This window comes from Actinomyces oris, from assembly GCF_001937445.1.
In the GTDB taxonomy this organism is placed as follows: Bacteria; Actinomycetota; Actinomycetes; order Actinomycetales; family Actinomycetaceae; genus Actinomyces; species Actinomyces acetigenes.
Map to the genome: position 1 here is coordinate 1 of NZ_MSKS01000017.1, position 57255 is coordinate 57255.

Here is a 57255-nt window from a genome sequence, read left to right on the forward strand (position 1 = left end):
AGGACACCACCGAGCACAAACTAACTGGTTGTCGGGCCGGTCCCCTCACGCAACACGTGCGGGGGACCGGCCCGACAACCGTTAACCCCCACACAAACAACAACACAGGACACCAACCAGCGACCGCCACGCGACGTGCTGCTGGTACCTGTTACGCCTGAGTGCCTCCGGCCAGGTAGGCTCCTCCCAGGTATTCAAGGACAGCGGGGGAACTGACGGCAGTCCCGGAGTGAAAGAAGGACCATGGCGTATCAGGACCGTCAGCACGGCTCGGACCACGGCGATGCAGGTCGGCGTCGCCGCGGCAGTGAGCGTTACGGCTTCGGGGCGCGTCGCCGTGTCGCAGAAGAGGATGGCCATTCTCACCGAAGGGATCACGGGGGCCGGGACGACTGGCGCGACGAACGGCGTCGCGACGGGGACAGCGGCGACAGGCGCGGTGACCGCAACGGTAGGCGGCCAGGTCGTTTCAACGACCGCTCCGGGCGGAAGGACTCGCGGGACAGACGAGACGACCGGCGTGGTCGTCTGCCGCAGCGTCAGCGCGTTCCCGAGCCCAAGGTTCCGGACGAGGTTCAGCCCGGAGACCTCGAGCGCGGTGCACGGGGTGAGCTGCGGGCCCTGGGCCGCGCCAACGCTGAGAACGTCGCTCGGCACCTGGTGATGGTTCAGCGCCTCCTCAATGAGGATCCTCAGGCCGCCTACGAGCACGCGCGCTATGCCGCCTCTCACGCGGGCCGCGTTGCCGTCGTCCGGGAGACGGCCGGGATCGCCGCGTACCTCGCCGGCCACTACAGCGAGGCGCTCCGAGAGATTCGCGCCGCCAGGCGCCTGTCCGGTCTTGACCTCCACCGGGCCATCGAGGTCGACTGCGAGCGAGCACTGGGTCATCTCGACAAGGCCCTCCAAGCCGCTCAAGCGGCCGATCTACGCCAGCTCGACGAGATCGAGCGGGCCGAGCTGGCCATGGTCGTCTCCAGCCTCCGCCACGACATGGGCCAGACGGATCTCGGTTTGATCATCATCGAGGACGCCATCAGGGCACGGCCCTCCGACAGTGAGACCCTCCGACGCCTGCACTCCGTGCGCGCCGACCGGCTCGAGGAGCTCGGCCGGCACCAGGAGGCCGAGGCCATCCGTGACCGTATCGGCCCTGAGCCGGTGGAGGAGGACGAGGTCGAGGTCTTCGACATTGAGGACGACTACGACTCCGAGGCCCAGGAGGAGGACAGTCCGGAGCGCTCCGGTACGCAGAGCGCCACCGCTTCTGATGACGACACAGGCGACGAGTCAGTGAGCGAGGCGGCCGAGGCTTCGCGGGCCTCGGACGGGGCCGCTCAGGACAAGGCCTCAGCGGACCTCGATGAGCATGACGAGCCTATGAGCCAGGATGAGGACGCTCAGTGGTCGCAGTCCTTCTCCGAGCGCGTCGAGGCCGAGATGGCCGAGCTGCTCCAGGACGCGCAGGACACGCCGACGCCTTCCACCAACGCCTCTGGGGAGCCCCGATGACCATGCCCCAGGCCACTGATACCGCCGTCCCCGCCACCCTGATCGGTAGCGAGCAGCCACTGTGCGTCGCCTACGACGTCGCCCTGCTGGACCTCGACGGCGTCTGCTTCGCAGGCCAGGCCCGAGTGCCCCACGCCGCCGACAACGTCAACGCCGCCCGCCAGGCCGGAATGCACCTGTCCTTCGTCACCAACAACGCCTCACGGGCCCCTCAGACGGTCGTGGACAAGCTGGCAGACAACGACATCACCGCCGAGGCATCGGAGGTCTTCAGCGCCGCCATGGACGCGGCCGCCATGCTCACCGAGCACGTCGAACCGGGCTCCATGGTGCTCGTCGTCGGCGGCGACGGCGTCCGCCAGGCCCTCCTTGACGAGGGCTTCCAGGTGACCAGCAGCGCGCAGGACGAGCCGGTCGCCGTCGTCCAGGGCTGGGACCCGGCGGTCGACTGGGCGCTGCTGTCCGAAGGCGTCTACGCCATCAATGCTGGGGCCCTCCATGTGGCCACCAACCTCGATGCGACCCTGCCCACCGAGCGGGGTTTCGCCCTGGGCAACGGCAGCCTCGTGGCCGCCGTCGTCCACGCCTCGGGCAAGGAGCCCCTGGCCGGAGGCAAGCCCTTCCCCGGGATCTACACGCGCGCCCTCAAGCGGGCCGGTGGGACCAGGCCCCTGGCCGTCGGCGACCGGCTCAACACCGACCACGTCGGGGCCCGGGCCGCCGGGATCCCCGGGCTGCACGTCCTCACCGGTGTCTCCGACGCGAGAGACGTCATCTGTGCGCCGGCCACCGAGCGTCCCAGTTTCCTTCACACCGACCTGCGGGGCCTGACCGAGCCCCACCCCGAGCCCGTGCGAGTTGAGCTCGACGGCCAGCTGTGGTGGCGGGTCGGCAGTCGTAGCGCCCGAGTCCTCGGTTCCGGGCTCGAGCTCCAGGACGCCGGCGCCGTGTCCTGCCCGGACGGCAGTGCTGTGCGTATCGACCTGGACTCCTACCGGGCGCTGGCCGTGGCCGCCTGGGATTGGGCTGACGCCCAGGTCCGCCGGGGTGAGGCCGCAGAGCTGGAGGTGCCCGAGATCGAGGTGATCGAGCCCTGAGATACCGGTCGGGGCCGGTGAGGCTCCTACCGGGGAGAAGAGCAGCGCGCAGCGGCAGCGCGAACGATGTCGAAACGATATCGATGGGAGTCAGGAATGAGTGGCAACGAGTCGAGAACCGACGTCGGGGAGGAGAGTCCGGTGACGGCGGACTCCGCGCACCGGCCGGCTCCTCGGCCGCCGGTGCCCTCGCCCCCGCGAGCCGACGTCGCCCTGACGGCGGCGCAAGGGCTCCACGACCACGCCGACGAGCTCGCCCAGATCGCTCAGATGCCCTTGGAGGAGCGCGCAGCCGCCCTGGCCGCCATCCACGAGGACCTCGCCGCCGTCCTGCACAAGGCGGAAGGCTGATATGGCCCGGCTCATCCGCATCGACTCAGAACTCGTGCGCCGGGGGCTGGCCCGCTCCCGCACTCACGCCGCCACCCTCATCACTGACGGTCATGTCACCCTCGACGGCGAGGTCGTCACCAAGCCCGCCCGGCAGGTCAACCCGGCCCAGGCCATCGAGATCCTGGTGCCTTCCAAAGACGACTACGTCTCCCGCGGCGCCCACAAGCTCGCCGGTGCCCTGGATGCGCTGGGGCGACGCGGCCTGGCACCCCGCGTTGAGGGACGCCGCTGCCTGGACGCCGGCGCCTCGACCGGCGGCTTCACCGACGTCCTCCTGCGCCGCGGTGCTGAGCACGTCGTAGCCGTTGACGTCGGCTACGGCCAGCTGGCCTGGTCGCTTCGCTCCGACCCCCGCGTCACCGCCCTGGACCGCACCAACATCCGTACGCTGGATCCCGAAGCCGTCGCCCCCGCCCCGGAGCTGGTCGTGGGTGACCTGTCCTTCATCTCCCTGACCCTGGTCCTCGAGCCGCTGCTGCGCGCCGCGGCCGACGACGCCGACCTTCTGCTCATGGTCAAGCCCCAGTTCGAGGTGGGTAAGGACCGGATCGGGCACGGGGGAGTGGTGCGCGACCCGGAACTCCATGTGGAGACCGTCATGACGGTGGCTGAGCGGGCCCATGCCCTGGGCGTGGGAGTCGAGGCCGTGACCGCCTCCCCCCTGCCGGGACCAGCCGGTAACGTCGAGTACTTCCTGAGCATGCACGCCTCCCGCGCCGGGTGCCCCGGGGACCTGAGCGGGGACGAGCTGCGCTCCAGCATCGAGGACGCCGTCGCCGCCGGCCCCGCGGCGCTCGGTCCACGACGACGCAGAACAAGGACCCGCCCATGAGCAAGCTGAGCCTTTCAGACACCAGTGCTGCGGCGCGCCCGACCGACCCCGCCGACTCTGTCGACTCCGCAGGCCTCCGCCAGAGCTCGCAGCAGCCGGGAGCGGAGCAGCACGGCCGGAGGATCTCGCGCGTCATGCTGCTGCAGCGCGAGCTCAACGACAAGCCCGTCCCCGTCCCCAGGCCCAGTGCCCCGACGGCCACCGCCGTGGCCCGGGCCTCGGCGGCGCTGCGTGCCCACGGAGTCGAGCCGGTCGGCCCGGACTGCACCGACCACGTCGACCTCGTCCTGGTGCTCGGCGGTGACGGCACGATCCTGCGCGCCTTCGAGATCGCCCGCGAGCGCGACATCCCCCTGGTGGGCATCAACACCGGCCACGTCGGCTTCCTGGCCGAGGCCGACCCCGACGGCATCGAGCAGGTGGTCGCGGATCTGGTCGCCGGCCGCTACACGGTCGAGACCCGCACCACCTTGAACGTGGAGGTCATCTGTCCCGACGGGACGGTCACGCGCGACTGGGCCCTCAACGAGGCGGCCCTGGAGAAGCGCGACCGCGCCCGCATGATCGAGGTCGCCATCGGCGTCGACGGCCAGGCCGTCTCCTCCTTCGGCTGCGACGGCCTCATCATGTCCACCCCCACCGGATCGACCGCCTACGCGTTCTCCTGCGGAGGCCCCGTCATCTGGCCCGAGGTCGAGGCGCTCCTCCTGGTGCCCGTGGCTGCGCACGCCCTGTTCACCCGCCCCCTGGTCCTGGGGCCCAACTCCTGCATGGAGGTCGTCATCCAGCGAGTGGGTTTCGGAGGCGCCGAGATCTGGTGCGACGGAAGACGCAGCCTGGACGTGCCGGTCGGCGCCAGGATCCGCGTCACCCGGGCGGAGCGTCCGGTGCGCCTGGCACGTTTCAACGAGGCCCCCTTCGCCAGTCGCCTGGTGCGCAAGTTCGACCTGCCCGTGGAGGGATGGCGGGCCTCCAGCAGCGCCGATGAGGCCCACTCGCCCGAGGAGGACGCGCTGCACCAGCCGAATCTCTCAACCTCCGGCAAGAAGAGCGCCGAGAGCGAGCGCCGGCGGAGCTCCTCGGGAGGGACGGCGTGATCGAGTCTTTGCACATCGAGGACCTCGGTGTCATCGAGGAGGCCGACCTTCCCCTCAGTCGTGGCCTGACCGCCCTGACCGGTGAGACCGGCGCCGGCAAGACGATGGTGCTCACCTCCCTGGGGCTGCTGCTGGGGCAGAGGGCTGAGACCACTATCGTGCGCACCGGTGCCGAGCGCAGCCTGGTCGAGGGCGCCTTCCTGGTCGACCCGGACTCGCGTGTCGCGGCCCGCGTCATCGAGGCCGGGGGTGATCTCGACGACGACCTCCTCCTGGCCTCTCGCACGGTTCCCGCCTCCGGACGTTCCCGCGCCTACCTGGGAGGGCGCTCCGTGCCGGCCTCGGTCCTCAGCGAGGTGGGGGGCCGGCTGGTCTCCGTCCACGGTCAGGCCGACCAGCTGCGGCTGCGCTCGACCGCGGCCCAACGCGCTGCTCTGGACTCCCTGGGCGGCCAGGACCACGCCGCGCTGTGCCGGCGCTACGCCCGGGCCTACCAGGCGCGCCGACAGGCCGGCCAGGAGCTCCAGGAGTGGCAGGCATCGGCTCACGCCCGGGCCGTCGAGGTGGCCCAGCTGCGCACCTGGCTCGAGGCCCTGGAGGAGGTCGACCCCCGCAGCGGTGAGGACCGGGAGCTGACGGCGGAGGCCGAGAGACTCGACCACGCCGAGGACCTGCGCAGGGCTGCCACGGGGGCCCGTACCGCCCTCAGTGGAGAGGAGTCCTCCACCGGGCAGGCGCCCGACGTCGTCTCCCTCATCGCCTACGCGCACCGCAGCCTGGCCGCCGAGTCCGACCGTGACCCCGCCCTGGCCGAGCTGTCCGCGCGCACCCAGCGACTGGGCATCGACGCAGCCGATATCGCCGCCGAGCTGGGCGGGTACCTGTCCGCGCTGAGCGCCGACCCGGCTCGCCTCGCCCAGGTCCAGGACCGCCGCGGGGAGCTCGCCCGCGCCTGCCGGGAGATCGGCGGGCCTCAGGAGCAGCTCGACGACATCGACGCCCTCCTGGCCTGGGGCGAGCGCGCGGCCGCGCGTCTGGCCGAGCTTGACGGCCCCCAGGACACTGCCACCGTCCTGGCCGAGCGCCTGGCCGCCGCCGACGAGGAGCTGGCCGGTGCAGGCGCGGAGCTGAGCCGGGCGCGTCGGCGGCTCGGCGAGCGTCTTGAGCAGGCCGTCACCGCGGAGCTGGAGGGCCTGGAGATGAAGGGTGCCCGGCTCGTCGTCGAGCTGGACCGGCTTGATGAGCCCGGTCCCACCGGCCTGGAGAGCGTCGCCCTTACCCTCGTCTCACACCCTGGCGCGCCCGCCCTGCCCCTGGGGAAGGGGGCCTCGGGAGGCGAGCTGTCCCGCATCATGCTCGCCCTGGAGGTGGTGCTCGCTGACGCCGCGGCCTTAGCGCGCCCCTCGACCCACACCCGCACGCTCGTCTTCGACGAGATCGACGCCGGGGTGGGAGGCCGGGCCGCCCGGGAGATCGGTAGGCGCCTGGCTCGTCTGGCACGACACCACCAGGTCATCGTCGTCACCCACCTGGCGCAGGTGGCGGCCTGGGCCGACACCCACCTCGTGGTGCGCAAGGAGACAGTGACCGCCCCCGATTCCGGTCCCGACCCCGTAGAGGCGCCCGCAAGGAATGTGAGAAAGTCCCAGCCGGGACGCACCCGCACACAGGTCTTCGTCGTCGAAGGCCAGGAGAGAGAACGGGAGCTGGCCAGGATGCTCTCCGGGCACGAGGACTCTCAGGCCGCGGTCCGGCACGCCGCTGAGCTTCTCCAGGAAGCAGTCGTGGGACAATCCGAGCCGTGAGGAATCCCTTCCGCAGGAAGTCTGCGTCCGTCTCCGAGCATCCCAGCGGTGTCGTGCGCGTCGACGCGCGCACGAAGAAGCTCACCAAGCGTCTCCAGCCCGGGGAGATCGCTGTCATCGACCACACCGACCTCGATCGGGTGGCCGCCGAGGCTCTGGTGGAGTGTGGTGCCTCAGCGGTCCTCAACGCCTCCCCGTCCATCTCCGGGCGCTACCCGAACCTCGGCCCCGAAATCCTCCTGGACGCGGGAATCCCCCTCGTGGACGACCTGGGCCCCGACATCATGCGTCTGCACGACGGCCAGCGCATCACCGTCGAGGACGGCTCGGTGCGGGTCGAGGGTAAGGAGCAGGTCGTCGCCGAGGGCCAGGTCCAGACCAAGCAGACCGTTGCCGAGGCCATGGAGGAGGCCAAGAAGGGCCTGTCTGTCCAGCTGGAGGCCTTTGCCGCCAACACCATGGAGTACATGCGCGGGGAGTGGGATCTGCTCCTCAACGGCGTCGGCATGCCCTCGCTGACCACGCAGATGAGCGGCAGGCACGTCCTGGTGGTCGTGCGCGGCTACTCCTACAAGGAGGACCTGCAGGCGCTCAAGCCCTACATCCGCGAGTACAAGCCCGTCATCATCGGGGTCGACGGAGGCGCCGACGCCGTCCTGGACGCCGGCTTCAAACCGACCCTGATCGTGGGCGACATGGACTCCGTGTCCGACAAGGCACTGACCTGCGGCGCCGAGATCGTCGTCCACGCCTACCGCGACGGACGCGCCCCGGGCCTGGCCCATGTCGAGGAGCTCGGGGTCGAGCATCATGTCTTCGCCGCCACCGGCACCAGTGAGGACATCGCCATGCTCATGGCCGATGAGGCCGGTGCCGAGATCATCGTGGCCCTGGGGACGCACGCTACCCTGCTGGAGTTCCTCGACAAGGGGCGCGCCGGCATGTCCTCGACCTTCCTGACCCGGCTCAAGGTCGGTGGTCGTCTCATCGACGCCAAGGGCGTCTCCCAGCTCTACCGCACCCGCATCTCGGGGTGGTGGCTGCTGTTCCTGGCCCTGGCGGGCACCTTCGCCCTGGCCATCGCTCTGATGTCCACACCCGGTGGACAGACCTTCCTGGGCCTGTCCGGCGCCGTGTGGGACGACGTTGTCAACTTCTTCCGCTCACTGCTGGGCCTGGCCCCGAACTCACCTACCGTCTAACGACCCCCGCCCATCTGAGAGGCAGCCCCTCTCACGGTCATTCTCAAGGTCTTCAACCATGATCGACTTCCGCTATCACCTGGTATCGCTCATCTCCGTGTTCCTGGCTCTCGCCGTCGGGGTCGTCCTGGGAGCCGGCCCCCTGCAGAACTCCCTGGGGACCGCGCTCAACGACCAGGTCACCGCCCTGCGTGAGAACCGCAACGCCACCCAGGCCAAGCTCGAGCAGACTGAGACGGCCGTCAACGAGCGGGACTCCTACATCACTCAGGCCGCCAGCAGCCTCCTGCCCGGGACCCTGGCCTCCAAGAGCGTGGCCATGGTACTTCTGCCCGACGCCAAGGCCGAGGACGCCGACGCCATCACCACCCAGCTCAAGAGCGCAGGCGCCACCGTCACCGGTCGAGTGAGCCTGACCAGCACCTGGGTGGATCTGTCCCGGGAGAACTACCGCTCCACCTTCTCCGGACAGGTCCAAGGGCACCTGGGCAGCACCAACTCCCAGGACGCCAACGGCATTCTGGGAGAGGCACTGGCCAAGGCCCTCACCTCCAACGACGACTCCTCCCGAGTCCTCATGGACATGCTGTCAGTGGACAAGTCCGGCACGCCCTTCGTCACCGTGGACTCCACGCCCACCGCTCCGGCGGAGATGATCGTCGTCGTCGGGCCGCGCCCGCAGGCCTCCTCCGGCAAGGGCGCAACGGTCGAGGCCTCACCGGGTCAGGACCCCAAGGCCTGGGCCAAGGCGCTGGAGGGTACAGCCGGCCGTGCGCCCACAGTTGTCGTCGGCTCAGCCGACGGTGACGACGGCGTCGTCGGCATCATCCGCTCCGAGAAGGCGAAGGTGACCACCGTCGACTCCATCGGCCAGATCGCCGCCTTTGTCTCCACACCCCTGGCCCTGGCCTCCACCCGAGCGGGAACCATCGGCCACTACGGCTTCGACGAGGGAGCCGAGGCCGTCATGCCGCCAGTGACCAAGTAGTCCCTGTCCTCAGGCGACTCAGCCGACTCAGGGGCGGCAGCCGCGTCATGAGTGGCGACGCCGCGATCCGTCCTCGTACTGCCTTAGGCTGAGACCATGGCTGGCACGATCACGCGAGTAAGCTCCTGCGCCCGAGGACTGGCGAGGGTGGGCCTCAAGGCGGCGGGCACCGCCCTGTCCTGGTCCGCCTGTCTGGCGCCCATCGCCCAGGGACTGGAGCGCACCAACTTCCACGGCCGCACCGTGAGCCTGCGCGGGGGCGTCGGGGCCGCAGCCGGCGCCGTGACGGCAGGGATCGAGGCCGGCAGACTCCTGCGGGCCAGGACGGCCTCTCCCTCACGGGTAGGGCTCGCCGCCACCCTCGCGGCGGCGGCCGGCGGGTGCGCCGGCCTGGTCGACGACCTCGATGCCGGGGCCCACGACGGCGACACCCCCGCCAAGGGGCTCAAGGGCCACCTCACCGCCCTCGCCCACGGACGCGTCACCACCGGAGCCCTCAAGATCGCCGTCATCGGCTCAGGGGCACTTGTCAGCGGTGTCCTCCTGGCCCGCCACCGCAGCTCGGGCACAGGCGCACGTCCGCTGGCGTCCAGCGCCGTCGACGCCGCGTCCAGCGCCGTGGTCATCGCGGCCTGGGCGAACCTGCTCAACCTGCTCGACCTGCGCCCCGGACGGGCGCTCAAGACCGCCTGCATCGTGAGCGCCCCGCTGCTGGTCACCACCGGACGCGACGGTGAACCCACCCGGATGCTGGCCGCGGGCACCCTGGGAGTCAGCCTCACGGCCCTGCCGGAGGACCTCCTGGAGAACACGATGCTGGGGGACACCGGGGCCAACGCCGTCGGCGCCCTGCTGGGAACCGCCCTGGCGTGCCACCCCCACGCCGCGGTGCGCGCCGGGGCCGCTCTGAGCGGGGTGAGCCTCATCCTGGCCAGCGAGAAGGTCTCCTTCTCCCGCGTCATCACCGACACCCCGGTGCTGGCCGCACTCGACGGGCTGGGACGCCGCCCCTGATGGCATCCCAGCAACGCCGCGGCGGCCTGCTCTCAGCGGCCGGGTCCGTCGCCGGCCTGACCCTCGTCTCCCGCGTCCTGGGGTTCCTGCGCTGGCTCGTCCAGGCCGCCACCGTCGGCACCGGCACGGTGGCGGGCGCCTACACCACGGCCAACCAGCTGCCCAACACCCTCTACGAGGTCGTTGTCGGAGAGGTCCTGGCGGCCACGGTCGTTCCGCTCCTGGCCGCACCGATCGCCGCGGGCAGGCGCGAGGAGGTCACCGCCACCGCCTCGGGGCTGCTGGGTCTGGTCCTGGCGGTCCTGACCCCGCTGTCCCTGGGGCTCATCGTCCTGGCCGCACCGATCGCCTCCCTGTTCCCCACCTCCCAGGGCGTGGACCCGGCGCTCCAGCACGAGCTCGTCGCCTCCTTCCTGCGCATGTTCGCCCTGCAGGTGCCCATGTACGGAGTGGCGGTCGTCCTCACCGGGGTCCTCCAGGCTCACAACCGCTTCACCTGGCCGGCTCTGACACCGATGCTCTCCAGTCTTGTGGTCATGGCGACCTACGGGCTCTACGGGGTGCTGGCCGGCGGTGAGGACGCAGCCGCTTCCAGCCTCGCCCTCCAGGTACTGGGCTGGGGCACGACCCTCGGGGTGGCCGCGCTCAGCCTGCCGCTGCTGTGGCCGGTCCACCGGCTGGGGCTGGGACTGCGCCCCACCCTGAGACTGGGGGGCGCCCAGGCCCGGCGGGCGCTGCGGCTCGGTGGGGCCGGGGTGTGGACGATCCTGGCTCAGCAGGTGAGTGTCCTGGTGGTCCTGGCTATGGCCCGTTGGGGCGGGCAGACCGGCACCGCGGCGGTCTACCAGTACACGCAGGCCGTCTACGTCCTTCCCTACGCGGTGCTGGCCGTCCCGGTGGCCACCGTTCTCTACCCCCGTCTGACCGCCGCCTTCGAGGCCAGCGAGCTTTCGCCGAGCAGGCCCGGCGGCACAGGTGGCGAGGACGTCACGCGCCTGGTGGCGACCTCCACGGCCCTGGTCACCGCCGTCGCCGTGGCCGGAACCGCCATGCTCCTGGCCGCCAGCGCCGCCGCCGAGCGATTCTTCTCCTTCAAGCAGGTCGACGGGATGGGCCAGGCGCTGGCCGTCCTGGCCCCGGGACTGATCGGCTACGCCCTCATATACCAGGTCACTCGGGTCCTGTTCGCCGCCGACCGCTCTCGGCCCGCCGCCCACGCCACCGCGACCGGCTGGCTGACCGTGGCGGTGGCCAGCGCCGCCTGCGTGCGCCTCATGGCGCCCTCGGGCGGGGACGGGCGCGCCACCCTCGTGGCCCTGGGAATGGGCACGACCATTGGGATGACGGTGGCGGGGGTGAGCCTGCTGGTCGTTCTGGCCCGGGTCATGGGGCGCCGGGTGCTGCGCGCGACCCTGACGGCGCTCGTCGCGGGGCTGCCCGTGGCCCTCGCCGCCGGGCTGGCTGTGCGTGCGGCGACCACCCGCGTCACCTCCCTGCCCCTGGCCGTTGTCACCGCCGTGATCGGTGCTGCTGCGGCCGCAGCCCTCGTCCTGGTGGTCATCCACCTGGCCGATCGCAGCCTCCTGGCATCGGTACGCGGTGGGAGGACGACGGTGAGAACGAAGGATGACAAGGAGAGACCATGAGCGGTGTCGATGCCACGAACGAGCCCGGTGCCGCGCCGGGCATGCACGCCGGGCGCCGGAGGATCCTCCAGGTGTGCGGATCGGCCGCCGGAGGGGTGCGGGCCCACCTGGCCGACTGCGCCCGGCTCCTGGCCGCCGACGGCCACGACGTCATCGTCGAGGCGCCCGCCGCGGTCCTTGACACACTGGATGTTGAGCCGGCTCGCGCCGAGGCACTCGAGATCGGCCCCCGCCCCAGCCTCAACGACTCCCTGGCCGTGGCCAGGCTGCGTCGGTTGGGCCGGCGCGCCGACGTCGTTCACGCCCACGGCCTGCGAGCCGGGGCCCTGGCCGCCCTGGCCCTGGGACGACGCCGCCGCGGACGCACCCGCCTGGTCGTCACCCTCCACAACCTCACCATCGGGGGACGCCTGACCACCCTGGTGGGGGAGAGGCTCGAGCGGCTCATCGCCCGACGCGCTGACCTCATCCTGGCGGTCAGCCCCGACCTGGCCGAACGGGCCCGGGAGTTCGGCGCCCCACGCGTCGAGCTCGCCATCATTCCGGCAGTGCCCCCACAGCAGCCCACCGAACCGGACCTCTCCGACCCGGCTGCGCCGGAGGAGGCCTGGCCGCGGGGGAGCGCCCGCCTCCTGACCGTCGCCCGCCTGGCTCCCCAGAAGGGCCTGCCGCTGCTGCTCGAGACCGCCGCGATCCTCTCCCGCGAGGTCGACGCCGGCCGGCTGGCGGCCTTCATCTGGGCCCTCGCCGGAGACGGTCCCGGCCGCGAGGAAGCCGCTGAGCGCATCGCCGCCGAGCAGCTCCCGGTCACCCTCCTGGGGCGGCGAACCGATGCTCCGGCCCTCATGGAGGCCGCTGACGTCGTCGTCCAGACCAGCCTGTGGGAGGGCCAGCCCCTCACCATCCAGGAGGCCCTGCGCTCAGGCACCGCGATCGTGGCCACCGACGTCGGCGGCACCGCCGTGACCGCCAGGGGAGGAGCCGTCCTCGTGGCTCCCCAGGCCCAGGCCATCGCCGAGGTGCTCGGAATCCTCCTGAGCGACCCCGAGGCCCGCTCCCGCGCCGCCGAGCGCGCTCACGAGGCGGCAGGGCGCCTTCCCGGACTCGAGGACCTCGCGGTCCAGTTGCGTCAAGCAGCTCTGGCTCAGGACTGAGCGCAGATGACGTCAGCAGGACGCTCGTGCGTCGGGCAGGTTTCGCCGGGCCTGTTATCTTGAAACTCCGTGATCAACGCAGCCTCACGTCTTCAGCCCACTCAGGTCCCCGTACCGCGCCACATCTTCGTCACCGGCGGCGTCGTCTCCTCCCTCGGCAAGGGACTGACTGCCGCTAGCCTCGGGCGACTCCTACGGGCCCGCGGCATCAGCGTTGTCATGCAGAAGCTGGATCCCTACATCAACGTCGACCCCGGCACGATGAACCCCTTCCAGCACGGCGAGGTCTTCGTCACTGACGACGGCTCCGAAACCGACCTCGACATCGGGCACTACGAGCGATTCCTCGACGTGAACCTCTCCGGCAAGGCAAACGCTACCACCGGACAGGTCTACTCCACTGTCATCGCAAAGGAACGGCGCGGAGAGTACCTCGGCGACACCGTCCAGGTCATCCCGCACATCACCGACGAGATCAAGCGTGTCATGCGCGCTCAGGCCGAGCCCGACGACGACGGCAACCTTCCCGACGTCATCATCACCGAGATCGGCGGCACCGTTGGAGACATCGAGTCCCAGCCCTTCCTCGAGGCCGCCAGACAGGTGCGCGCCGATCTGGGGCGCGACAACGTCGCCTTCGTCCACGTATCCCTCATTCCCTTCCTGCCCGCCGCTGGAGAGCTCAAAACCAAGCCCACCCAGCACTCGGTGGCCTCACTGCGCAACATCGGGATCCAGCCCGACGCCCTCGTCCTGCGCACCGACCGGCACCTTCCCGAGGGGATTAAGGGCAAAGTGGCACTCATGTGCGACGTCGACCGTGACGCCGTCGTCGAGTGCAAGGATGCCGCCAGCATCTACGAGGTCCCTCCAACCCTCCACCGTGAGGGCCTGGACGCCTACCTCGTCCAGCGACTGGGCCTGACCTTCCGTGACGTCGACTGGACCGAGTGGAACAGCCTGCTTGAACGTGTCCACGCCCCCAAACACCGCCTTGAGGTGGCGCTCGTAGGCAAGTACGTCGACCTGCACGACGCCTACCTGTCCGTCTCCGAGGCGATCCGTCACGGCGGCTTCGCCAACCACGCCCGTGTCGACATCCGCTGGGTGGCCTCTGACGTCTGCGAGACCCCTGAGGGAGCCCAGCGGGCCCTCGCGGGCGTCGACGCGATCGTCGTACCGGGAGGTTTCGGTGTACGTGGGATCGAGGGCAAAGTCGGTGCTCTGCGCTGGGCCCGGGAGCACCGCGTCCCGACCCTCGGGCTGTGCCTGGGGCTGCAGTGCATGGTCATCGAGGCCGCTCGCAATCTCCTGGGCCTGAGCGCGGCCTCCTCCACTGAGATGGAGCCTGAGACTCCTGATCCGGTCGTGGCCACCATGGACTCCCAGCGCCAGATCCTCCACGGTGACGGCAACCTCGGAGGCACCATGCGCCTGGGCTCCTACCCGGCGGTTCTGACGGAAGGCTCGATCGTCGCTGAGACGTATGGAACCAATGAGGTCAGTGAACGCCACCGCCACCGCTTCGAGGTCAACAACGACTACCGGGAGCGCCTGGCCTCGGTGGGGCTACGAGTCAGCGGAACCTCCCCGGACGGTCGCCTCACTGAGTTCGTTGAGCTCGACCGCAGCCAGCACCCATATTACGTTGCCACCCAGGCCCATCCTGAGTTCCGCTCCCGTCCCACCCGAGCCCACCCGCTGTTCGCCGCGCTTGTGCGCGCAGGACTGGATCGTCGTCGGGAGGTCTACGCCTCTCACCGGCGTGGGGAACATGTCGTCCCGGGTGATGAACCGGCCGAGTGCTTCACCACTGCCAGCAGCGACAGCGGCGATACCATCAACTACGCCGATGCGTGCAGCGATGACGCGGACAACGAGTGAAGGAGCCGAGCGTGGACAGAACGGACAGCAGGGCCGCCGAGAATGACGACGTCGTGAGCGACACGAGCAGGCTCGTCGACGTACGCGAGTCGGGGCGGGAGCTGGTCTCCAGCGAGCGGGTCTGGAGCGGGCCGATCTTCGCCGTCGACGCCGACCAGGTGCGCCTCGAACCCGGTCAGGAGCCGGTGGCCCGTCAGGTCGTCGTCCATCACGACGCCGTCGTCGTCGTCGCCCTGCGCGAGGGCGAGGTATCCTCCCAGGCCGACGGCGCCGCGGAGATCCTCATGGTCCGCCAGTACCGCCATCCCGTGCGCGCCTGCCTGTGGGAGATCCCCGCGGGACTGCTCGACGTGGCGGGGGAGGAGCCCGCCGTCGCCGCCGCCCGCGAGCTCGCTGAGGAGACCGACTACGAGGCGGCCACCTGGAACACGCTGGCCGAGTTCTACGCCTCGCCCGGCTTCACCACCGAGGGAGCACGGATCTTCCTCGCCCAGGACCTGAGTCTGCTGCCCGAGGACCGACGCACCGTCCGCGAGGACGAGGAGGCCGAGTTCGTGCCCACCTGGGTCCGGCTGGACGAGGCCCTTAACGCCGTCATGGGCGGCCGTCTGCACAACCCCTCCACCGTCCTGGGGGTCCTGGCCACAGCCCAGGCCCGCACCCGCGGTTGGGCGGGGCTTCGTCCCGCTGACGCCCCCTGGCTGCGCAGCCCGGAGAGCCTGTAGGACGAGTCAAGGCACTTGGCCGTCCGCCACCCACCAGTGGGAGCACTTTCAGGCCGTCATCTCCTCGTCTTCTCCTGTGGCGATGACATGAAGGCTGAACCCGGCCCCGGCGGGGTGTGGGTCGCCGAGGGGCAGGGGGCGCTGGGGCCCTGGGATATCAACGGCGCCAGGTACGTGCGCCCAGAGCACCTCTATGCCGGTCAGTTGCTTCAGCTGCGCGACGGGGCGTGGGTCTTCACGGGCTTCGAGAACATCGTCAATGGTGAGTTCGTCGGAACGGCTCCGGACCTGCTGCCATGGGAGGACATCGAGCTTTTGCCGAGAGGTGGGCACTAGGGGGTTACGTCGTCGGTTGCCTGGACAGAGCGATCGGGGTGCCAGCCCAGGACCGGGCACGTCCCTGGCTCACTGCGCTGTGCCGGGTGGCGAGGCAGGCGCTGGGGCGCTTCTGCCCGGATGAGGCTGCTCAAGGCGGCCACCACGGCGACGTCGGACCGCGCCGGTTGCGTTCGGGAGCGTACCTGTCAGTCGAGGACTGCGTTATCCCGCAGACTACTGGGGCCTGACCTCAGTCGTCTGCGGGAGAAGTACGTCCTGGATGGACAACGCAGTCCTCGATGTGAACGGCCGGGCGTCCTGACCGACAACTAGTTAGGCGTTCCTAAGTGAGGTTCGCCTTTGATCGGGTAACGTGTTCAATCCCACCCTGCGGCGCTCCGTCGTGAACTTGCCAGTGTTGAATTCGGAAAGCAAGATCTTGGTTAAACTCGTGGCACGACGGCCAGGGACGCCTCGCAGGTCGACCCTGGGGTCTGTCTGAGGGCTGTCCGGCTCGGTCGGCTTGGCCGACTTGGCAAACAAGGACGTGGTCGAACCGGCCGCAACGGGATCAGGCCGTGAGACGTCGTCAGCGACTAGGGGAGGAGAGCAGTCATGGCGCAGAGCGACGAGGACTCTACCCGGGCGCGCGTTCTTGACCTCATCGCTGAAAAGGGTCCGGTGTCGGCGGCGCAGCTCGCCAAGGTCCTCAGCCTGACGCCGGCCGCCGTGCGCAGGCACATCACGGCCCTTGAGGACGCTGAGCAGATCGAGGTTCACACTCCGGCACAGACGGGTAAGCGTGGCCGCGGTCGCCCGGCCCGGCACTACGTCCTGACGTCCAAGGCCCGCACCTCCTTCGCGGAGGGCTACTCCGACCTGGCCAACCGCGCCCTGCGCTACCTGTCCCAGGTGGCCGGTGACAAGGCGGTCGACTCCTTCGCCGCGGCCAGGGGCCGTGACCTCGAGCGCCGCTACGCCACCGTCGTCGAGGCGGCCGGCAAGGACCCCTCGGAGCGGGCCCGCGCCCTGGCGGACGCCCTGACTCTTGACGGTTACGCGGCCTCGGTGCGCGACGTCGGAGACGGGTCCTTCGCCGTCCAGCTGTGTCAGGGCAACTGCCCGGTACGCGACGTGGCCGGGGAGTTCCACGAGCTGTGCGACGCCGAGACCCAGGCCATCTCCCGGCTCGTCGGCGTCCCGGTCCAGCGTCTGGCCACCCTGGCCGGAGGCGAGCACGTCTGTACCACCCACATTCCGATCGCCATGCCCGCGCTGCGCAAGCGCGCGGTCCGGGCGGCGGCTAAGACGCGAGGCCTTGAGACCAAGCGAATGGAAGGAACCCGATGACACTGCCGACAACCGAGACCACGCGTAGCACCGACGACGAGATCATCGACTCGATCTCGACGAGCTACGACTTCGGATGGCATGACTCCGACGAGGCCGGTGAGAAGGCCAAACGAGGCCTTGATGAGCAGGTGGTCCGCGAGATCTCCGCCATCAAGGGTGAGCCGGAGTGGATGCTGGCCAAGCGTCTCAAGGCCTACTCCACCTTCGAGCGCAAACCCATGCCCACCTGGGGCGTGGACCTCTCCCAGCTCGACATGGATGCCGTCAAGTACTACGTGCGCTCCACGGACCGGCCGGCCAACTCCTGGGACGACCTTCCCGAGGACATCAAGAACACCTACGACCGCATCGGCATCCCCGAGGCCGAGCGCGAGCGCCTGGTGGCGGGCGTGGCCGCCCAGTACGAGTCGGAGGTCGTCTACCACCAGATCCGCGGTGACCTGGAGGAGCAGGGCGTCATCTTCGTCGACACCGACACCGCCGTGCGCGAGTACCCCGAGCTCGTCAAGGAGTACTTCGGGACCGTGGTGCCCGCCGGCGACAACAAGTTCGCCGCCCTCAACACGGCCGTGTGGTCCGGGGGCTCCTTCATCTACGTCCCCAAGGGCGTCCACGTCGAGATCCCGCTCCAGGCCTACTTCCGCATCAACACGGAGAACATGGGCCAGTTCGAGCGCACGCTCATCATCGCCGACGAGGACTCCTACGTCCACTACGTCGAGGGCTGCACCGCCCCCATCTACTCCACCGACTCCCTGCACTCGGCGATCGTGGAGATCGTGGTCAAGAAGAACGCCCGCGTGCGCTACACGACCATCCAGAACTGGTCCAACAACGTCTACAACCTGGTGACCCAGCGCGCTACCTGCGAGGAGGGCGCCACCATGGAGTGGATCGACGGCAACATCGGCTCCAAGCGGAACATGAAGTACCCGGCCGTCTTCCTCATGGGCCCCCACGCCCGCGGTGAGGCCCTGTCCATCGCCTTCGCCGGCGCGGACCAGCACCAGGACACCGGCGCCAAGATGGTCCACATGGCGCCCCACACCTCCAGCCACATCGTCTCCAAGTCGATCGCCCGCCACGGTGGCCGCAGCGCCTACCGCGGACTGGTGCAGATCATGAAGAACGCCCGGCACTCCAAGTCCAACGTGCTGTGCGACGCGCTCCTGGTCGACGAGATCTCCCGCTCGGACACCTACCCCTACGTCGACGTGCGCACCGACGACGTCGAGATGGGGCACGAGGCCACCGTCTCCAAGGTGAGCGCCGACCAGCTCTTCTACCTCATGCAGCGCGGGCTGACCGAGACCGAGGCCATGGCCACGATCGTGCGCGGCTTCGTCGAGCCCATCGCCCGGGAGCTGCCCATGGAGTACGCCCTCGAGCTCAACCGGCTCATCGAGCTGCAGATGGAGAACTCGGTGGGCTGACCCACCGCAGCGGATCCTCCTCTTTCAGCCCACCCAGCCTTCGACCCACACCTCATCACACCGGCCTGCTGCCGGCCAAGGAGCACCTCCACATGCCTGAACTCTCCACCGACCACTCGAGCGCCACGCTCGACGGCGCCCACTCCCACGGCGGGCCGCGCTACGTCTCCTCGCGCGCCGACCGCCCCACCTCCTTCGACCCCGCCGACATCCCGGTGCCGCGAGGCCGCGAGGAGGAGTGGCGCTTCACGCCGATGAAGCGCTTCGCCCCGCTGTTCGACCTCGACGCCATCCGTGCGGCCGCCGTCGCCGGCCAGGGCGATGCCGGTGTACGTATCGAGGCGGACCTGCCCGACGGCGCGAGCCTGGAGACCGTCGCGCGCAGCGACGCCCGCATCGGCACCGTGGGTGCCCCGGTCGACCGCACCGGCGTCACCGCCTGGAACGGCACCGAGACCGCCACCGTGCTGACCCTGGAAGCGGGAGCCCGGCTGGAGCGGGCCGCCCGTCTGAACATCGTCGGCCAGGACGCCCAGCTCGCCCGCCCCACCGCCCAACACATTCTTATCGCCGCCGAAGCAGGCTCCAAGGGAACCGTCGTCCTGGACCACACCGGCACCGCCGCCCTGACCCAAGGCGTCGAGGTGACGGTCGCCGACGGCGCCGAGCTCGCCCTGGTGACCGTCCAGGGCTGGGAGGACGGGGCCGTCCACGCCTCCAACCACCGGGTCAAGGTCTGCGGCCGCGGCGTCCTCAAGCACGTTGTCGTCAGCCTCGGCGGAGACGTGCGCATCTGTCCCGACCTGGGCTTCTCCGGCGAGGGCGGCCACATCGACGCCTACGGCGTCTACTTCACCGATGCCGGCCAGCACCAGGAGCACCGCCCCTACGTGGCCCACACCGAGCCCCACTGCTACTCGCGCGTCACCTACAAGGGCGCCCTCCAGGGCGAGGGCGCGCACGCCGTGTGGGTGGGGGACTGCCTCATCGGGCAGGCCGCCCGCGGCACGGACACCTACGAGCTCAACCGCAACCTGGTCCTCACCGAGGGGGCCAAGGCCGACTCCGTGCCGAACCTGGAGATCGAGAACGGCAACATCGAGGGGGCCGGCCACGCCAGCGCCACCGGCCGCTTCGACGACCAGCAGCTGTTCTACCTGCGTGCCCGCGGCATCCCCGAGACCGAGGCCCGTCGCCTCGTCGTCCTGGGCTTCTTCAACGAGATCGTCGCCGAGATCGGTGTCGATGAGGTCGAGGAGCGCCTCATGGCCGCCATCGAGAAGGAGCTCGAGCTCACCGGACTCATCACCGCCCGCACCGACCAGGACCCCGCCGCCCAGCCGGCAGCCGAGTGACAGGCCGGACCCGCACGACGGTCCGCCCACCTGCAACCAGACCACGAACCAGCTGAAAGAAACGTCGCATGAGCACTCTGCAGATCAAGAACCTCCACGTCCAGGTCGCCACCAACGACGGCCCCAAGCCCATCCTCAAGGGCGTGGACCTGACCATCGACTCCCACCAGGTCCACGCCATCATGGGTCCTAACGGCTCGGGCAAGTCCACCCTGGCCTACTCCATCGCCGGGCACCCCGACTACGAGGTCACCGACGGTGAGGTCCTCCTCGACGGCGTCGACCTGCTGGAGATGAGCGTGGACGAGCGCGCCCGCGCCGGCCTCTTCCTGGCCATGCAGTACCCCGTCGAGGTCCCCGGCGTCACCGTGGCCAACTTCCTGCGCACGGCCAAGACCGCCATCGACGGCCAGGCCCCCAAGGTGCGCCAGTGGGTCGGCGAGGTCAACCAGGCCATGAAGAACCTGCGGATGGACCCCGCCTTCTCCCAGCGCGACGTCAACGCCGGCTTCTCCGGCGGTGAGAAGAAGCGCTTCGAGATCCTCCAGATGGAGCTGCTCCGGCCCCGCTTCGCCGTCCTGGACGAGACCGACTCCGGCCTGGACGTCGACGCCCTGCGCATCGTCTCCGAGGGCGTCAACCGCCTCCACGACGAGTCCGACGCCGGTTTCCTCCTCATCACCCACTACACGCGCATCCTGCGCTACATCAAGCCCGACTACGTCCACGTCTTCGTCGACGGGCGCGTGGTTGAGGCCGGTGGCCCCGACCTGGCCGATCGCCTGGAGGAAGAGGGCTACGACCGCTACCTCGCCTGACAGCCCTCACCGTGCCAGGGCCGACGACGGCGCACCGCGCATCCAGGCGTCGTCGCCGGCCCCGGCACTAAGGAAGGGGAACTAAGGTTCCTCGTGACCTCAGCCCCCCCGCCGTCGGCGACCATGCCCGGAACCGCTCGCACCGAATCGGAAAGGCACGTCATGACCCAGCCCACGGCCCCGCTCACCGGGGCGACTTCTGCCGGCGCGCTCAACGCGGAGGAGGTCGCCGCGATCCGCGCCGACTTCCCCTACCTGGGCCGGCCCGCCCGCAACGGCGAGGTGCTGGCCTACCTGGACTGGGCGGCCACGAGCCAGAAGCCCGCCGGCGTCATCACCACGGAGGCCGACTTCTACCGCACCTCCAACGGTGCGGCAGGGCGCTCGACCTACCAGCTCGCCGACGAGGCCACTGCCACCTTCGAGGATGCCCGCGACGCCGTCGCCGCCTTCGTCGGAGCGCGTGGCAGTGAGCTCGTCTTCACCAAGAACGCCACCGAGGCCATCAACCTCGTGGCCCTGGCCATCGGGCACGCCAGCCTGGGCCGGTCGGCCGCCCGCGGTGGCGGCCCCTCCGCGGCCGACGACCCGGCGCGGCGCCTCATCATCGGACAGGGTGACGAGGTCGTCGTCACCCGGGCTGAGCACCACGCCAACCTCGTGCCCTGGCAGGAGCTGTGCGCCCGCACCGGCGCCACCCTGCGCTGGCTGGACCTGACCGAGGACGGGCGCATCGATGCCGCCACCCTGGACGTCATCACCGAGCGTACCCGCGTCCTGGCCCTGACCCACGCCTCCAACGTCACTGGCGCGATTAGCCCGCTCGACCTCATCCTCCCGCGCGCCCAGCAGGCCGGTGCGCTCGTCATCCTGGACACCTGCCAGTCCGCCGCCCACCTCCCACTGAACTTCGGCGCGCTGAAGACCGCCGGTGTGGACGCCATGGTCCTCTCCAGCCACAAGATGCTCGGTCCCACCGGCATCGGTGCGCTCGTGGCCACCGAGGAGCTCCTGGCGGCGATGCCGCCGGTACTCACCGGCGGCTCCATGATCGAGATCGTCACCATGGAGTCGTCGACCTTCATGAGTGGCCCGTCCCGTTTCGAGGCCGGTAGCCAGCCGCTGGCGCAGGCCGCGGGATGGCGCACCGCCGTGGAGTACCTGGCCAGGATCGGCCTGGACCGGCTCCACGCCACTGAGCAGGTCCTGACCCGGCAGGTGCTCGAGGGCCTGACCCAGGTCCCCGGGCTGCGCCTGGTCGGTCCGTCCGACACCTCAGACCGCCTGGGTGTGGTCGCCTTCTCCATTGAGGGAGTCCACCCTCACGACGTCGGACAGGTTCTCGACGCCGCCGGCGTCGCCGTGCGCACCGGCCACCACTGCGCCCAGCCGATCCATCAGCACTTCGGCATCCACGCCTCCTCGCGCCTGTCCTTCGGGGCCTGCTCCACGCCCGAGGAGGTGGACCGCTTCCTGTCCGCCATCGCCGATGTCCGACGCTACTTTCAGAGGTGAGCATGAACGAACTCGACCAGCTCTACCAGCAAGTCATCCTCGACCACTCCCGTGAGCGCCACGGCTCCGGCGCCCTTGACGCCCCGGATGCCACCAGCCACCAGGTGAATCCCACCTGTGGTGACGACGTGACTCTGGGGGTGCGTGTCAAGGACGGCAAGATCGAGGCCGTCGGCTGGGAGGGGGACGGGTGCTCCATCTCCCAGGCCTCCATCTCCGTCATGCACGACCTCGTCAACGGTGCTGACCTGGCCACCGTGGCCCGCCTCGAGGCGGATTTCGACACCCTCATGCACTCGCGCGGCAAGGGCGTCGACGACGCCGTCCTGGACGACCTGGAGGACGGGGCCGCCTTCGAGGGCGTCTCGAAGTACCCCAACCGCGTCAAGTGCGCCCTGCTGGGATGGATGGCCCTCAAGGACGCCCTGGCCAAGTCCGGTGTCGCCCTGCCCGCCGTTGAGCCGAACGACCCCGAGTAGCCCGACCGTCCTGTCGCCACCGTCCGACTCGCGAGGAAGAAGAAAGAAGGAAGAAGCCATGAGTGACAGCCCCAGCGGGATGCCGGCAGCCGCCGACAACCCCATGGCCGCCCAGCAGCCGCCGACCCCCGTCGCCAGCACCGAGGGAGTCGACGTCGCCGCCGTTGAGGAGGCCCTGCGTGACGTCATCGACCCCGAGCTCGGTATCAACGTCGTCGACCTCGGGCTGCTCTACGGGGTGTCGATCGAGCCTGACGGGACCGTCGTGCTCGACATGACCCTGACCACCGCCGCCTGTCCGCTCACCGACGTCATCGAGGAGCAGGCTCAGCAGGCCCTGTCCCTCATCGCCGACAAGGTCCGCATCCAGTGGGTGTGGCTGCCGCCGTGGGGGCCGGACAAGATCACCCCTGAGGGCCGCGAGCAGCTGCGCGCCCTGGGCTTCAACGTCTGAGGCCCCGTCGAGGCCGCCGTCAGGTCAGGTCCTCCTCGACACCGAGGATCGCCTCACGCAGGACGCGCGCGTGGCAGTGGACGTGGTCGTGACCGGCGAACAGGAGCGTCACCCGCCCCTTGAGGGCCTCGTGACGCAGGTGCTCGACGGCGGCGACCGCCTCGGGCCTCTCGGTGAGCTCGTCCCGGTAGGCCTCGATGAACTGGGGCCAGGGCAGGTCCCCACTGTGGAAGGCCCGCCGCAGCTCGGTCGTGGGGGTGGCGTCCTTGGCCCACTCGTCGAGGGCGGCGCGCTCCTTGGAGACGCCACGGGGCCAGAGCCGGTCCACCAGGACCCGTGCTCCGTCCTCGGCGCTGGGCTCCTCGCGGATGCCTTTGAGGATCACGCTGTCTGACGAGGGAAGATGCTGGCTCATGCCTGCGACGCTACTCTCCTCAGCTGGTGGCGCGCTCCCATCGGCTCGTAGCGAACCGGACGTGCTCGAGGGGCGCTTACTCGCTCGAGCGCCAGCGATCAATCGCGGTGAGGAACTCGCGTTCCAAGGCCCGGGTGAGTCGTGCATCGGGGTAGCCGGTGGCGCCGATGAGGCAGAAGAGTCCCCGCACCGACTCGGTATCGACGCTGCTGGCCAGGGCTGCAAGGCGCTCAGGCGGCAGCCGGGCCTCCATCCGGGAGATCATGGCCTGGGCGCGCTGCTCGATCTGCGCGTCTGACATCTCGGCCGGATCCTGGGCGTAGAGGGCCAGTGACTCCGCATCGTAGTCAGGATCGGGGTCCATGAAGAGGAACTCCGCCTCCGGCGGCATCTGGCCGCGGTAGCAGGCCAGGTCGGTCAGGTCGCGCTCCTTGCGCACGGCGCAGCGGGTGGCCTCGTCGGCAGCGGCCAGCTCGAGCCGGTCGAAGAAGGCCGCCATGCGCGGGGACATCGGTGAGACAGTCGAACCGGCCCGGGCTCGCTCCAGCAGACCGGCGAGCATGTCCCTCTGTCTGGTCACCTCGGCCAGGTGATCCTCGACGGCGGCCAGGGCCCCGGCCAGGTCCTCGACCACGGAGCCGGCTGCCGCGCGCGCTTCGTCGCTCCGCTCGACGTCGGTTATCTCGGGCTCGTCGAGAACGCGTGTGATGGTCTCCAGGGACACGCCGGCCTGGACCAGCCAACGAATCCGGGAGAGCCGGGCGACGTGGCTCAGGTCGTAGTCGCGCCAGCCGCCGCGTTCACCGGGAATCGGAAGCAGCCCCTGCGAGTGGTAGTAGCGCACCGTGCGCACGGTCGTCCCGGTCAGCTCGGCGATCTCAGCAACACGCATGGAAACAGTCTCACACGGCACCCGAACCCTGAACCGTTCGGATCTGCGTGGTGGGGCCGGATCATGGGGAGCGCGAACCGTTTGCCGGGGCATGCCCGCGTTGCTACTGTGCCCGCGTGATGACAGGCGGATCAGGTACCGACGGCGGCAGCGGCGCCCCGTCTCGCCCTGAGCAGGTGGGAGGGTCCTGGTGAACAGCACGCGAGGCAACCTGCAGGTCGGTGACCTGCTCCAGGGCAGTGCAGGCGCCCTGTCGGTCAGAGGCTGCCTGCTATTCAAGGAGTGGGACTCCCAGGACCACTGCTTCTACTACTGGGAGGAGTGGCAGCTCGTCGGGGCCAGCAACGCCGACACCTGGGTCGAGGTCGATCACGATCCCGGCGAGGTCCTCTTCTACGAACCCGTTCGTCTCCAGGAGAAGATTGAGCCGTGGGCCCTGACCGTCGGCCAGATGATGCAGCTGACGATCGACGGCGTCCTGCACCGGGGCATGGTTGAGGAGGTGACCACCGGAACGCTCGAGAACGTCATCGGTTCGCCGGTGTGTCCACTCAACATCGGCGAGACCATGACCTACGCCGAGGTGCGGTTGACGGACCCGGCCGGTGTGACCAGCAGGCTGACCATCGACAGCCACCGTTTTCGTGACCTCCTGGCCTACCGCAAGACCTCCTTGTCCACTGCTCAGCAGAAGCAGCTCTTCGGGCGGGTCCTGTACAACCGCCGATCCGTCACCGGAAGAACCGGCCGGAACATCGGATGCGTGGTCGTCGCCGCCTTCGTCAGTATCGTGCTCGTCGGCGGACTGTTCTCCGCGTGCTCCAACCCCAGCCGCTCCAGTGGCGATGCCGATCCCACCAGCACCTCGCACTCGGGCTCCTCGCGGAGCTATCGTCACCGCCCGGTCTACGGGGGTGGCGGAGGCGGAGTCGGCAAGTAGGCCCGCCCCATCGGCGACGGGCTTCCCGCCATGGGTTGTCGACGGCGGGGGAGTGAGGGTGGGGACCTCACCCCGTTTGTCGGCTGCCTGCCTCGTTGCTACCGTGCTCGCGTGAGTGCGGTGAGCCTGTGTTCTGTCAGCTATAAGATCAGTGGCGGCGAGCCGCATGCGCTCAACGATCTGTCCACCATGGAGTCGATTCTTCTGACTGCCGCCCGGACGGCGGGACTGACGGCCGTCTCCAGCGCTCACCACCGCTTCGAGCCCCAGGGGCTGAGCGCCGTCATCATTCTGTCTGAGTCTCATATCGCCGCCCACACCTGGCCCGAGTCCGGAACCGGCTACGTGACGCTCACCAGCTGCCGTACGCTGTCCTCCGCGCAGATCGAGGCCGTGGGGGAGATGGTACGCAGGCGCCTGCGGGCCCAGCAGGTGACCAGCTCAGGGATCACGCTGTGAGTATCAGAGGTGATCTGAGAGTCGGTGAGACACTTCGAGGTTCCCTGAGGAAGAGGAGCCGCTCCTACACCGTCATGGGGCGAGTTGTCCTGAAGCGACGGGATCAAGGAAGCCGGCGCTTCATCCGGTGGGAGCAGTGGCGCCTGATCGACGACGACGGTCAAGAGTTCTGGCTTGAGATCCACCGAGATACCAACAAGGTTGTTCTTCTTGAGCCGGTTCCTGTTCAGCCGACGATCGATCCGCTCACGCTCGAGGTGGGCCAGACCCTGCGGCTGAAGGTCAATGGTCGATCGTATTCCGTTGAGGTCAAGAACGTACACCGAGCCGATATTGACCATAAGGTAGGAACCATCCCACATCTGATAGGAGCTGTTACAACAACGACATGCGTTGAGCTCCGGGTCAAAGGGGCGAGGAAGCCTCTCTCCAGCATCGTGATCGATGAGCATCGCCGCCGGGAGCACGAGGCATATCGCATCACGACCCTCGCGCCTGAGCAACAGTCCAAGATCTTCGGTCGGTATGTGAGTCGACCGTGGTGGGCGCCAGGCGTTGCACGAAGGCTTGGCCGGTGGATCTCCTCGGTAGGCCCTGGACTTTGGGGTGGTTGGAAGTCACCTCTATTCTGGTTCATTCCGTTTCTTATCCTGATGACGATCCTTGCGTGGACTGATGATGACGATTTCAATCCTGCGGAGGACGGCTCCGTCTTCCGGAACCGCTCGGTCTACGGCGGCGGGGGCGGCGGCGTCGGAAAATAACCTGGAGCCCACTCACCCAACCCCTCGACGGTCACACACGAAGGAGAAGACATGTCGCTCATGACCATCGCTGGCCACTCATCGGTCGACCTCAACTGGCAGTCACTGCTGAGCACCATCGTCTACGCGGTGCTCGGAGTGGTCCTGCTCATGGTGTTCGCGCTGCTCGTCAACCGTATCTTCCGCCTTGACCTCAGACGCGAGCTCATCGAGGACCAGAACATCGGCCTGGGGGTCGCCTTCGCCGGCACGGCGCTCGCGATCGCCATCATCATCGCCGCCACCATCCTGAGCTGAGCGGCGAACCATGACCCACGGTCGAATCGGGCGACGAGAGAACGTCGCCCTGTTCACTGCGGCCCTGCTTGCCGCGATCGGCGGACTCATCTACGAGCTCATCCTGGGCACGGCCGCCTCCTACCTCTTGGGCGACTCCGTCCTCAGTTTCAGCCTGGCCACCGGCATCACCCTGTTCGGCATGGGCATCGGCTCGCTGCTGGTCAACCGCTTCCACACCGCACCGGCGGTCGTCTTCGGTGTCAGCGAGGTGCTGCTGGGCCTCATCGGCGGCAACTCCGTCCTCCTGCTGTACCTGGCCTTCGGGCGCACCCGACTGCACTGGGTCGTCTTCGGCGGCATCAGCCTGACCATCGGCATCCTCATCGGCCTGGAGATCCCGCTGCTGGTGCGGACCTTCGCCGCCTTTGGGCGCCGCTCGACCAGTGAGCTGCTCGGCAAGGTCATGGCCATCGACTACTTCGGGTCACTGGTGGCCTCCCTGGTCTTCCCCCTGGTGCTCCTCCCACAGCTCGGGCTCATGCGCGGGGCCTATCTGGTCGGGGCTTTCAACGTGCTGGTCGCACTGCTCGTCCTGCTCCAGGTGCGCACACCTCGCAAGATCCTGTGGGCGGCCACTGCTGCCGTCGTGGCACTTGTCGGCATGTTTGCAGCCGCCAACCGCATCGAGCGCAGCGTGGAGGCGCTGACCTACAACGACCCGATCGTCTACTACCAGCAGACCGCCTACCAGAAGGTCGTCCTCACCAAATACCAGGACGACCTGCGTCTGTACCTCAACGGCCAGCTCCAGTTCTCCAGCCTGGACGAGGCCAGGTACCACGAGACCCTGTCCGCCAGTGCCATGACCTCGGTGAAGGATCCCGCCCATGTCCTCGTCCTCGGCGGCGGCGACGGCCTGCTGGCCCGGGAGATCCTGCGCTACCCCAGCGTCACGGACATCACCATCGTGGACATCGACCCCGACGTCACCGAGCTGGCGCGGAGCAACCGCCTGCTCAAGGACCTCAACCACGCCTCCCTGTCCGACCCCAGGGTCAAGGTCGTCAACGACGACGCCTTCACCTACGTCCAGGACTCCAAGGCGACCTACGACGTCGTTCTCATTGACCTGGTCGACCCCTCCAACGAGAAGCTCGCCAAGCTCTACTCCACCGAGTTCTACCGGAACATCGAGGCGCGCCTGGCACCCGAGGGCGTCATGGTCACCCAGGCCACCTCCACCTTCTTCTCACCCCATGCCTTCTCCACAGTGGCCAGCACCGTTGCAGCCGCTCAGCCGGATCGACAGATCCTGCCCTTCTCCACCAACATCCCCTCCTTCGGGGAGTGGGGCTTCATTCTGTCCACCAAGACGCCGCAGAACCTCATCAGCCAGCCGTTGCCCAAAGGCCTGACCTACCAGGACCGGCAGACCCTGGAGTTCATCATGCGAACCAAACCGGCCCGTACCGAGGCCATGGAGCCCTCCACCCTCCTGCATCCGCGGATCGTCGAGGTCTACAACCAAGACATGCGGCAGTGGCGCTACTACTGAACCATTCAGGTATTCGTCCGTGCAGGTGTCGCGGAGAGCCCCGCCGCTATCTGCTGCCCAGCGAGACCGCGAGCTCGCGTCCCCAACTGCGGGCGTCGCTCTCCTGGCCGGCGGCCAGCGGACCCTTGTTCGCCGCGACCACGAAGTTCCTGACCGACGCCGTGCGCCGCCCCTGTTGACGCTGCAACGCCTTGGCGATCGCCTTGGCCGCTGAACCGCTGAGCCAGCTCTTGGAGATGACCGTGTCGAAGGCAACGACATCGGTGGAGACCGGGACCGTGGCAGTCCTCAGCCACTCGCCGACCCCCGGGGAGACCTTGCCCGGCTCCGCCTGCGCACGTGCCTTGGCCCGCGTGGCCGCGGTCGGCAGGCCCCAGTTGTGAGTGGGAGCTCCCAGGACGAGCAGATCCAGGTCTGCCAGCAGGGCGCCCGGAGCCCCATCGACGTCAACGACCTGGGCCTCGGCGCCGCCCTCAATCAGTCCGGCGGCAACGGCCTCGGCGACGGCCCGGGTATTGCCGAAGCAGGACTCGACAATGATGAGCACCCTCCCGGTCATGGTGTCCTCCTGAAGTCTCGTACCGGCGATGTCGCTGGTGACGGGGGTGTCATGAGCCCAGTGTCGGGTGTGACGCCACGTCACACGCAAACGGGGCTCGCCGCGCAGAAGGCGGCGGGCCCCATCAGGCCGAGAGGATCGGCGGGGAGGCAGGACGAGCCAGGGCGACGAGCGGCGTCGCCGCGGCTCGTCTCAGAGCTGGGAGGCGTCAACGGCGAAGGTGTTGCAGGCCTGCATCGAACCGGAGTTCATTCCTGTGGTGAACCAGCGCACGCGCTGCTCGGAGGAGCCGTGGGTCCACGTGTCGGAGTCGACGTGCCCCCTGGCCCGCTCCTGGATGTGGTCGTCGCCCACGGCCTCGGCCGCGCCCAGCGCACCCTTGATCTCCTCACTACTGGGGCGGTTGAGGAAGGGCTTGCCGGTGTCCGGGTCCGGGGTGGAGGAGGCGTGGTTGACCCAGATCCCCGCGTAGCAGTCCGCCTGGAGCTCCAGACGCACCGAGTCGGAGGTCGCACCGCTGCCCGAACGGTCGGCCTTGGCCATCTGCCCGGTCAGGTGCTGGATATGGTGGCCGAACTCATGGGCCACGATGTACTCCTCCGCCAAGGGCGTGTCAGTGGCCCCCAGGGAGCGCTCCATCTCGGAGAAGAAGCTCATGTCCAGGTAGACCGTCCGGTCCCCTGAGCAGTAGAAGGGACCCACCGCCGAGGATGCGTTGCCGCAGGCCGAGGAGATCTGGGTGCCGTCCCACAGGACGAACTCGGGCTTGGCGTACTTGAGCCCCGCCTGGGCGGGCAGCTGCTCGGTCCACACCGCGTCAAGGGACTCGGCGGTGGCCACCATACGGCACTGGGTGTACTTGTTGGCGCTGTCCCCGCTGGTGCACACGGAGGTGTCGATCGATGAGGCCGTCGACGTCGTCGTCCCAGTCTGCTGCTGCGTCCCCAGCATGGAGGTCAGGTCCACTCCCGTGAGCTGGGAGATGAGGACGACGGCGATGACGGTCAGGATCGATCCGCCGCCGATCATGGCGCCCCGGCCTGCGCCGGAACGGGTCTGGACCCGGTTGGGGTCGAGCTGGATATCGCGGTTGAAGGACACTAGCCACCTCTGAGAACACGCCTGCAATGAGGCTTGGACGACGCCCACGCTACCGTGACACCGTCACCGGTGCGAAGCGGGAACACCGAGGAGAATAATGGCGGGAGCCTGCACGGGCCCTGGAAGACCCGGTCGGGGTAGCCTGATGCCGTGCTCTACGACCTGCTGTACAAGACCGTGCTCACCCGTATCGACCCCGAGCTGATCCACGACGTGTGCCTGGACGCGATCGAGGTCACCGGCAAGGTTCCCCTCGTCAGAGACGTGGTGCGCCAGATGTGGGGGCGCCGGCCGGTCTTCCCCGTTCCCTCGGCCAACCAGGGCGGTCCCTTCGCTCGTCCCGTGCCCGGCATCCTGGGACTCGCAGCGGGGATGGACAAGGAGGGGCAGGCCGTTGAGGGCCTGGACATGCTCGGCTTCGGCTTCATCGAGGTCGGCACGTTCACCGCCCGCCCCCAGGGCGGCAACGACAAGCCCCGCATGTGGCGCTACCCGCAGATGCGCGCCGTACGCAACCGCATGGGCTTCAACAACTCCGGGGCGGATGAGGCCGCCAAGCGCCTGCGGGCCCTGCGCCGCACCCCGCGAGGACGCTCCATCGTCGTCGGTGCGAACATCGGCAAGACCAAGGTAACCCCGCTTAACGAGGCGGTGGACGACTACCGCTACTCGGCCGCAGCAGTGGCCCGGTGGGTCGACTACCTCGTCGTCAACGTCTCCAGCCCCAACACCCCCGGGCTGCGCAGCCTGCAGAGCGTTGAGATGCTGCGCCCGATCCTCGAGGCGGTGCGCGAGGCCGCCGACCGCGCCGCCAGGCGGCACGTCCCGCTCCTGGTCAAGATCGCCCCCGACCTGGCTGACGAGGACATCGACGCCGTTGCGCAGCTGGTCCTGGACATGGGGCTCGACGGGGTGGTGGCCACCAACACGACCATCGACCACGACCTGAGGGAGGGTGGCCTGTCCGGCGCGCCTCTTCTTCCCCGCGCTCTGGAGGTCGTGCGCCGTCTGCGCCGCGGGCTGGGGCAGGAGCCCACGATCATCGGTGTCGGCGGCATCTCCTCCGTCATGGACGCCGAGCTCATGCTCGACGCAGGAGCGGACCTGCTTCAGGCCTACACGGCCTTCATCTACAACGGTCCCGCCTGGCCGGGGCGCATCAACCGGGCCCTGGCCACCGGCTCCGCCGCTCGAACGACTGCCTGACTCCCCACGGAGTCCGGGGCCGTCCCAAAGCGGACCGGAACGGATCAGGAGGGGTACTGGCCCCGCTTGACCAGGGCGGCGGGACGGCGCCAGCGCCGCAGCATGAAGCAGCGCGACATGACGTAGAAGACGATCATCCCCTCGTCCTTGACCCGCTCCTGGCCGAACTTCGCGGTCAGGCGGCGGCGCAGGCGCGCCCAGCACCAGACGGCGTCGGCGATCGCCGCCAGCAGGTAGCCGTTCATCGCCAGTATTGTGTAGAAGCTGATAAGCGGGTACTGGGGCAGGAGGCGGGTGAACGTGAAGGATATGACGATCAGGATGAAGACGAGGGGCATGAAGTACTCGCCCAGACAGAAGCGCGCGTCGACGTAGTCGCGGATGTAGCGCTTGACCGGCCCCTTCTCCCGGGACGGGAGGTACTTCTCCTCACCGGTGACCATGGCCTTGTTCTGGCGCTTCCAGGCGGCTTCGCGGGCCGCTCGCGCCTCCCGCTTGGCGGCCGCACGGTCCTTGGGGACCACCGGGTGCAGGTTCTTGGCCTGCTGGTCCTTGCGCCGGGGCGTGGGGCGTCCCTTGCCGCCGGGCTTGGGGGAGGGCTCGACCACGGGCTCCGGCTCAGGGGTCTGGCTGCGCTTCTTGAACAGGCTCACGGTGCCAAGACTAGCGGCAGCGGCGCGATACCCTGAAAACCATGATCACCGTTGATGCCGTGCGCACCGCCGTGCACACCTCCATGCCCGCCATCGTCTCCGACCTGACGGACCTGGTCGCGATCCCCTCGGTCTCGTCCTCCAGCCACGACCAGTCCCAGGTCCGGCGCTCCGCCGAGGCGGTGGCCGCGCTCCTGCGCGACAGCGGTCTGGATGCCGAGATCCTCTCGGTGCCCGCCCCTGACGGGACCCCCGGCCGGCCCGCCGTCCTGGCCCACAAGGCCGGCCCGGACGGCAGCCCGCACGTCCTGCTCTACTCCCACCACGACGTCCAGCCCGTCGGCGACCCGACCGGCTGGGGCCAGGCCGACCCCTTCACCGCCGAGCGGCACGGGGAGCGGATGTTCGGACGCGGAACCGCTGACGACAAGGCCGGCGTCATCACCCACGCCCACGCCCTGCGCATCCTGGCCTCTCTGGCCGACGGCGAGCTGCCCTGCTCCGTGACGGTCTTCATCGAGGGTGAGGAGGAGGTGGGCAGCCCCTCCTTCGAGAACTTCCTGACCACCCACTGCGACCGGCTGGCCTCCGACGTCATCGTCGTGGCCGACTCCTCCAACTGGGAGGTCGGCACCCCGTCCCTGACCACCACGCTGCGCGGCGTCGTCCAGGTCGACGTCCGCCTCGACATGCTCGACCACGCGCTTCACTCCGGTCAGTACGGCGGCCCCGTGCTGGACGCCGCCACCGCCATGTGTCGTCTGATCGCCTCCTGCCACGACGAGGCCGGTGACGTCGCCGTGGCCGGGCTGGTCAGCCGGTCCCAGGCCGACGCCGACTTCCCCGACTACCCGGAGGCCGACTTCCGCGCCGACGCCGGAGTCCTTGACGGTGTTGAGCTCTCCGGCACCGGTGACCTCACCGCCCGGCTGTGGACCAAGCCCTCCCTGACGCTCATCGGCATGGACGTCACGCCCCTGGACCTGGCCGGCAACGTCCTGACGCCGTCGTGCACGGCCCGGCTCTCGCTGCGCATCGCACCCGGGCAGGACCCGGCCGCGGCCCAGGAGGCCCTGGTCACCCACCTGGAGAAGCACGTGCCCTTCCGGGGCCGTCTGACCGTCACCGGCCGTGAGGCCGGGCCCGCCTTCGACGGCTCCGAGGTCACCCCCGCCTCCGAGGCCGCCCACTGGGCCCTGTCCACGGCCTGGGACACCGAGGCCGTCAACATCGGACAGGGCGGCTCCATCCCCTTCATCGCCACCCTCAAGGAGACCTTCCCCGACGCCCAGGTGCTCGTCACCGGGATCGAGGACCCCGACACCCGGGCCCACAGCGAGAACGAGTCCATGCACCTGGGCGAGCTCGAGCACATCGTGGTCGCCGAGGCCCTCCTCCTGGCCCGCCTGGGCGGCGCCATCGACTCATGACGACCAGTGCTCGCCGAGCCCGCCACCGGAGACCGAGCACATGAAGGTTCTTCTCGCCCCTGGTGGGCTGTGGCCCGAGCCCGCTGGAGTGCCTCTGGCGGGCTCGGGACCAGGTCTCGCCCCGGGCCACGTCGCCTCCTGCCTGGCGCGTGGCTGGCGGGAGGCGCGCCCCCACGACTCCCTGACCCTGCTGCCCATGGCGGACGGCGGACCAGGCTCGGCCCAGGTGATCGCCCCTGAGCAGGTCGCCTCCCGGGAGGTCATTCAGGGGCGGGGACCGCTCGGACAGGTCAGAGAGGTCGACCTGGTGCGTCTGCTTCCCAAGCCGACACCATTCGGCAACCGGCGCCGCGGCGAGGCAAGCACCTGGTTCCTGGACGCCGCTCGGCTCCTGGCGCTTCCGGCCGATCCCGATGAGGCGGCCCAGGAGGCGCTGGAGGGGAACACCTCCGGCCTGGGAGGAGTCATCGGAGCCGCCCTGAGCCGTACCGGGCCCTTGGACACACTCCTGGTGGGGTTGTCGCGCTCCGCCGTTCACGACGGGGGCCTGGGAGTCATGGACGCGCTCGGGGGCCTGCGAGTGGCCAAGGACCTGCTGTCGCGCCGCAGCCTCGGACTCGTTCTGGCTGACGACATCGCTCTGGGAGGCATGAACGGCGCCGGGGCGGCCCTGACGAGCATCACCTCCATCAGCCCTGAGCTGGCACAGGAGCTGGACCGCCGCGCCTGCTCCCGCGCGATGGAAGTCGTCAGCGCGGCCCAGGGCCTCGATCCCGGTGCCGTCGGCCCACGCAGATCCCTGCCTGTCGTCTCCGTGCTCGACGACGTCGGGCCCTCCGCCTCCGAGCACGCGTCGAACTCCGCCGGGAACGCTCGCCTGAGCGCGTCTTTCTGGGGAACCGGGGCGGGCGGGGGCAGCGCCCTGGTGCTGCGGGCCCTGGGTGCGTGGGTGCGGCCCGGTGCGCGAGCCATGGCGGAGATCCTCGCTCTGAGCGATGCCGTTCGCGGTCAGGACCTGGTCGTCGCGGCCTGGGGAGAGCTCTACGACGTTCTGGCCGACGGCGTCGTGGGCGTCGTCGGCCAGCAGGCCGCCTCGCAGGCGCTGCCGTGCATCGTGGTGTGCGGGCGCTGCGCCGTCAGCCGCGGTGAGCTGGCCGCTGCCGGCGTCACCACCGCCTACGGGCTGCAGGAGGCTCATGCCACCGAGCCCTGGGACGCGACTGACTCTCACCGGCTGGAGTCACGGCTGACGGACCTCGGCACCCGGCTGGCCCGCACGTGGTCGCGCTGACCGGACGCTTCGCGCCAGGGCGCCGCTGCGAGCGGCGGGCGGCTCAGTCGATGGGGGCCGCGGCGGTCGAGTCGCGCACGATGAGGTCGGGGGCGAAGAGCATCTCGGTGTCGGCCGGCCGCTGCCCGCTGAGCTGTGCGAGGAGCGTGGAGACGGCCGCCCGGCAGATGGACTCCACGGGCTGGCGCACCGTGGTCAGCGGCGGGTCGGTCATGGGGATGAGCGGTGAGTCGTCGTAGCCGATGACGGAGACGTCGTGAGGCACTGACCTTCCCGTCTGGCGCACCCCGTGAACCACGCCCAGGGCCATGACGTCCGAGGAGCACACGATGCCGGTGCAACCCTGCTCCAGCAGGTGAAGGGCTGCGCTGACGCCGCCCTCGTAGGTGTAGAGCGTCTCCACGATCCGCAGCGGCTCCTCGGACAGGCCCTCGCTCATGGCGTCCTCGTAGCCGGAGCGCTTGCGCTGAGCCGGCACCATGCGCATCGGCCCCATGGCCAGACCGATGCGCTGGTGCCCCAGGGCGATGAGGTGATCGACTGCCATCCGGGTCGCCCGTCGGTCATCGGTGGCGAAGCCCGGGGCCTTGATGGTCGGCGCGTTGCCGTTGACCGTCACCAGCGGCACGCCGCGCTCACGTAGGCGCTGGTAGCGGGTGACGTCGCCGGTGGTGTCCGCGTGACGGCCGGAGACGAAGATGATACCGGCGACACCGCGGTCCACGAGCATCTCGATGTACTCGTCCTCGCTGATACCGCCGGGGGTCTGGGTGCACAGCAGGGGAGTGTGCCCGGAGGGCGCCAGGAGCTGCTCGATCTGCTGGGCGAACAGCGGAAAGATCGGGTTGCTCAGCTCGGGCACGATCAGCCCCATGAGACCGCGGGAGGCCTGGTGCACCGACTCGGGACGCTCATAGCCCAGGATGTCGAGCGCAGCGAGCACCTGCCGGCGGGTCGAGTCCGCCACGTTGGACTTTCCATTGAGCACACGCGAGACAGTCGCTGTGGAGACACCCGCCTGGTCGGCGATGTTGGTGAGAGTGAGTCTCTGTGGCATGAGTGAATCCTACGAAGAACGGTCAGGATGGAGGGGCTGATTCGCGTGCACCGACACTGGATCGTCGTGTCCCTCCACTGACCATCATCGCAGGTCATGTGCCGTTCGTGGGAATCCGTGACGGCCATGTGGCGCTGACAGTCCCTGATCTTCGGCCGACGGGGGTGGGGGACGTGCGAAGGTCCCCGACCATGATCAGCCCTTGACCGCGCCCGAGATCGATCCTCCGACGATGTAGCGCTGCAAGTACTGGAACAGGGCGATCACCGGGGCCATGGTGAGGACCGCCCCGGCGGCGAAGATGCCCAGGTTGTTGGAGCGGTCGCCGGCGAGCATGCCGTAGAGCCCCACTGCGAGCGTCTTCTGAGTGTCGTCGGTCAGGATGATCGAGCCCAGGAGGAACTCGCTGATGACGCCCACGAAGGCCAGCAGGAAGGTGGTGGCGATGATCGGCTTGAGCGTGGGCAGAAGGATGATGCGGAAGACCTGCCAGTGCGTGCAGCCATCGATGATGGCCGCTTCATCGAGTTCGCGGGGAATCGTGTCGAAGGTTCCCTTGATGAGCCACACCTGCCCCAGCGCCCCGCCCATGAGCGCCAGGCTGTAGCCGGCCAGGGTGTTGAGGCCGAGGAAGGGGACTACCTGGCCGATGTCGGAGATCATCGTGTAGATGGCGATCATGGACAGGATCGCGGGGAACATCATGATCAGGAGCAGGGCCAGCAGGCCTCCACGGCGCCCGGCGAAGCGGAACCGGGAGAAGGCGTAGGCCCCCAGCAGGGACAGGAAGACCTGGGCGGTGGCCACCACGGTGCAGATGATGATCGTGTTGAGGTACCAGCGCAGGAATGGGCCCCGTACCCCGGACAGCAGGTTCTGGTAGTTGACCAGACTCACCTTGGTGGGGATCAGACCGGTGGATGCCACCGTGCCCAGGGGGTTGAGTGATGCGGAGATGACGTAGAGGACGGGGAAGGCGCCGAAGACCAGGGCGATAACGCCGACGACGTGTCTCCAGCCGATCTCCCGGAACCAGCGTGAGAACGGCATGTGGTTCTCGACGACGGCGCTCTCCTCGGAACCCTTGGATGCGGACTGGGGCACGGACTGCGATGAGGTGCTCATGGTGATGATGTTCTTTCCGAGGTCGGCTGGTCAGTTGACGTCTTCGAGCTTCTTGGTGGCTCGGAACTGCAAGGCGGCCAGGACACCGGTGACGGCGAACAGGACCACGGAGACGGCCGAGGCGAATCCGAAGTCCGAGCCGGCACGGCCGAAGGCAATGCGATAGACCATGGAGATGAGGATGTCGGTTCCGCCTCGCGTGTACTCCCCAGCCGGGAAAGGTCCACCCTCGGTCAGCAGCTGGATGGCATTGAAGTTGTTGAAGTTGAAGGCGAAGGTGCTCACCAGCAGGGGGGCGACGGCGACCAGGAGCAGCGGGGTGATGATGCGCCATGTGGCCTGCATGCCACTGGCGCCGTCCATCTTTGCCGCCTCCTTGACGTCGCCGGAGATGGACTGCAGAGCGCCGGTGCACACGATGAACATGTAGGGGAAGCCCATCCACGTGTTGGTCAGCAGGACGGCGACCTTGGCCATGGTCGGGTCGGACAGCCACGGGATACTGAGGTGCAGCATCCGGTTGATGAGGCCGAAGTCCTGGTTGTAGAAGTTCGACCACACGAGCAGCGAGATGAAGCCGGGGACGGCATAGGGCAGCAGGAGGAAGGAGCGGTAGAGCTTCTTACCCTTGATGCGATCATCATTGAGGGTCAGCGCCAGGAAGAAGCCGAGGCCGAAGGTGAGAAGCACCGATCCCAGGGCGAAGATGATGGTCCACGCGAAGGCCTTGAGGAACTGGGAGGCCAGGTTGCCCTCAGTGAAGAGCCGCGAGTAGTTGGCCAGTCCCACGTTCTGTTTCCAGGACTGGGCCAGGCTCTCGCCCTTGGCGTTGACGAAGTGCTCAGACAGTCCCACCTTCTTGATCGAGTAGACGTCCCCGGTGACGGTGTTGGTGATGGTGTCGGAGGACTCGTTGTAGACCATCCGTTTGGTTCCCTCGAACGCGGTCCTGACGCCCTGAACCTTGACCGTGGTCTTGTCCGTGAAGGGAACCGACATGGTGCTGATGTCCTCGTAGGCGGTGTTGATCTGCCTGGGGGACAGGATCGTGTACCCCTCCGCCTTGGTCACCACGCCGTTGTCAACGGTCACGGTGCTGCCATCGACCTTCTCCAGCTTCTTCCCGTCACTTCCTCGCAGCACTTCCTTGGTCTGCGGATTGACAAGGAACAGTGAGAAGGGCCCTTTGTTGACGTCGCCGTCGGTCGCAACCGACAAGCCATAGGTGGGGGAGTTCTCCGTGCGGACCATGGAGTTGTTGGTGATGGAGGTGATGGCCTCCTCCTTGGTTCCGCGGTACCCGTCTCCGAAATTGGTGAAGGAGGTCTGAATGGTCAGCAAGATGGGGATGATGAGGAAGACGGTGAGGAAGAACGTCCCGGGGAAGAGGTACTTGGCGGGTATGAATCTCCTGGTCGAGTACAGCAGGAACATGGCCCCTGTGGCGATGACGACGACTGCCAGCCACAACCACATCCGGTAGGCGATAAGAAGCGGGACGAGGTAGATCGCTGCGACCAGCGTGAGGGAGAGCACCATAATGCGACCGACAAGACCTCTGATGGTCGTGGTCTTCTCCCTCGGGGTGGTGGATGCGGACGTCATTATCTGCGGGTCCTTTCCAGAAGTGGGAAAGCAGGATGAGGAATAACCGGGTGTGTGGAGAAGCGTTCCGCCTCGGGGCAGGCGACGGGTTATGAACCGTTGATCGACGCCTGGATGGTCTTGCCGACCCCTGTCATGGTGCTCGCAGGGTCGGCGCCCGCGACGATGTTGGCCTGAGCGCGTCCAAAGGGTTCCCACACTGAGGACATGGCGGGGATCGCGGGCATGGGCTCCGCCTTGGCGGAGAGATCCGCGAAGGTGACCATGTCGGGTTGCTCCGTCTTGAGCTTGTCCGCGAGGTCCTTCTGGGCCGGAGGCAGCTCGTTGGAGGGGAACATCGCCGCCGCGAAAGTCATGTCCTTGGCCGCGTCGGCCACGAAGGTCTCGGCGAAGGCCTTGTTCTTTCCGTTGGAGGCCACATAGAAGCAGTCGACTCCCACGAAAGGACGGGCCTGGCTGTCCTTGATATCTTTGAATCCCGGAATCCGAGTGAGCTGGTAGTCGATGCCGGCCTTCTTGATGTCCGCCAGAGCCCATGGCCCCGAGATGAGGTAGGGGGCCTTGCCGTCTGTGAACAAGGAAATGTGGTTGGCGGCTGTGACTGACTTTCTGAGGACTCCCTGCTGGCCGAGCTGGCGGATCTTTTCCGCGGCCTTGATGGATCCCTCCTTGCCGATACCGAGGTCCTCGGGATTGTAGGAGCCGTCCTGGTTCTTACCGAACAGGTAGCCGCCGGCGGCGGTATAGATCGGCTCCATGTTGTAGGCGTCGCCCTTCTCGTCAATGGCCTGAGACAGGATGAGCTCGGTTCCGGCCGCCTTGCCCGCCTCGATCATCTCCTCAATGCTGGCCGGCTGGGTCACTGAGGTCAGTGCCTTGTTGACGAATAGGCCCAGGCACTCGACGGCGTAGGGCGTTGCGTAGATCTGGCCGTCGTAGGTGACGGCCTTGAGCGCGATGTCGGAGTAGTTGGACTCGGCCTCGGGGCTCAGGACGACCGGCCGGATCGCGCTGTTCTGCACCAGGTTGCCGATCCAGTCGTGTGCACCGACGACGACATCGGGGCCGTTACCGGCCTGGTTGGCGGTGACGAAGTTGGGCTGCAAGTCATTGGCGACGGTCTGGACCGCTACCGAGATGCCCTGCTGATTGCCCCAGGTCTTGGCAATCTCCTTGAGAGAGTCTGCCTTCTTCTGATCCGCCCAGATGACCAGGTCGGCGTTGGACCTGTCTCCGGAGGTGTCAGATGCCTGCGAGGCAACACCCCCCGAGGCTGCCGTGCCCGAAGTGCTGCGTGAGCCGGAGCAGGCTGCCAATGTTGGCACGGTGGAGGCCAGGGCCGCCATCGTCAGGAAGGATCGGCGGGTGGGTGCCACAGGGATTCTCCTTCGAATCAGATCCGGAGCGAGGAGTCCCTCGCCTGGCACCATAATTTAACTGGCCTATGCAATGAATGCAAGGGACTGATGAAACTTGCACCCGTGTGCTCTAGGCGACGGTCGTGGCCTCCAGCCACGTCGTCGTCGTCGGGGGCACGAGTAGACGCCCCTCCTCCTGACGCAGGGGCTGAGAGGACAGAAGAACTTTGGCCTCAGCCGGCAACGTGACGGGGGAGTCGGAGGTGTTGACGACGACCAGGACACCGCGCACCAGGAACGCGAGGGTCTGGGGCGGGCACCACTCCAGGCCGACGACGAAGGCCAGGGGAGCGCAGGCCAGGTTGTACTCCTGGCGCACGTGAGCCGCGTGCCGCACAGTCGCAGCCGGAGAGCCGAACTGGGAGGACTGCACCTGGGTGTGCTCAGCAACCATGTCGGCCAGCTCCAGGGGGGCGGTCGGCTTGTCGGAGTCGGTCAGGGAGATCTCGTCGCCCTGACGCAGGTAGAGCGAGCCAGGCAGGGCCAGCATCATGGCCTGCAGGGCCAGCCCTCGACGCAGCCGTTCCTCGTGGTCAACGGAGTACCAGCGCCGTCCGTCCCCCGGATCCAGGTGCTCGGAGAGAATGTGGGGCGGAAGGAATCGCCAGGTGGGGGGTGCTCCGAAGCGGTCGTGCTCGTCCAGTGACCGGGTCAGGTGGGACGTGAGGGACTCGGCGTTCCACCGTGTCAGCGTCAGGCAGTCATCGCGCAGGTGGTGCACCCAGTCGTCCTGGAGGTGATGACGGAGTGACTCCGGGTAGTCGGCGGTCACGTCGGCACCGAGGATGCCCTCGTCGACGTACTCGGCCAGCTGTCCGTGCAGCATGGCGCAATAGGTGCTGAGTCGATCCAGCCGGATCTCGCTGGTGAGCTGAGGAGGCACGATCGTACCCAGGTCGATCCCGGCCGCACCGGCCTGCAGGTAGGCCTCCGAACGGCGCAGCAGATCGTCAGCGGCTCGTTCGAGACCGGTGACGAAGGTAGTGTTCTGCTTGGCGTAGGGGCCCGTGATCGGACCGAGCGCTCCGGAGATGCGTACGATGGTGCGCAGCCCCCGCCCACTGGCCTTGGCGATGAATCGGCGGATCGAGTCCAGCTCGGTGTCGACGTCGAGCAGGCTGGGACGGATGAGTACCGCATCCATGCCCAGGTAGAGGGCGTGCTCGATGATGGGGTCGGTGTGGTCCAGGTCGGCCGCCCCCAGGTCCGGTGAGGGGATCTCGTAGACCAGTGCGTGGCGCCACCACTCTTCCGGACCGTCGTAGGGCCGGTGAACGAGAGTCGTGGTGGTGGTCACAGCAGGTGTCTCCCTTCCGTCGGGCGCATGCCCGGGGACTTGACGTCCGAGAAGTGATTCATCGATATGAGGAGGATGCGTGGTGACCACAAGCTGGAGGGATCGGGTACCGGCGCTCCTCTGGGACGGTGTCGGAATGGTGACGTCCATCGTAACCCCCTTCTGCGTTACCTTGTGACCATGTCAGTGCAGAAATCTGGATCAGAGCCTGTACGTATCGACGCAAGCGGCGGTTTCGGCCTATCCGGGTACCAGCTGCGGGACGTTGAGCGCTTCGTTCACGAGCAGGCGAAGAATCCTCAGCGCACCCCTTTTGAACGCGACAGGGCCCGGGTCCTGCACTCCTCGGCGCTGCGGCGCCTGGGAGCCAAGACCCAGGTGCTGGGGCCGTCTGCCGACGACTTCGTGCGCACCCGGCTCACCCACTCCCTGGAAGTGGCGCAGGTGGGGCGCGCCCTGGGGCAGGCGCTGGGATGCGACCCCGATGTCGTCGATACCGCCTGCCTGTCCCACGACCTGGGTCATCCTCCCTACGGGCACAACGGGGAGAAGGCACTCGACGTCGTGGCCCGCCAGATCGGGGGCTTCGAGGGCAATGCCCAGACCTTCCGGATCCTCACCCGCCTGGAGCCCAAGACCCTCGACGGGAACGGTCGGCCGGTCGGTGTCAATCTCACCCGGGCCAGCCTCGACGCCGTCGCCAAGTACCCCTGGCTCAAGGGGCGGGGGCCGGGCGGTCCGAGCGGGCGCAGTGCGCGCAAGTACTCCGTCTACGACGACGACGCCGAGATCTTCTTCTGGATGCGTCAGGGGGCCCCGGAGGGCAGGCGCTGCATCGAGGCGCAGATCATGGACCTGTCCGACGACGTCGGCTACTCCGTCCACGACGTCGAGGACGCCATCGCTCTGGGGCGCCTGGATCCGGCCTGCCTGACCGACCCCAAGGAGGTTGACGAGCTGCTCGAGGCCACGCGGGCCTGGTACGGCACCGACCTGAGCGCCGACGCCCTCGGGGCGGCTTTCGAGAGGCTGACCGGTCAGCCCTACTGGATCCGCTCCTACAACGGTTCCGTGGCCGACGCCGCGCACCTGAAGAACCTCACCAGCGAGATCATCGGACGCTTCGTCTCAGCGGTCGCCACCGCCACCCGCCAGACATACGGCAACGGACCTCTGACCCGCTACGAGGCCGAGCTCGTCATCCCCGAGGAGACGGCTGCGGAGATCCTCCTCCTCAAGGGCATTGCCGTGCGCTACGTCATGGAGCCGAGGGAGCATGAGCCGGTCTACCTGCGTCAGCGCACCCTCGTGTTCGACCTCGCCGACGTCCTCATGACCGGCGGCGGGAAGGGCATCGACCCGGTTCTGCTCGACGTCTGGCACCGGGCCGAGAACGACGACGAGCGCCTGCGGGTGGTCGTCGACCAGATCGCCTCCCTGACGGACACCTCCGCGCGGGCCTGGCACGCCCGACTGTGCGGCATGTTCTCCGAGGTCTAGCTGTACTGATCGGGCAGCTCGTCCAAGCCCTGGCGCAGGATGTCGGTGCCCTCGCCTACGATGACCCTGTGGCGGGACTGATCAGGCGTGAGGACATCGAGGTGGTGCGTGAGCGCGCCAGGCTTGAGGACGTCGTCGGTGAGCACGTGACCCTCAAGAGCGCCGGCGTCGGCTCGCTCAAGGGGCTGTGCCCCTTCCACGACGAACGCACCCCCTCCTTCCACGTCCGCCCCCAGCTCGGCTACTGGCACTGCTTCGGCTGCGGCGAGGGCGGAGACGTCATCACCTTCATCGAGAAGATCCACCACCTCGGATTCGCCGAGGCGGTCGAGTACCTCGCCGACCGCACCGGGGTCCAGCTTCGCTACGAGGAGGGCGGTGCGGTACGGCGCGGGGTGGAGCCGGGCACTCGGCAGCGCCTCATGGACGCCAACCGCCTGGCCGAGGCCTGGTTCCGCGAGCAGCTCGCCACCCCGGAGGCCCAGCCGGGGCGGGACTTCCTCACGGCCCGCGGCTTCGACCGTCATGCCGCCGCGCACTTCGGCGTCGGCTACGCGCCCGCCGGATGGGACAACCTCGCCCGGTATCTGCGCGGGGCCGGCTACACCGAGGCTGAGCTGGTCGACTCCGGTCTGTGCAGCCGGGGCGGGCAGGACGGGCGCCGCGTCTACGACCGCTTCCGTGGTCGCCTCATCTGGCCCATCCGCGACGTCACCGGAGCCACCGTCGGCTTCGGGGCGCGCAAGCTCTCGGAGGAGGACCAGGGCCCCAAGTACCTCAACACCCCCGAGACCCCCGTCTTCCACAAGAGCCAGGTGCTTTACGGGCTGGACCTGGCCAAGCGGGAGGTCGCCCGCTCCCACCGGATCGTCGTAGTCGAGGGCTACACCGACGTCATGGCTGCGCACCTGTCCGGGGTGACCACCGCCGTGGCCACGTGCGGGACCGCCTTCGGCGCGGACCACGTGCGGGTCGTGCGCCGCCTGCTGGGGGATGTGGACGACCCTGCGGCGGGCGTGGTCACCGGCCAGGGGCGCGAGGCCCGGGGAGGCGAGGTCATCTTCACCTTCGATGGTGACGCGGCCGGCCAGAAGGCCGCCCTGCGCGCCTACGCCGAGGACCAGCGCTTCGCCACCCAGACCTTCGTGGCCGTCGACCCCGGCGGCCTGGATCCCTGTGATCTGCGCATGAAGGAGGGGGACCCGGGCATTCCACGCCTGCTGTCCCGGCGGGTGCCGTTGTTCGAGTTCGTCATCCGCACCTCCCTGTCCCACCTGGACCTGGACACCTCCGAAGGTCGGGTCCGGGGGCTGCGCTCGGCGGCGCCGGTGGTGGCCGGCATCCGGGACCGGGCGCTCAAGCGCGAGTACACCCGCAGGCTGGCCGGATGGCTGGGGCTGCCCGACGCCGAGGTCCACGCCGCAGTCCAGGCCGCCAGCAGGCGGGGGGCGCAGCCCAATGCGGCACGGGGAGGCCAGTGGCCCGCCGATGAGACCGCCGGCCCCGATGCCGCCGTCCCGGTGCGGGGGCTGCCGCCAGTAACCGATCCCGTTGAGCAGCTCGAGCGTGAGGCCCTGGCCGTCATCATCCAGTTCCCGGTGGCGGCCCACCAAGCCGGCGCCGACGAGCTCGGGGCCGACTCCTTCGGCCAGCTCACTCACCGGGCCGTCTACGAGGCCGTCGCCGCCGCCGGAGGAACTGCGGAGGTGCCGGGGCTGGTTCAGCAGGCGGTGGCCGCCGGCATGGGGGAGCAGGAGGCGCGGCGCCGGGCCACGCTGCGTTGGCTCCAGCAGGTACGCGACGGCGCCATCGGCCTGGTCGAGGCCGCCATCACCGAGCTCGCCGTGGCACCCCTGCCACTGCCCACCATCCGGGGACGCGGCACCGAGGTGGACGCCTCCGGGCTGGAGCGCTACGCCAAGGGTGTGCTCGACTCCCTGGCCGTCATGGGCATCAACCGCCGGCTCGTCGAGATGCGCTCACGCCACCGGCGGATGTCGCCCCAGGAGGAGGGCTACCGCGAGCTGTTCTCCCAGATCGCCGCCCTCGAGCAGCGCCGCATGCAGATCCGGCAGGGGACCTGAGACCGGCCGGTGGCCCGCTGGGCGAGTAGCTGCGGGTAGCCTGACGGTCATGCCGATCCTGCGACGTCGTCAAGGCTCATCCACCCGCTCCACCGCCACGCTTCCGCTGGAGATGCGCGAGCAGCTGCGCGAACCCGCCCTGGGAGCCGTTCCCCTGGACACGGACGGTTCGGCATGGGCGGTGGCCACGGCCGACGCCCTCGTGGTCTTCAACGGGCGAAGCGGACCCGAGGTCCATGCCTGGGACGAGGTGGAGCAGGGGACCTGGGACGGGCAGGAGCGCGTCTTCACCCTGAGGTGGTCGCAGCAGGATCGCGAGGACCTCGTTTTGAAGGTTCCGGCAGGAGTCCGTAGTGGCGACGCCTATGCCGCCGCAGACGTCGCCCCTTTCGCCAAGGCCCTGCGCCAGCGGGTGGAGGCGGCCATCATCCACAGTGCCGTGACAACGCTTCCCAGCGGCGCCACGGCCACGGCGAGCGTGCGTCGAGGCGGGGATGGCGAGCTGTACTCCGTCACCCGGCCCCTGATCTCACAGGTCGATGAGGTGGAGGATCGCCGGGCGCTTCAAGAGCTGGAGAACCGCGTCCGCGAGGGTGTGGGCCTGCCCACACGATAGGATGCCGTTGGAATAGCAACGTTTCCTCCGGTTCGCCGGATTCGACGTCGCCGCGGGATGTTGCTAGAGTTCACTGCGCGTCAAGCGCATTCCTGCGTAGCTCAATGGCAGAGCATCCGACTGTTAATCGGACGGTTGCTGGTTCGAGTCCAGCCGCAGGAGCCACCAGGGGAGTCCCCAGCCGATCGGGCCGGGGCTCTTCCTTTTTCATGCGTCAGGCTCGGGGTCCATCCGGCCTGCGCCGGATGTCGCCGGTGGCGGGCGAGCACCAGATCGCGACAGGGGCCGAACATGACCTTGTCGCTCTGGTCGTGGGAGGATGCCGCCATGGCATACCGTGACATCCGCATCATTGGCGACCCGATCCTGCGCACCGAGTGCGACTGGATCACTGACATCGACGGCTCCGTCAAGGCCCTGGTCGAGGACCTGCTCGAGACGGTCGATGAGGACGGCCGGGCCGGCCTGGCTGCCAATCAGATCGGGATCGGTCTGCGCGCCTTCTCCTGGAACATCGACGGCGAGATCGGCTACGTCCTCAACCCCAAGATCGTCGAGATCTCCAAGGACGAGTACCAGGACGGGGAGGAGGGCTGTCTGTCAGTGCCGGGTCTGTGGTTCCCCACGGAGCGGGCCTGGTACGCCCGGGCGGAGGGAGTGAACCTGGACGGCAAGGAGGTCGTCGTCGAGGGGGAGGAGCTCATGGCTCGTTGCATCCAGCACGAGTGCGACCACCTGGAGGGCCACCTCTACCTCGATCGCCTCGACCGGAAGAACCGGGCCAAAGCGATGAAGGAGCTGCGAGCGCAGGGACTGTAACGTCCCCAGGAATACAGACCGGGTGGGGCAGCAGATCTTGCGACCTGTTGCCCCACCCGGTTTGCAGTAGGCGATGAGGCCTTCCGTGCGCGGCGTGCTCCTAGCCGACGCGGTGCAGCCAGCGCACGGGCGCGCCGGCTCCGGCGTAGCGGAAGGGCTCGAGCTCATCGTCCCAGGCCTGCCCCAGAGCCAGATCGAGCTCGCGGCGCATCCTCTCAGGATCGGCGGCATAGACGAGCGCGGCACGGATCCGGTCCTCGGGGACGACGACGTTACCGTGAACATCCGTCTGTGCGTGGAAGATACCCAGGTCCGGGGTGTGGGACCAGCGGCCGCCGTCGGTGCCGACGCTCGCCTCCTCGGTCACCTCGTATCGCAGGTTCGCCCAGCCGCGCAGGGCCGAGGCAAGGCTGGCTCCCGTTCCAGCGGGCCCCACCCAGCTGGTCTCGGCTCGCATCATGCCCCGAGCCGCAGGCTGCTCGGTCCAGTCGAGGTGGACACGCGAACCGAGCACCTCGGCCGCTGCCCACTCGATGTGGGGGCAGAGCGCCCGAGGTGCTGAATGCACGAAAAGTACACCGCGGGTGTAGGCACCGATCATGAGTATCGCCTCCTGGTTGGTTTCGAGATTCGCCTTCCCCAACGGTCTCGACCCGCAACCGGGCTCATGTCATGACGTACGCGGCATGCACGGCTATTGTGCCTGACCGCACCGGCCGGGTCCAGCGTGGTGGGTCACAGGCGGGACCGCATGGCGACTCCCTCCCGAGCACGACTACTGGCGGGCGAAGACCAGGGCGACGTTGTGCCCTCCGAAGCCGAAGGAGGTGCTGGCCGCCGCCGTCAGGTTGGGCAGGTCCCGGCCCTGTGGTCCAACGACGTCCAGCCCGAGCCGGGCCAGCTCCGGATCCACTCCGGCCGGCAGCAGCGTGGGTGGGGCCCAGCGCTCCTGCAGCGCCATGACGGTCAGCACCGCCTCCAGCCCCCCGGCTCCGCCCAGGAGGTGACCGGTGGCGGACTTCGTGGCGCTGACGGCCGCGTCCGGCACCGTCCTGGCCAGGACACCTGCCTCGACGACGTCGCCGGCAGGTGTCGAGGTGGCATGGGCGTTGACGTGCCCAACAGCACCGGCGTCAAGGCCCGCGCGCCCCAGAGCCATCCGCAGGGCTCGTTCCTGCTCCGTGCCCGACGGCTCCGGTCGTGCGACGTCATAGGCATCGGCAGTGACCCCAGTGCCCGCCAGCACGGCCAGGACCCGCGCGCCACGGGCCAAGGCGTGCGCAGCGCGCTCCAGGACGAGGATCCCGGCGCCCTCACCCAGGACGAAGCCGTCACGGTCCGGGGCGAAGGGGCGTGAGGCGGTCTGAGGGTCGGCGTTGCGCGTGGACAGGGCCCGCATCGCGCCGAAGGCGGCCACGGTCATCGGGTGGAGGGCCGCATCCGTGCCCCCGGCCACGACGACGTCGGCCCGCCCCAGAGCGATGAGGTCCGCGCCGTAGGCGATGGCCTCGGCCCCGGAGGCGCAGGCCGAGACAGGAGCATGGATACCACCGTGCGCCCCCAGCTCGATCCCGACTGCGGCCGCAGGGGCATTGGGCATGAGCGCTGGGACCGCCGTCGGCAGAACCCGCCGGGGCCCCTTGTCCCTCAGGATGTCCCAGGCCTCCATAACCGACAGGACCGGCCCCATGCCCGGGGAGACGGACACCGCCAGATGCTGTGAGGTGACCTGCGGGGCCCCTGCCTGCTCCCAGGCCTGGCGGGCGGCCAGCAGCGCGCACTGACTGGCACGGTCGAGGCGGCGCAGCTGGCGGGGCGGGAGTATCTCGGCAGGATCGACTGCCAGGGGAGCGCCGATCCGCACGGGTAGGTCATGGCTCTCGACCCACTTGTGCTCAAGGGTACGAACCGCGCAGGCGCCCTCGTGCAGGGCGCTCCAGGTGGACTCAACGTCTGCGCCCAGAGGATTGACGGTTCCCAGTCCGGTGACGACGACGTCATCCGGGCGGCACTCGGTTTCCGGGCTCATGTCTGTCGTCAGGCCTTCTTGGAGGTCACCAGGTCAACCAGGGCTCCGACGGTGGGCAGAGTCGGGATGAGGGAGTCGTCCAGGGCCACACCGAAGCGCTCCTCGACCTGGGTGGCGATGGTCAGCAGACCCAGGGAGTCGACGTCGAGGTCCTGGGCGAAGGTGGTGTCCCGAGTGATGTCCTTGGCTGCGACGCCGGACTCCTCGCTGACGATCTGGGTGATGACGGACAGGACGTCGGCGTTGTTCTGCTCAGCCATGGTGGCTCCTTCAGGCGCCGTGACGGAGCATCCAGGATCCGTGACGGCGCTGTGACTCGATGATGGTTGTGGTTTGCCGGCGGAGGTACCGCAGGTCGGACCATTGTCCCAGATGAGAAGGGGTGCTTAGGAACCGGTGCACCACCGGGGGGCGGCTCATGGCCGGGGCGCGGTCAATAGCGTCACGACCGGACCAGCCCGAAGGTGACGGACGGTCCGGTCGCGCAGAAGAGGATGCGGACGCTCATCGCGCCCACGGTGCGTCAGGCCTCTCGGCTGACAGCCAGTCGGCCCACGATGATCGCCATGTGCAGCATGAGGCCGTCACGGGCGTTCGTCGCGTCCCAGCCGACCTGCTCGCTGACGCGGCCCAGGCGGTAGCGCACCGTGTTGGCGTGCACGAACAGGTTCCGGGCAGTGGCCTCCAGGCTTCCACCCAGCGCCAGGTAGGTGGCTACCGTGCTTTCGAAGGGATCACCCATCTCGTGCAGGGGCGCGTGCACCAGGTTGAGGATCTGCTCACAGGCGAGCTCGTCGCCGGCCAGGAGCCGCTCGGGGAGAAGGTCGTCGGCGTGAACCGGGTTTGGTGCCTCGGCCCAGCCAGGCAGAGCGCGTAGTCCGGCCAGGGCCGAGCGCAGCGAACGACCCGCGTGCGAGATCCCTGGAACCACCGGACCGACGACGGCCGACCCGCCCAGACCGCCGGCCACCTGCATGGCGGCCTGATCCACCAGCTGCTCAGCGGTGGCCTCCCGGCCGGAGTGCTTGGACGCTGGAGCGTGAGCCGCCGGGCTGTCACCCAGGATGATGAGGACGGAGTCGCCTCGTACCGATACCAGGCAGTCGCTGGCCAGGTTGCGGCACTCGTGGCGCAACCTGGAGACGCCGAGCGCATCCAGAGTGGTCTTGGCGGCGATCGCCACCACAGGTCCGGTTCCGTTCCAGCCGGCAGTTCCGGCTCGGGTTGCGGCGTCCTCGGGGTCGTCGTGAAGCATCGCGTCGACCGCTACGGATTCCAACCGGGCGTCCCAGGCGCCGCGGGCCTCGGCCGCCCGGGCGTACACCTCGGCCGCGGCGAAGCCGACGTCACGCCCGAAGGTCAGGACGAGGATGCGGACGGTGTCATGGTCCTCCTCGGGTACGGCACGAGGAGCCTCGTCCACGACGACGTCGAGGACCGTACGCACCAACGCCAGGGTCTGCTCCAGCGTAATGACACCGGTCAGAGCCGCAGGGGCAACGGAGAAGATCTGGGAGGGGGTCAGCGGGGTCGAGGGGTTCTCCGCCGAGTCGACGAACATGGTGACGCCCAGGCGGGCCACCGCTGCGATCTGGTCGCGCGATCCCTCCGGCAGGGTTCGGTAGAAATCATGGGCCGAACTGATGCGGTCCAGTGAGTGTTCAATAATTGTGTCCTGCGCCTGTCGCAGTGCAGACACTCCCGGAGCGCTCAACTCATCCATACTGTGGATGCTACCGACTGGAATATCCTGAGGACAGTAGGTTCTCGATTGGCGCGGCGTGTGATCCGACACGAGTTTGTGTTGAAAATACGGGGATAACTGAGGGTGGTGTGTCGCGGAGACGGAGCGGATTGCGCAGGTTACAATAGCGTAACCATTGTGGAAGCCATGGTATGTGAATCTGCAATGACCCGAATGTGTGCGTCGTATGCCAGCATGGATGCGCACAGGCAGGTGCCTAGCTAGACAACTCGGAGGCTCAGGATGACGAAGGCAACCCGCACAGAGGAAGATCTTCTTGGTGCACGGGAAGTTCCATTGGATGCCTATTGGGGAATCCATACGCTACGTGCGATGGAGAACTTCCAGATCTCTGGATCTGTGGTCGGTGATGAAGAGGCCTTCGTTCGCGGCATGGTGCAGGTGAAGAAGGCGTCAGCGTTAGCGAACAGTGATCTGGGGGCTATCGACCCGGAGATTGCTGGTGCGATTGTGTGGGCCTGTGACCAGGTGCTGCTTGCCGAGCGCTGCCTTGATCAGTTCCCGGTCGACCAGTTCCAGGGGGGTGCCGGGACCAGCGTTAACATGAATACCAACGAGGTGATCGCCAACCTCGCGCTGGAGTACCTGGGATACGCCAAGGGCCGTTATGACATCATCAACCCCAACGATCATGTCAACAAGTCCCAGTCGACGAACGATGCCTACCCGACTGGATTCCGTTTGGGGCTGTTCGCCCTTGTCAGCTCGCTCATCGAGGAGCTCGAGCGGCTCATTGCGTCGATGCGATCCAAGGGGGCGGAGTTCGTCAATGTTCTGAAGATGGGGCGTACTCAGCTTCAGGATGCTGTTCCTATGAGCCTGGGGAAGGAGTTCGAGGCCTTCGCCGTTCTGCTGGAGGAGGAGGTCAGTCGGCTTCACAACAACGCCGCCCTGCTTCTGGAGGTGAACCTCGGGGCCACGGCGATCGGCACGGGGCTCAACACCCCGCCGGACTATCAGAGCACTGTTGTTGGGCATCTGCGGGAGATCACTGGTTTGGAGGTTCGAGGAGCGCATGACCTGCTGGAAGCCACGAGTGACACGGGCGCATATGTCTCGATGCACGCGGCGATCAAGCGCTTGGCGGTGAAGCTGTCCAAGATCTGCAATGACCTGCGACTACTGTCCTCCGGGCCTCGTGCGGGGCTGGGGGAGATCAGGCTGCCTGAGCGTCAGGCAGGTTCCTCCATCATGCCGGCCAAGGTCAATCCGGTGATCCCGGAGGTGGTGAACCAGGTCTGCTTCAAGGTCATGGGAAACGATGTGGCGCTGACCTTCGCCGCGGAGGCGGGACAGCTCCAGCTCAATGTCATGGAACCGGTGATCGCCCAGGCTATCTTCGAGTCCATCAATCTGCTCACCCGCGGGATGTCGACTCTGCGGGAGCTGTGCATCGTGGGGATCGAGGCCAATGAGGAGGTGTGTCGCCGCAACGTGCTGGACTCGATCGGAATCGTTACCTATCTCAACCCGGTGATCGGTCATCACAACGGCGACCTGGTGGGCCGAGAGTGCGCCCGCTCAGGACGCAGCGTGCGAGAGGTGGTTCTGGAGATGGGGCTGCTCGAGGAGCCTGTTCTTGACGAGATTCTCAGCCCAGAGAACCTTCTGCGTCCCCATTTCCGTGACCTGAAGGTCTACTCAGGATCCGATCCGTCAACTCCGCCGGTTGTGTCCACGGCTCCTGGCTCGCAGGAGTAAGGGGGAATCGGCCTTCCGAGGTTCGGCGGGCGGCCGGCGGCGTGCTGTACGACCTCGCCGACGTCGGAAGGCTGCTTCCAGCTCTGTCGCGAACGGCCTCATGAGAAGGAGCGACAGGAGCGGACGACAGGGGCGTGAACGTCCTTGCCGATGACGTTGAGGCCTTGTGGATCCACCTTCGCCTGCGGGGGCCTGGAGTGCCAGAAGACGTAGTTCTGGCTGTCCCCGTCGTTGGAACCGAATGTGACTTTATTGGAGGCGTCGATCCAGACCGTGTTGTCAAAGCCGTTGACGGTCAGTGACTCGATCTCCCCTTCGATGACGACCACGAGACTTTGTGCGGTGATTGTTACGTCTCGTGCGCCTGCCGAGACCTTGACCACCTGATCGGTGGAGAGCTCGTTGGAGGTGACACTGACCTGGTTGGAGGTCGGAATCACCTTAGTGACCTGGGCCTCTGCCTGGGCCCGGGTGTCCTCCGCGTCGTTGTCGGTCAACTCGTCGTCGTAGTCGCGGATGTCGGAGGACGTGCAGTTGCCGTACTCCAGCGGATCCATGGGGCTGGTGTCCTCCAGCTTCCCAGTGGGCTCCTCCTCGGCCTCCTGAGTGGCGGCATCGTTCTGGTCCGCCGGGGTCGAGGACGTCCCCCTGGCGCCGGTCCAGCCGACTGAGCAACCGGACAGGGTCAGCAGGCACGCGGCCGTGAAGGCGGTGGAGCGCAGGAACGGGGAGCGGGACAAGGGAGGACCTCATTCGGCAGACATGATGGTGCCGGTGGATACGGGAGATCCCGCTCCACCGGCACCACAATTGGTCAGTGTGTCCAACTATAGCCGCACGGGGCGGATCAGGACTCCCCTCCCTGGGAGCCGGAGGTGCCTGCGTTGACATTGGTCAAGTCGTAGCGGGCAACGGCCTGGGCCAGGACGGAGCGGTCGAGGCGTCCCTGCTCCACCAGCGCCTGGAGGGCGCGGACCACCACCGACTGGGCGTCGATGAGGTAGTGGCGCCTGGCGGCGGCGCGGGTGTCGGAGAATCCGAAGCCGTCGGCACCCAGGGTGTAGTAGTCGCCGGGTATCCAGGCACGGATCTGGTCGGGGACCAGGTGGTCGTAGTCGCTGGTGGCGATGAAGGGGCCGGTGCTCTCGGAGAGCTTCTGCGTCAGGTAGGGGACCTGCTGCTGGGCGTCGGGAGCCAGGAAGTTGGCCTTCTCCACCTCCAGTGCCTGGCGCCGCAGCTCGTTCCAGCTAGTGACGGACCACGTGGCGGCACGTACGCCCCAGTCCTCGGCCAGGATATGGCGAGCCTCCTCGATCCAGGGCACTGCGACACCGGAGGCCAGGAGCTGGACCTCGGGGCCCTCGCCGTCGGGAGCCGTGCTGATGCGGTGAATACCACGCAGGATTCCCTCGACGTCGACGCCGTCGGGCTCGGCGGGCTGGTGGATCGGCTCGTTGTAGACGGTCAGGTAGTACATGACGTCACGGTTGCGACCTGAGTCCGGGCCGTACCAGCGCTCCAGGGCGTCGCGCACAATGTGTCGGATCTCGTAGGCGTAGGCCGGGTCGTAGGTGATGACGGCGTCGTTGGTGGCCGCGATGACGGGGGAGTGGCCGTCCATGTGCTGGGTGCCCTCACCGGTCAGGGTGGTGCGCCCGGCGGTGGCTCCGATGATGAAGCCGCGGGTCAGCTGGTCGCCGGCGGCCCAGAACTGGTCGCCGGTGCGCTGGAATCCGAACATCGAGTAGAAGATGTAGACCGGGATCATGGGCTCGCCGTGGGTGGCGTAGCTCGTGCCGGCCACCTGGAACAGGGAGACTGAACCGGCCTCGTTGATGCCCGTGTGCATGAGCTGACCGGAGGTGGACTCCCGGTAGGACAGCATCATGTCGGCGTCGACGGGCGTGTAGTTCTGGCCCTGGGTGTTGAAGATCTTCTTGGTGGGGAAGAGCGACTCCAGCCCGAAGGTGCGCGACTCGTCCGGAATGATCGGCACGATGCGCCGGCCGACGCCCTTGTCCTTGATGAGCTCCTTGAGCAGACGCACGAAGGCCATCGTGGAGGCGACCTCCTGCTTGCCCGAGCCGCTCTTGAGGATGTCGTAGGTTTTGTCGCCGGGCAGCTCGAGCTCGACTCCGGCATCGCGGCGCTCGGGGATGAAGCCTCCGAGCTGGCGGCGCCGGTCCAGCATGTAGAGCAGCGAGGGGTCGTCGTCGGCCGGCCGGTAGTACGGCGGCATCTTCGGGTTGGCCTCGAGCTGCTCGTCGGTGATCGGGATGTGGAGCCTGTCGCGCAGGGCCTTGAGGTCGTCCAGCGTCAGCTTCTTCATCTGGTGGGTGGCGTTACGGCCGGCGAAGTGGCCGCCCAGGAGGTAGCCCTTGACCGTGTGCGCCAGGATGACGGTGGGCTGGCCCTTGTGCTCCGTGGCCGCCTTGTAGGCGGCGTACATCTTGCGGTAGTCGTTGCCGCCGCGCTGCAGGGCCCAGATCTCGTCGTCGGTCCAGTCCTTGACGAGCTCGGCGGTGCGCGGGTCGCGGCCGAAGAAGTGCTTGCGGATGTAGGCGCCGTCGTTGGCCTTGAAGGTCTGGTAGTCGCCGTCGAGCGTCTCCATCATGAGGTGCTCGAGGGCGTGGTCCTTGTCCGCGGCGAGGAGCTGGTCCCAGCCACGGCCCCAGATCACCTTGATGACGTTCCAGCCCGCGCCCTTGAAGAAGGCCTCGAGCTCCTGGATGATCTTGCCGTTTCCGCGCACCGGGCCGTCGAGGCGCTGCAGGTTGCAGTTGATGACGAAGGTGAGGTTGTCCAGCTGCTGGTTGGCGGCCAGCTGCAGCATGCCGCGCGACTCGGGCTCGTCCATCTCGCCGTCACCCAGGAAGGCCCAGGTGTGCTGCTGAGAGGTGTCCTTGATGCCGGCGCCCTGGAGGTACTTGTCGAACCAGGCCTGGTAGATCGCCTCGGAGGGGCCAAGGCCCATGGAGACGGTGGGGTACTCCCAGAAGTCTTCCATGCGGCGCGGGTGGGGGTAGGAGGGCAGGCCGCGGCCACCTGCCGGGCGGGACTCCTCCTGACGGAAGCCGTCCAGGTCCGCCTCGCTCAGGCGGCCCTCGATGAAGGCTCGGGCGTAGTTGCCCGGTGAGGCGTGGCCCTGGAAGAAGACGTGGTCACCGCCGCCGGGGTGGTCCTTGCCGCGGAAGAAGTGGTTGAAGCCGACCTCGTAGAGGGTTGCGGTCGAGGCGTAGGAGGAGATGTGACCGCCGACCCCGACCCCGGGGCGCTGGGCGCGGGTGACCATGACGGCGGCGTTCCAGCGCAGCCAGCGCCGGTAGGTGCGCTCGGCGCTCTCGTCACCGGGGAAGTAGGGCTCGTTGGCGACGTCGATGGTGTTGATATACGGCGTCGTCGTCTCGGTGGGAACCGTGACGTTCTTCTGCCGGGCCTGAGCCAGCATGCTCAGCAGGATGTAGCGCGCTCGCTTGGCGCCCTTGTCCGCGATGAGGGCATCGAGGGACTCGTGCCACTCCTTGGTCTCCTCTGGGTCGTTGTCGGTCACCTTCGTCAGGAGGCCGTCAATGAGCGGCGTGGAGTCACTGGTGGGGCTCACGGAATCCTCTTTCCTCGCGTCTGTGCGGTCGGCCCGAGCCTCATTGCGTGCCGTGGTGCCGATGGCGGCATCGGCGTGCGCCTGAAGCCAGACCGCTGTGGATGACGGCCCTAATCTACGACCTGCGACGGGGCGAACGCTGCACCGAACGGGAAGAAAGTCCCACCTCACGTATGATGTAGATCACTTAATGACGGGTTGGCTTCGCTGTCGAGCACTGAGGGGTGTGGAGCCTCAAGGGGGTGGTCGCGTCAGAATCGATCTTCAAAGGAAAGTCCAAGGTAATCTGACGTGCGTGTTCACTTGCGCGGCTGGTGCCGGGTGCGGTGGGCTAGTACCCATCGCCCAGCAGCGGGCGAACGGTAGACGGGCCAGGCCCAGAAGGACGGTGTAAGGACGTGGCGAGCACAGCGGGTGGGGCTTTCGGCTTCGCCTCCGGTCTCATCATTCAGGAGTTCGGCTACGACGTCGACGTCGACGAGACCTTGCGTCAGGCCGTTGAGGCGGAGACCGGAACCACTCTGGTGGACGAGGACTACGAGGACGTGGCCGACTCGGCCATCGTGTGGTGGCGTGACGACGACGGCGACGTCGATGACCTCACCGACCTCCTCGTGGACGCCCAGGCCAACCTCGACGGCGCAGGGCTCATCTGGGTGCTGACGCCCAAGGCGCGTACTACCGGAGCCGTCCAGGCAGCCGAGGTGGAGGAGGCTGCCGCGACAGCCGGCATGCACGCGACCTCTGCCGCCTCCATGGGGCAGCACTGGAGTGGCATCAGGGTCTCCAGCCGGGGGCGCTGATGCGACCCGATGGCTGCGCGGCGTGCTGCGCCCTCAGAGGCGGAGATGGTTGGTGGCCCGTCCGGTGGAGGCGGTAAAGTCTCCGGCTGAGGCGGCTCGCGCCGTCAGTCGCATGTGCAGGCACTGGGAGCTCAGGCAAAATGCTCCCGGGGGGCCACTGCACCTGGACCTGTAGCTCAGTTGGTAGAGCAACGCGTTTACACCGCGTCGGTCGTCGGTTCGAGTCCGGCCGGGTCCACCACAAGCTCCGTATACGAACCCTTGGCCTGAGTAACAGGGGCAGAGGCTGAATCATTACCTGAATTGCATCGACGACGCCCGTCCACATCGTGGACGGGCGTTCTTGTTGTGGGTGCTGCGCCCATCGCCGCTTGCTGTGCCGCTCGCCGTAGCTGTTGGCTGCAGAGCTGGTCGAAGGGTGAGGCCAGCTCTGCAGTGACGGCGGTGTGGCTCGCGGGGTCGATGATGGAGATGGTGCTGCAGCGCACCGTATGCACAGGGCCTGGCCGTGCTTCACTGTAGCCGTCCTGAGATACTGAGCTGACCGACTGGCCGCCAGCAACCTCACCGCAAGAAGAGGTCGCGCTCTCCGCTGTCTTCTCATCACCCTGCGCAGCGGTCATCTTCTCGCCAGCCTTAGTTCTACCAGTTCCACCTCGTCGCCTCGCCTTCAGACTCGTCTGCAGTGCTGGTGGTGGGATGATGGGGCAGCCATCTTCATCCACCGCTGGATTGACCAAGATGCGCTCGAAGAACACTTGGTTGAGCAGCTTCTTCAGGCGATCCGGTGCCACCGCATAGAGCTGCGAGCAGTCCTCCAGGAGGTCGAGCGCCTGGGTGAGGTGCTGCTCCACCAGAGCGGCGTCGGCCGTGTAGCCGTCTAGTTCGCGCTGGATGGCAAGGATGCCGCTGGTAAGCTGGTCTTGTTCCTTCTTGAGCAGGTCAAGGGGGATGGCTCCGGCGTAGTGGGCTTCGAGCAGCTTGTGGCGCTGATCTTCCAGCTTCTGCTGCTGCGTGGTCAGGCGCTGGATGTCTTGCTGGCGGCTGGCCTGGATATGTTCGAACTCCGCGCGCAGGTAGTGCTCGATCTCGCGGCGGTCATCGCTACTGAGTCGTATCTGCTGGTAGAGCTCGGCCACGCGGGCTTCCACCTCGTCGATGAGCACTGCCTTGAAGGTGCAGTCGTGTACCCGATGGCGGCGGGCGCAGACGAAGTA

At 68.1% G+C, this 57255-nt stretch carries 52 protein-coding genes and 2 tRNA genes (1 of these 54 only partly in view); 37 read left to right on the top strand and 17 right to left on the bottom strand.

All coding sequences use genetic code 11. The features are described from left to right. Window positions 1-663: 663 nt before the first annotated feature. From BKH20_RS05925 to BKH20_RS06025, 21 genes are all read left to right on the top strand, one after another. The gene (locus BKH20_RS05925; protein ID WP_075390326.1) at window positions 664-1512 is read left to right on the top strand and encodes a hypothetical protein; all 849 of its coding nucleotides are present in this window, start codon (window positions 664-666) and stop codon (window positions 1510-1512) included. Next, on the top strand, window positions 1509-2609 hold the full coding sequence (locus BKH20_RS05930; RefSeq protein WP_081381612.1) for an HAD-IIA family hydrolase: 1101 nt from the start codon (window positions 1509-1511) through the stop codon (window positions 2607-2609). Before BKH20_RS05925 ends, BKH20_RS05930 begins: the two co-directional genes overlap by 4 nt. Window positions 2610-2705: 96 nt before the next feature. Continuing rightward, window positions 2706-2960, top strand: coding sequence for a hypothetical protein (locus BKH20_RS05935; RefSeq protein WP_075390327.1), 255 nt, complete (start codon window positions 2706-2708; stop codon window positions 2958-2960). Between the two features lies 1 nt (window position 2961). Beyond that, window positions 2962-3834 (top strand): TlyA family RNA methyltransferase, encoded by an 873-nt coding sequence (locus tag BKH20_RS05940; RefSeq protein WP_075390328.1) that lies wholly within the window; start codon window positions 2962-2964, stop codon window positions 3832-3834. A 134-nt stretch (window positions 3835-3968) separates the two neighbouring features. Beyond that, window positions 3969-4931, top strand: a complete 963-nt coding sequence (locus BKH20_RS05945) for an NAD kinase (protein ID WP_075390363.1) — start codon at window positions 3969-3971, stop codon at window positions 4929-4931. Further along, a complete protein-coding gene (gene recN / locus BKH20_RS05950; RefSeq protein WP_075390329.1) occupies window positions 4928-6736 on the top strand; it encodes a DNA repair protein RecN in 1809 nt (602 codons plus the stop codon). Before BKH20_RS05945 ends, recN begins: the two co-directional genes overlap by 4 nt. Further along, complete coding sequence (gene steA, locus BKH20_RS05955) at window positions 6733-7938, top strand: putative cytokinetic ring protein SteA (RefSeq protein ID WP_075390330.1); 1206 nt, start codon at window positions 6733-6735, stop codon at window positions 7936-7938. The genes recN and steA overlap by 4 nt, the downstream gene beginning before the upstream one ends. Before the next feature lie 58 nt (window positions 7939-7996). Further along, on the top strand, window positions 7997-8926 hold the full coding sequence (locus BKH20_RS05960) for a copper transporter (RefSeq protein ID WP_075390331.1): 930 nt from the start codon (window positions 7997-7999) through the stop codon (window positions 8924-8926). Between the two features lie 96 nt (window positions 8927-9022). Continuing rightward, window positions 9023-9940, top strand: a complete 918-nt coding sequence (locus BKH20_RS05965) for a hypothetical protein (protein WP_075390332.1) — start codon at window positions 9023-9025, stop codon at window positions 9938-9940. Then, the gene (gene murJ / locus BKH20_RS05970) at window positions 9940-11586 is read left to right on the top strand and encodes a murein biosynthesis integral membrane protein MurJ (protein WP_075390333.1); all 1647 of its coding nucleotides are present in this window, start codon (window positions 9940-9942) and stop codon (window positions 11584-11586) included. Before BKH20_RS05965 ends, murJ begins: the two co-directional genes overlap by 1 nt. After that, window positions 11583-12740, top strand: a complete 1158-nt coding sequence (locus tag BKH20_RS05975; RefSeq protein ID WP_075390334.1) for a glycosyltransferase family 4 protein — start codon at window positions 11583-11585, stop codon at window positions 12738-12740. Before murJ ends, BKH20_RS05975 begins: the two co-directional genes overlap by 4 nt. Window positions 12741-12809: 69 nt before the next feature. After that, window positions 12810-14624, top strand: coding sequence for a CTP synthase (locus tag BKH20_RS05980; RefSeq protein WP_075390335.1), 1815 nt, complete (start codon window positions 12810-12812; stop codon window positions 14622-14624). 53 nt (window positions 14625-14677) lie between these two features. Further along, window positions 14678-15349, top strand: a complete 672-nt coding sequence (locus BKH20_RS05985) for an NUDIX domain-containing protein (protein WP_143224954.1) — start codon at window positions 14678-14680, stop codon at window positions 15347-15349. Between the two features lie 87 nt (window positions 15350-15436). After that, window positions 15437-15685 carry a hypothetical protein gene (locus BKH20_RS05990; RefSeq protein ID WP_256693051.1) on the top strand — a complete coding sequence of 83 codons (249 nt, stop codon included), beginning with the start codon at window positions 15437-15439 and terminating at the stop codon, window positions 15683-15685. Between the two features lie 597 nt (window positions 15686-16282). Beyond that, window positions 16283-17017, top strand: a complete 735-nt coding sequence (locus BKH20_RS05995; protein WP_075370996.1) for a helix-turn-helix transcriptional regulator — start codon at window positions 16283-16285, stop codon at window positions 17015-17017. Then, the gene (sufB, locus tag BKH20_RS06000) at window positions 17014-18453 is read left to right on the top strand and encodes a Fe-S cluster assembly protein SufB (protein WP_004564693.1); all 1440 of its coding nucleotides are present in this window, start codon (window positions 17014-17016) and stop codon (window positions 18451-18453) included. The genes BKH20_RS05995 and sufB overlap by 4 nt, the downstream gene beginning before the upstream one ends. Window positions 18454-18545: 92 nt before the next feature. Then, window positions 18546-19808 carry a Fe-S cluster assembly protein SufD gene (sufD, locus tag BKH20_RS06005; protein WP_075390337.1) on the top strand — a complete coding sequence of 421 codons (1263 nt, stop codon included), beginning with the start codon at window positions 18546-18548 and terminating at the stop codon, window positions 19806-19808. Window positions 19809-19876: 68 nt separating this feature from the next. Next, window positions 19877-20626, top strand: coding sequence for a Fe-S cluster assembly ATPase SufC (sufC, locus tag BKH20_RS06010; protein ID WP_075390338.1), 750 nt, complete (start codon window positions 19877-19879; stop codon window positions 20624-20626). A 162-nt stretch (window positions 20627-20788) separates the two neighbouring features. Beyond that, window positions 20789-22141, top strand: coding sequence for a SufS family cysteine desulfurase (locus tag BKH20_RS06015; RefSeq protein WP_075390339.1), 1353 nt, complete (start codon window positions 20789-20791; stop codon window positions 22139-22141). 2 nt (window positions 22142-22143) lie between these two features. After that, window positions 22144-22620 carry a Fe-S cluster assembly sulfur transfer protein SufU gene (gene sufU, locus BKH20_RS06020; RefSeq protein WP_075370992.1) on the top strand — a complete coding sequence of 159 codons (477 nt, stop codon included), beginning with the start codon at window positions 22144-22146 and terminating at the stop codon, window positions 22618-22620. A gap of 58 nt (window positions 22621-22678) precedes the next feature. Continuing rightward, window positions 22679-23074: a metal-sulfur cluster assembly factor gene (locus tag BKH20_RS06025; protein WP_075370991.1), complete on the top strand. Its 396-nt coding sequence runs from the start codon at window positions 22679-22681 to the stop codon at window positions 23072-23074. 19 nt (window positions 23075-23093) lie between these two features. Here the strand turns inward: BKH20_RS06025 and BKH20_RS06030 are convergent, their stop codons facing one another. Further along, window positions 23094-23489, bottom strand: coding sequence for a DUF488 domain-containing protein (locus BKH20_RS06030; RefSeq protein ID WP_075390340.1), 396 nt, complete (start codon window positions 23487-23489; stop codon window positions 23094-23096). Window positions 23490-23565: 76 nt separating this feature from the next. Then, entirely contained in the window at window positions 23566-24381 is an 816-nt protein-coding gene (locus BKH20_RS06035) for a MerR family transcriptional regulator (protein ID WP_075390341.1), read from the bottom strand. 190 nt (window positions 24382-24571) lie between these two features. Between BKH20_RS06035 and BKH20_RS06040 the strand changes: the two genes are divergently transcribed. The 5 genes from BKH20_RS06040 to BKH20_RS06060 all read left to right on the top strand — a co-directional run bounded on the left by BKH20_RS06040 (window position 24572) and on the right by BKH20_RS06060 (window position 28378). Continuing rightward, on the top strand, window positions 24572-25321 hold the full coding sequence (locus BKH20_RS06040) for a hypothetical protein (RefSeq protein ID WP_075390342.1): 750 nt from the start codon (window positions 24572-24574) through the stop codon (window positions 25319-25321). A 120-nt stretch (window positions 25322-25441) separates the two neighbouring features. After that, window positions 25442-25780, top strand: a complete 339-nt coding sequence (locus BKH20_RS06045; protein WP_081381882.1) for an S-adenosylmethionine decarboxylase family protein — start codon at window positions 25442-25444, stop codon at window positions 25778-25780. Beyond that, complete coding sequence (locus BKH20_RS14230; RefSeq protein WP_075390344.1) at window positions 25777-26544, top strand: hypothetical protein; 768 nt, start codon at window positions 25777-25779, stop codon at window positions 26542-26544. The genes BKH20_RS06045 and BKH20_RS14230 overlap by 4 nt, the downstream gene beginning before the upstream one ends. A gap of 51 nt (window positions 26545-26595) precedes the next feature. Next, on the top strand, window positions 26596-26841 hold the full coding sequence (locus BKH20_RS06055; RefSeq protein WP_070658590.1) for a DUF350 domain-containing protein: 246 nt from the start codon (window positions 26596-26598) through the stop codon (window positions 26839-26841). 10 nt (window positions 26842-26851) lie between these two features. Continuing rightward, window positions 26852-28378, top strand: coding sequence for a polyamine aminopropyltransferase (locus tag BKH20_RS06060; RefSeq protein ID WP_075390345.1), 1527 nt, complete (start codon window positions 26852-26854; stop codon window positions 28376-28378). Window positions 28379-28424: 46 nt separating this feature from the next. Here BKH20_RS06060 and BKH20_RS06065 read toward each other — a convergent pair whose 3' ends face one another. Continuing rightward, window positions 28425-28937 carry a flavodoxin domain-containing protein gene (locus tag BKH20_RS06065; RefSeq protein ID WP_075390346.1) on the bottom strand — a complete coding sequence of 171 codons (513 nt, stop codon included), beginning with the start codon at window positions 28935-28937 and terminating at the stop codon, window positions 28425-28427. A gap of 192 nt (window positions 28938-29129) precedes the next feature. After that, the gene (gene ypfJ / locus BKH20_RS06070) at window positions 29130-30038 is read right to left on the bottom strand and encodes a KPN_02809 family neutral zinc metallopeptidase (protein WP_075370984.1); all 909 of its coding nucleotides are present in this window, start codon (window positions 30036-30038) and stop codon (window positions 29130-29132) included. Between the two features lie 150 nt (window positions 30039-30188). Here ypfJ and BKH20_RS06075 point away from each other — a divergent pair, with 150 nt between their 5' ends. Continuing rightward, a complete protein-coding gene (locus tag BKH20_RS06075; protein ID WP_075390347.1) occupies window positions 30189-31244 on the top strand; it encodes a quinone-dependent dihydroorotate dehydrogenase in 1056 nt (351 codons plus the stop codon). Window positions 31245-31288: 44 nt separating this feature from the next. On the opposite strand, the gene BKH20_RS06080 is transcribed toward BKH20_RS06075, so the two are convergent. Further along, the gene (locus tag BKH20_RS06080; protein ID WP_075390348.1) at window positions 31289-31897 is read right to left on the bottom strand and encodes a DUF3043 domain-containing protein; all 609 of its coding nucleotides are present in this window, start codon (window positions 31895-31897) and stop codon (window positions 31289-31291) included. Between the two features lie 41 nt (window positions 31898-31938). Here BKH20_RS06080 and BKH20_RS06085 point away from each other — a divergent pair, with 41 nt between their 5' ends. Both BKH20_RS06085 and BKH20_RS06090 read left to right on the top strand, forming a co-directional pair. After that, window positions 31939-33327 (top strand): dipeptidase, encoded by a 1389-nt coding sequence (locus BKH20_RS06085; RefSeq protein WP_075390349.1) that lies wholly within the window; start codon window positions 31939-31941, stop codon window positions 33325-33327. Between the two features lie 40 nt (window positions 33328-33367). After that, on the top strand, window positions 33368-34618 hold the full coding sequence (locus tag BKH20_RS06090; RefSeq protein ID WP_070658576.1) for a glycerate kinase: 1251 nt from the start codon (window positions 33368-33370) through the stop codon (window positions 34616-34618). 43 nt (window positions 34619-34661) lie between these two features. Here BKH20_RS06090 and BKH20_RS06095 read toward each other — a convergent pair whose 3' ends face one another. The 5 genes from BKH20_RS06095 to BKH20_RS06115 form a co-directional block, all read right to left on the bottom strand. Next, complete coding sequence (locus BKH20_RS06095) at window positions 34662-35675, bottom strand: LacI family DNA-binding transcriptional regulator (protein WP_070658575.1); 1014 nt, start codon at window positions 35673-35675, stop codon at window positions 34662-34664. Window positions 35676-35870: 195 nt separating this feature from the next. Then, complete coding sequence (locus BKH20_RS06100) at window positions 35871-36800, bottom strand: sugar ABC transporter permease (protein ID WP_081381252.1); 930 nt, start codon at window positions 36798-36800, stop codon at window positions 35871-35873. 30 nt (window positions 36801-36830) lie between these two features. Beyond that, the gene (locus tag BKH20_RS06105) at window positions 36831-38405 is read right to left on the bottom strand and encodes an ABC transporter permease subunit (protein ID WP_075390350.1); all 1575 of its coding nucleotides are present in this window, start codon (window positions 38403-38405) and stop codon (window positions 36831-36833) included. An 89-nt stretch (window positions 38406-38494) separates the two neighbouring features. After that, window positions 38495-39781, bottom strand: coding sequence for a sugar ABC transporter substrate-binding protein (locus tag BKH20_RS06110; RefSeq protein WP_081381613.1), 1287 nt, complete (start codon window positions 39779-39781; stop codon window positions 38495-38497). Window positions 39782-39893: 112 nt separating this feature from the next. Further along, window positions 39894-41120 (bottom strand): glycosidase, encoded by a 1227-nt coding sequence (locus tag BKH20_RS06115; protein ID WP_075390351.1) that lies wholly within the window; start codon window positions 41118-41120, stop codon window positions 39894-39896. A 180-nt stretch (window positions 41121-41300) separates the two neighbouring features. Between BKH20_RS06115 and BKH20_RS06120 the strand changes: the two genes are divergently transcribed. From BKH20_RS06120 to def, 5 genes are all read left to right on the top strand, one after another. After that, window positions 41301-42620, top strand: coding sequence for a deoxyguanosinetriphosphate triphosphohydrolase (locus BKH20_RS06120; RefSeq protein ID WP_075390365.1), 1320 nt, complete (start codon window positions 41301-41303; stop codon window positions 42618-42620). Between the two features lie 68 nt (window positions 42621-42688). After that, complete coding sequence (gene dnaG / locus BKH20_RS06125; protein ID WP_075390352.1) at window positions 42689-44704, top strand: DNA primase; 2016 nt, start codon at window positions 42689-42691, stop codon at window positions 44702-44704. Between the two features lie 49 nt (window positions 44705-44753). Continuing rightward, entirely contained in the window at window positions 44754-45320 is a 567-nt protein-coding gene (locus tag BKH20_RS06130; protein WP_075390353.1) for a hypothetical protein, read from the top strand. Between the two features lie 90 nt (window positions 45321-45410). Then, a tRNA-Asn gene (locus BKH20_RS06135) sits at window positions 45411-45485 on the top strand. A gap of 162 nt (window positions 45486-45647) precedes the next feature. Continuing rightward, the gene (gene def / locus BKH20_RS06140; protein ID WP_075390354.1) at window positions 45648-46139 is read left to right on the top strand and encodes a peptide deformylase; all 492 of its coding nucleotides are present in this window, start codon (window positions 45648-45650) and stop codon (window positions 46137-46139) included. Window positions 46140-46239: 100 nt separating this feature from the next. Here def and BKH20_RS06145 read toward each other — a convergent pair whose 3' ends face one another. From BKH20_RS06145 to BKH20_RS06160, 4 genes are all read right to left on the bottom strand, one after another. Further along, a complete protein-coding gene (locus BKH20_RS06145; protein ID WP_003783893.1) occupies window positions 46240-46740 on the bottom strand; it encodes a DUF3145 domain-containing protein in 501 nt (166 codons plus the stop codon). 174 nt (window positions 46741-46914) lie between these two features. Beyond that, on the bottom strand, window positions 46915-48168 hold the full coding sequence (locus tag BKH20_RS06150; RefSeq protein ID WP_075390355.1) for a beta-ketoacyl-[acyl-carrier-protein] synthase family protein: 1254 nt from the start codon (window positions 48166-48168) through the stop codon (window positions 46915-46917). An 8-nt stretch (window positions 48169-48176) separates the two neighbouring features. Further along, window positions 48177-48428: an acyl carrier protein gene (locus tag BKH20_RS06155; protein WP_075373161.1), complete on the bottom strand. Its 252-nt coding sequence runs from the start codon at window positions 48426-48428 to the stop codon at window positions 48177-48179. A 263-nt stretch (window positions 48429-48691) separates the two neighbouring features. Beyond that, entirely contained in the window at window positions 48692-49891 is a 1200-nt protein-coding gene (locus BKH20_RS06160; RefSeq protein WP_178387901.1) for a PucR family transcriptional regulator, read from the bottom strand. A 264-nt stretch (window positions 49892-50155) separates the two neighbouring features. On the opposite strand from BKH20_RS06160, the gene aspA reads away from it, so the two are divergent. Continuing rightward, window positions 50156-51634, top strand: a complete 1479-nt coding sequence (gene aspA, locus BKH20_RS06165) for an aspartate ammonia-lyase (RefSeq protein WP_070661905.1) — start codon at window positions 50156-50158, stop codon at window positions 51632-51634. Window positions 51635-51732: 98 nt separating this feature from the next. Here aspA and BKH20_RS06170 read toward each other — a convergent pair whose 3' ends face one another. Continuing rightward, window positions 51733-52374, bottom strand: a complete 642-nt coding sequence (locus BKH20_RS06170) for a DUF3060 domain-containing protein (RefSeq protein ID WP_075390356.1) — start codon at window positions 52372-52374, stop codon at window positions 51733-51735. A 107-nt stretch (window positions 52375-52481) separates the two neighbouring features. After that, the gene (gene aceE / locus BKH20_RS06175; RefSeq protein WP_075390357.1) at window positions 52482-55235 is read right to left on the bottom strand and encodes a pyruvate dehydrogenase (acetyl-transferring), homodimeric type; all 2754 of its coding nucleotides are present in this window, start codon (window positions 55233-55235) and stop codon (window positions 52482-52484) included. Between the two features lie 398 nt (window positions 55236-55633). Here aceE and BKH20_RS06180 point away from each other — a divergent pair, with 398 nt between their 5' ends. Together BKH20_RS06180 and BKH20_RS06185 are read left to right on the top strand one after the other, a co-directional pair. Then, complete coding sequence (locus BKH20_RS06180; RefSeq protein WP_070661914.1) at window positions 55634-56038, top strand: DUF3052 family protein; 405 nt, start codon at window positions 55634-55636, stop codon at window positions 56036-56038. A gap of 165 nt (window positions 56039-56203) precedes the next feature. Further along, window positions 56204-56279, top strand: a tRNA-Val gene (locus tag BKH20_RS06185). On the opposite strand, the gene BKH20_RS06190 is transcribed toward BKH20_RS06185, so the two are convergent. Then, window positions 56236-57255: the 3' portion of a recombinase family protein gene (locus BKH20_RS06190; RefSeq protein WP_430793382.1), read on the bottom strand. Its footprint extends 972 nt past the window's final position; only the last 1020 of its 1992 coding nucleotides appear in the window; the start codon falls outside the window, past its right edge; it ends in the stop codon at window positions 56236-56238. The two genes, BKH20_RS06185 and BKH20_RS06190, sit on opposite strands and share 44 nt — an antisense overlap.

What these genes read in the sequence shown, in the direction of transcription:
- BKH20_RS05925 (WP_075390326.1), top strand. Translation starts at nt 664, where the DNA reads ATGGTTCAGCGCCTCCTCAATGAGGATCCTCAGGCCGCCTACGAGCAC.
- BKH20_RS05930 (WP_081381612.1), top strand. Translation starts at nt 1,509, where the DNA reads ATGACCATGCCCCAGGCCACTGATACCGCCGTCCCCGCCACCCTGATC.
- BKH20_RS05935 (WP_075390327.1), top strand. Translation starts at nt 2,706, where the DNA reads ATGAGTGGCAACGAGTCGAGAACCGACGTCGGGGAGGAGAGTCCGGTG.
- BKH20_RS05940 (WP_075390328.1), top strand. Translation starts at nt 2,962, where the DNA reads ATGGCCCGGCTCATCCGCATCGACTCAGAACTCGTGCGCCGGGGGCTG.
- BKH20_RS05945 (WP_075390363.1), top strand. Translation starts at nt 3,969, where the DNA reads ATGCTGCTGCAGCGCGAGCTCAACGACAAGCCCGTCCCCGTCCCCAGG.
- BKH20_RS05960 (WP_075390331.1), top strand. Translation starts at nt 7,997, where the DNA reads ATGATCGACTTCCGCTATCACCTGGTATCGCTCATCTCCGTGTTCCTG.
- BKH20_RS05965 (WP_075390332.1), top strand. Translation starts at nt 9,023, where the DNA reads ATGGCTGGCACGATCACGCGAGTAAGCTCCTGCGCCCGAGGACTGGCG.
- murJ (WP_075390333.1), top strand. Translation starts at nt 9,940, where the DNA reads ATGGCATCCCAGCAACGCCGCGGCGGCCTGCTCTCAGCGGCCGGGTCC.
- BKH20_RS05975 (WP_075390334.1), top strand. Translation starts at nt 11,583, where the DNA reads ATGAGCGGTGTCGATGCCACGAACGAGCCCGGTGCCGCGCCGGGCATG.
- BKH20_RS05990 (WP_256693051.1), top strand. Translation starts at nt 15,437, where the DNA reads ATGAAGGCTGAACCCGGCCCCGGCGGGGTGTGGGTCGCCGAGGGGCAG.
- BKH20_RS05995 (WP_075370996.1), top strand. Translation starts at nt 16,283, where the DNA reads ATGGCGCAGAGCGACGAGGACTCTACCCGGGCGCGCGTTCTTGACCTC.
- sufB (WP_004564693.1), top strand. Translation starts at nt 17,014, where the DNA reads ATGACACTGCCGACAACCGAGACCACGCGTAGCACCGACGACGAGATC.
- sufD (WP_075390337.1), top strand. Translation starts at nt 18,546, where the DNA reads ATGCCTGAACTCTCCACCGACCACTCGAGCGCCACGCTCGACGGCGCC.
- sufC (WP_075390338.1), top strand. Translation starts at nt 19,877, where the DNA reads ATGAGCACTCTGCAGATCAAGAACCTCCACGTCCAGGTCGCCACCAAC.
- BKH20_RS06015 (WP_075390339.1), top strand. Translation starts at nt 20,789, where the DNA reads ATGACCCAGCCCACGGCCCCGCTCACCGGGGCGACTTCTGCCGGCGCG.
- sufU (WP_075370992.1), top strand. Translation starts at nt 22,144, where the DNA reads ATGAACGAACTCGACCAGCTCTACCAGCAAGTCATCCTCGACCACTCC.
- BKH20_RS06025 (WP_075370991.1), top strand. Translation starts at nt 22,679, where the DNA reads ATGAGTGACAGCCCCAGCGGGATGCCGGCAGCCGCCGACAACCCCATG.
- BKH20_RS06030 (WP_075390340.1), bottom strand. Translation starts at nt 23,489, where the DNA reads ATGAGCCAGCATCTTCCCTCGTCAGACAGCGTGATCCTCAAAGGCATC.
- BKH20_RS06035 (WP_075390341.1), bottom strand. Translation starts at nt 24,381, where the DNA reads ATGCGTGTTGCTGAGATCGCCGAGCTGACCGGGACGACCGTGCGCACG.
- BKH20_RS06055 (WP_070658590.1), top strand. Translation starts at nt 26,596, where the DNA reads ATGTCGCTCATGACCATCGCTGGCCACTCATCGGTCGACCTCAACTGG.
- BKH20_RS06060 (WP_075390345.1), top strand. Translation starts at nt 26,852, where the DNA reads ATGACCCACGGTCGAATCGGGCGACGAGAGAACGTCGCCCTGTTCACT.
- BKH20_RS06065 (WP_075390346.1), bottom strand. Translation starts at nt 28,937, where the DNA reads ATGACCGGGAGGGTGCTCATCATTGTCGAGTCCTGCTTCGGCAATACC.
- BKH20_RS06085 (WP_075390349.1), top strand. Translation starts at nt 31,939, where the DNA reads ATGATCACCGTTGATGCCGTGCGCACCGCCGTGCACACCTCCATGCCC.
- BKH20_RS06090 (WP_070658576.1), top strand. Translation starts at nt 33,368, where the DNA reads ATGAAGGTTCTTCTCGCCCCTGGTGGGCTGTGGCCCGAGCCCGCTGGA.
- BKH20_RS06095 (WP_070658575.1), bottom strand. Translation starts at nt 35,675, where the DNA reads ATGCCACAGAGACTCACTCTCACCAACATCGCCGACCAGGCGGGTGTC.
- BKH20_RS06100 (WP_081381252.1), bottom strand. Translation starts at nt 36,800, where the DNA reads ATGAGCACCTCATCGCAGTCCGTGCCCCAGTCCGCATCCAAGGGTTCC.
- BKH20_RS06105 (WP_075390350.1), bottom strand. Translation starts at nt 38,405, where the DNA reads ATGACGTCCGCATCCACCACCCCGAGGGAGAAGACCACGACCATCAGA.
- BKH20_RS06120 (WP_075390365.1), top strand. Translation starts at nt 41,301, where the DNA reads ATGTCAGTGCAGAAATCTGGATCAGAGCCTGTACGTATCGACGCAAGC.
- BKH20_RS06130 (WP_075390353.1), top strand. Translation starts at nt 44,754, where the DNA reads ATGCCGATCCTGCGACGTCGTCAAGGCTCATCCACCCGCTCCACCGCC.
- def (WP_075390354.1), top strand. Translation starts at nt 45,648, where the DNA reads ATGGCATACCGTGACATCCGCATCATTGGCGACCCGATCCTGCGCACC.
- BKH20_RS06145 (WP_003783893.1), bottom strand. Translation starts at nt 46,740, where the DNA reads ATGATCGGTGCCTACACCCGCGGTGTACTTTTCGTGCATTCAGCACCT.
- BKH20_RS06150 (WP_075390355.1), bottom strand. Translation starts at nt 48,168, where the DNA reads ATGAGCCCGGAAACCGAGTGCCGCCCGGATGACGTCGTCGTCACCGGA.
- BKH20_RS06155 (WP_075373161.1), bottom strand. Translation starts at nt 48,428, where the DNA reads ATGGCTGAGCAGAACAACGCCGACGTCCTGTCCGTCATCACCCAGATC.
- BKH20_RS06160 (WP_178387901.1), bottom strand. Translation starts at nt 49,891, where the DNA reads ATGGATGAGTTGAGCGCTCCGGGAGTGTCTGCACTGCGACAGGCGCAG.
- aspA (WP_070661905.1), top strand. Translation starts at nt 50,156, where the DNA reads ATGACGAAGGCAACCCGCACAGAGGAAGATCTTCTTGGTGCACGGGAA.